Here is a 55,959-nt window from a genome sequence, read left to right on the forward strand (position 1 = left end):
ATTGTGCCGTGCATTGTCAATTCCGAACTGGTGAAGAAGCACGCCAGCGAAAAGGATCCTTGGGGCCTCGAATACACCAAGCAGAACACCGCGGGTTCCGGCGCCTATCAGGTGAAGAACTGGACCGCCGGCACCGAAGTGGTGATGGAGCGAAACGACAACTGGGTCGGCGGGCCGCTTCCCAAGATCAAGCGCGTGATCTGGCGCATGGTGCCGCAATCCGGAAACCGCCGCGCGCTGCTGGAGCGCGGCGACGCCGACATCTCCTACGATCTGCCCAACAAGGACTTTGTCGAGTTGAAAGATTCCGGCAAGCTCAACATCGTGTCGACGCCATATTCCAACGGCGTCCAGTACATCGGCATGAACGTCAAGAACCCGCCGTTCGACAATCTCAAGGTCCGTCAGGCGGTAGCCTATGCGCTGCCGTATCAGAAGATCATGGATGCCGTTCTGTTCGGTCTTGCAAAGCCGATGTTCGGCGGGAGCGGGCCGACGGAAGTGGCCTGGCCGCAGCCTCACAAGTACAACACGGATATTGCGAAAGCCAAGGCGCTGCTGGCGGAGGCCGGCTATCCGAACGGCTTTGAGACCACGCTGTCGTTCGATCTCGGATTCGCCGGCGTCAACGAGCCGCTGTGCATTCTTGTGCAGGAAAGCCTCGCCCAGATCGGGATCAAGGTCACGATCAATAAAATCCCCGGCGCCAACTGGCGCACCGAACTGAACAAGAAGGTGTTGCCGCTCTACACCAACGTGTTCTCGGGCTGGCTCGACTATCCGGAATACTTTTTCATCTGGTGCTACAGCGGCAAGAATTCCGTCTTCAATACGATGAGCTATCAGTCAAAGGACATGGATGCCTTCATCGACGGAGCCGTGACCGCCGCAGCGATCGGCGACAAGGCGAACTACGACAAGGACGTGAAGGGCTTTGTCGATCTCGCCTTTACGGACATTCCGCGCATTCCGCTATATCAGCCTTACGTCAACGTCGCGATGCAGAAGAACATTTCCGGCTATCAGTACTGGTTCCATCGGCGTCTCGACTATCGTGCGCTGGTGAAAGCATAACAGGCGGGCGGCGTCATGCTCGGCATGATCGGAAAACGGCTGGCCTTCGCGATCCCGAGTTTGATCGGGGTCGTGATTGTTACGTTCCTCCTGACGCGCGCGCTGCCGGGCGATCCGGCGGCGTATTTCGCCGGGCCTGCTGCGACCAAGGACGCCATTGAGCAAATCCGGAAACAGCTTGGACTCGACAAGCCGCTCTTTGAGCAGTTCGTCCGCTACACGGTGGATCTGTCCAAGGGCAATCTCGGCAATTCGCTCACCACCGGTCAGCCGGTGGCGACGGAAATCCGCAACCGGCTCCCGGCCTCTGCGGAACTGACCCTGACCGGACTGTTGATTGCAATCGCAATCGCGATTCCGCTCGGCATTCTGGCAGCAACCAGACCCGGCTCGTGGATTGACCATCTCTGTCGCGTGCTCACCACGGCAGGGGTCTCGTTGCCGGTCTTTTTCACCGGTCTTGTGCTTGTGTACGTTTTCTACTTCAAACTTGGCTGGTCGCCAGCGCCGCTGGGCCGGCTCGATGTGTTTGCCAGTGCGCCGCCGACCGTCACCGGCTTCTATCTGATTGACAGCCTGCTCGCGCGAAATTTCGAGACATTCCGTTCGGCGCTCGGTCAGCTTGTCCTTCCGGCCCTGACTTTGGCGATTTTCTCGCTCGCGCCGATTGCACGCATGACCCGCGCCTCCATGCTCGCAGTGCTGGCGTCGGACTTCGTCCGGACCGCGCGCGCCAGTGGCCTGTCGCCGTCGAAGGTGATCGTCACCTACGCATTCCGCAACGCCATGCTGCCGGTCATCACCACCCTGAGCATGGTGTTCTCTTTCCTGCTGGGCGCCAACGTCCTTGTCGAAAAGGTCTTTGCATGGCCGGGCATAGGCTCTTACGCCGTTGAAGCCCTGATTTCATCGGACTTCGCGCCGGTGCAGGGGTTCGTGCTGACCATGGCGGTGATGTACGTCATGCTCAATCTGATTATCGACATTCTTTATGGTGTCATTGATCCTCGGGTGAGGTTGGAAGGATGAGCACAGTCGCGCCGGCCGCTGACGTGGCCTCAACATCCCAGGCGTCGGGCCTCAAGGCCACGTTGCAGCACGCCCGCTACATCCTTGGCGAAAACCCGGTCACAGCATTCGCGTTCGGACTTCTCATTATCATTATCTTCGCAGCCGTGTTCGGTCCCTGGATTGTTCCTTACGATCCGCTGGCGAGCGATACGGCCCAGGCCTTGAAGCCGCCGTCAGCCGCGCACTGGTTTGGGACTGATCAACTTGGCCGCGACATTCTGAGCCGCGTCGTGGTTGCGACCAGGCTGGATTTCTTCATTGCGGCCGCTTCCGTCGTGCTGGTGTTCTTCATGGGCGGCATTGCCGGCATCGCGGCCGGCTACTTCGGCGGATGGACCGACCGCATTGTCGGGCGGGTTTCCGACACGATCATGGCGTTTCCGCTGTTTGTGCTCGCGATGGGTATCGTCGCCGCGCTCGGTAACACCGTCCAGAACATCATCATCGCGACTGCGATCGTGAATTTCCCGCTCTATGTGCGTGTCGCTCGCGCCGAAGCAAACGTTCGCCGCGAGGCGGGTTTTGTGCAGGCCGCGCGGCTGTCGGGGAATGGCGAGTATCGCATTCTCCTCGGGCACATCCTGCCGAACATCATGCCGATCATGATCGTGCAGATGTCCCTGACCATGGGCTACGCGATCCTGAATGCGGCGGGACTGTCGTTTATCGGTCTGGGTGTTCGCCCGCCGACCCCGGAATGGGGGATCATGGTTGCGGAAGGCGCGACTTTCATGGTTTCGGGCGAATGGTGGATCGCTTTCTTTCCGGGTCTTGCGTTGATGATCGCGGTGTTCTGCTTCAATCTTCTCGGCGACGGATTGCGCGATATTGTCGATCCGCAGCGGAGGACATGAGCATGATCCGGAAAAATGGAAATCGGTTTTCCGATCAGATCATGCTCGAGGATAGAGAGCCATGACCGCAAAGCCTCTGCTCGATGTCACCGATCTTACGGTTGAGTTCGCGACCCGGCGCGGCACCGTGCAGGCCGTCAAGCATGTCAACATCTCGCTCGCCAAGGGCGAGACCCTCGGCATTGTGGGCGAGTCAGGCTCGGGAAAATCGGTGACATCCTACGCCGTGATGCGAATTCTGGATCGAGCCGGAAAGATCGCTGACGGTTCGATTATGTTTTCGGGGATCGATGTCAAGAATGCGTCCGAGCCGGAGATGCGCGACCTCCGGGGTCGCGAAATCTCGATGATCTTCCAGAATCCGCGCGCCGCACTGAACCCGATCCGCAAGGTCGGAGATCAGATCGAGGACGTGCTGCGCCAGCATGTCCAATCCACCTCGAACGATCGGGGTGAGAAAGCAATCGAGGCGCTTGAGCAGGTCAGGATCGCACGGCCGCGCGAACGCTATCATGCCTATCCGTTCGAGTTGTCCGGCGGCATGTGCCAGCGCGTCGTGATCGCTCTGGCGCTGGCCTGCAATCCGCAGTTGCTGATTGCAGACGAGCCGACCACAGGTCTCGACGTCACCACGCAGAAGGCGGTGATGGACCTGATCGTCGAACTGACGAAGAGCCGCGGCATGTCAACCATTCTCATCACGCACGATCTGGGCCTTGCGGCGGCATATTGCGATCGCGTTGTGGTGATGGAAAAGGGCAATGTGGTCGAGACGGCGCTCTCGAAGGATATCTTCGCCAGGCCCGAGCATCCTTACACGCGCAAGCTGATGCGCGCGACGCCGAGACTTGGCGTGTCGCTGCGCGATCTGCTGCCCGACGAAGACAGGGCCGCAGCAACCGTTGTTGCTCCCGGTCCCGCGCCGGACGCCAGTGAAACACCGCTTCTGGTGGTGGAGAAGCTGGTAAAGGAATATCCTCGCCAAGGCGCGACCCGTACCCTGTCTTCGCTCTTTGGCCGCAAGCCTCCTGTTGAGCCGGAGCAGTTTCGCGCGGTGGATGGCATCAGCTTTTCTGTCGCGCGCGGAGAAAGCGTCGGACTTGTCGGCGAATCGGGTTGCGGAAAGTCGACCACCTCAATGATGGTGATGCGCCTGCTTGGCCAGACCTCGGGCCGTATTGTCTTCGATGGTGAGGATATTGGCGAGATTCCACCGAAGTCATTCGCACGGCTTCCCCAACGCAAGCGAATCCAGATGGTGTTTCAGGACCCCACTGACAGCCTCAATCCGCGCTACACGGCGGCGCGGGCGATTGCCGATCCGATCATGCAACTCGGCGATATCAAGGGCACGGCTGCGCTGCGTGCGCGGTGCGAGGATCTGGCCCGTCAGGTCGGCCTCCCATTGTCCTTGCTGGATAGATTCCCGCACCAGATGTCGGGTGGCCAGAAAGCCCGTGTCGGGATTGCCCGCGCCATTGCGCTGAAGCCCGACCTGATCATCCTGGATGAACCGACAGCGGCACTCGATGTTTCCGTGCAGGCGGTCGTTCTGAATCTCCTGCAGGACCTCAAGCAGTCGATGGGAATGAGCTATCTGTTCGTTTCGCATGACCTGAATGTGGTGCGGCTTCTGTGCGACAGGGTCATTGTGATGAGGAGCGGACGGATCGTTGAACAGGGATCGACCGAAGCTGTTCTGGATGCTCCGCAGGATGCGTATACCCGCGAATTGCTGTCGGCGATTCCTCATCCGCCGCTGGCGGTGAACTGAACAGAACAAACGGTGCGAGCCAATGTCATCGCCAGATCATCTGGACAAATATATCGACGCCTCAGCAGACATTCTCGGTCTCAGAATTGATCCTGCCTGGATGCCTGCCGTTCGCCTGAACATGGACAACACCTTGAAATTGGCGCGGCTGGTGCAGGAATTTCCGTTGCCCGATGAGATCGAGCCGGCGGCCATCTATGAAGCATGAAACAACGATAACAGCCGGAACTGAATGGCTGTCGGCATCTGTGATCGCCGATGGCGTTGCCTCGGGGAGCATGTCAGCGCTGGATGTCACCAACCATGTGCTGGGGCGAATTGCGGCTGTCGACGGAAAACTGAATGCGTTCACCGATGTTGTGGCCGAGCGGGCGCGGGCCACAGCGCGGAAAATCGACGCGACAGTTGCAAGCGGGGGAAGCGCAGGCCCGTTGGCAGGCGTCCCGTTCGCCGTCAAGAATCTCTTCGATGTATCCGGTGTATCAACGCGCGCCGGCTCGAAGATCAATCGTGACCTCGCACCGTCATCGCGGGACGCGGCGCTGATCGAGCGCATGGAAGCTGCCGGCGCGGTGCTGGTCGGCGCGCTTAACATGGGCGAGTACGCCTATGATTTCACCGGCGAGAATGCGCATGATGGGCCGTCGCGCAATCCGCACGACCTGACACGTATGAGCGGCGGATCGTCCGGCGGGTCGGGGAGCGCGGTCGGTGGCGGACTTGTGCCGCTTGCGCTGGGATCGGACACAAACGGATCAATCCGCGTTCCATCGTCGTTTTGCGGCATCTTCGGCCTGAAGCCGACCTATGGACGGCTGTCGCGCGCACGGACATTTCCGTTTGTCGCGAGTTTCGATCATCTTGGTCCTTTCGCGCGATCCACCCGCGACCTGGCGCTCGCCTACGATGTGATGCAAGGCTCCGACGCGGACGATCCTGCGTGCGCCGATCGGCCGATTGAAGCCACCATTCCTTCGCTCGCCAGGGGCATCGACGGGGTGCGGATCGCGGTCGCCGGCGGCTATTTCAAGGAAAATCTGACCCCCGAAGCGATGGAAGCCGTTGCGCGCGTCGCCAAGGCCCTGTCAGTCACTACCGAGGTGGAGATACTCGAAGCGGCGCGTGCCCGGGCGGCGGCCTTTGTCATCACCACAAGCGAGGCGGCCTCGCTTCATCTGGACCGGCTGCGGACCCGTCCGCAGGATTTCGATCCCGCCGTTCGCGATCGGCTGATCGCCGGCGCAATGGTCCCTTCCGTGTTCGTTGATCGCGCGCAAAAGTTTCGCCGGTGGTATCGCGAACAGGTTCTTGAACTGTTCAAGAGCGTCGATGTCATTCTGGCGCCAGCCACGCCCTGCATCGCGCCGAAGATTGGTCAGGCGACATTCGTGCTGGACGGCGTGGAACTGCCGGTGCGCCCGAATATCGGAATCCATACCCAGCCGATTTCCTTTATTGGCCTGCCGGTGGTTGCCGTGCCCGTTCCGCTTGACCCGATGCCTGTCGGTGTGCAGGTGATTGCAGGTCCGTGGCGGGAAGATGTGGCGCTGCGGGTTGCATATGCTCTTGAACAGGCGGGCGTGGTGAGTGCGCCGCGGCCCATGGATATCTGAAAATGACCATCGAAGTCGATTTGCCGGATGTCGTTGCCGAAGTCGGCGCGGCGTTCGCAGCTTATGAAAAGGCGCTGACATCGAATGATGTGGCAACACTCGATACCTTGTTTCGCAAGGATTCCCGCACCCTGCGCTACGGGATCGGCGAAAATCTCTATGGCTACGAGTCGATCGCCGCGTTTCGTGCCGCGCGAAATCCGGCGGGTTTGATGCGCGATCTCTCCAGAACGGTCATTACCGCCTACGGCCACGATACCGCCGTTGCATCCACGCTGTTTCATCGCTCATCAAGCCCCGGCAAGGTCGGTCGTCAGATGCAGACCTGGGTTCGCTTTCCGGAAGGCTGGCGGATCGTGGCGGCGCATGTCAGCCTGATCGACGTGCCGCAGGAGTAACCGGGAATTCGATGTCCGATATCCGGCAAACTTTTGAGGAGCCATCGGGGCCGGGCGAGCCGGGCTCTTCTGTCGGGCGTGCAGGCGTTCAGCCTGCGAAGCGCACGCTCGCCGAGGAATTGCGGCTGCAACTGGCTGACGACATTGTCCGCGGCGCCCTTGAACCCGGCTCCTTGCTCGATGAGTCCGACATTGCGCGCCGATTCGGCGTGTCGCGCACACCGGTCCGGGAAGCGTTGCGTCAACTGGTTGCGAGCGGACTTGTCAACGCGCGCGCGCACCGCAGCGCCGTTGTGGCGCGGCCGACGATCGTGCAGCTTAACAGCATGTTTGAAGCGATGGCCGAACTCGAGGCGCTATGCGCAGGGCTAGCGGCAGAGCGCATGCCGGTCGTGCAGCGGCGGGAGCTTGAGGGCCTGCATGAGCGGCTGCGGGTTTTGAGCTATGACGGCAACCCGCAACTGTTCCACGAGGTCAACGAAGCTTTCCATAATGCGATCTATGTCGGATCGCAAAACGATTATGTGGCTGAAATGGCGCTTTCGACGCGCGTGCGCGTACAGCCGTTTCGCCGCGCTCAATTCCGCAACCTCGGGCGGCTCGCCAAGTCCTATGCCGAACATGACCGCGTTGTTGTTGCCATCATGCGTGGTGACAAGACCGGCGCCGCGAGCGCGATGCGGGATCACATTGAAACAGTCCGCGAGGAGTATGAGGTTTACGCGGTGTCGCTGTAGTCTCCCGGCGCAGGCGTTTACTTCTTCGCGCCGCCGAGCCCGCTGAACATCTTGAACATTTCGCCGAATTGTTCCGGATTGAACGACATCCAGCTCTTCAGGATGGTGTCGGGTGACATCGCGGCCATTCCCGAAAGAAGCCGCTCCTCGAATTGCTTCATGGCCCGTTCCTGCATGGGCTGAACATTCGGAAGGCCGAGAAACTCGCGTGCTTCTTGTGGCGTGCAATCAACATTGACGGTGAATTTCATCATATCGGTCCTGGCTCGGAGAGAGTGATTTCGGGATGGAGCTGATGCAAGTTTATAGCGGATGATACCGGGTGAAAACCGTCACACATGCACGGCGGTTCGGACGCGGCCTGCATTTCCGAACACACGCAGATAGCGCGCGATCTCGGCGGGACTGCCGGTCGCCTTTTCAGGATTGTCCGAGAGCTTGACCGCAGGCTGTCCGTTGACGGATGTCACCTTGCACACCAGCGAAATGGGATCGAGATCGGCGGTGCCGTCCGGCGCGCAGCCGACAAAGTCATTTGTGAGATTGGTGCCCCAGCCGAAGCTGGTGCGGACGCGCCCGGCAAAGTGCCGGTGGGTTTCCTCGATAGATCCGACGTCCATGCCGTCCGAGAAAATCAGCAGCTTCTCTTTCGGATTGCGCCCCTTTTCCTTCCACCACGCGATGATTTCCTCGCCGGCGGAAATCGGCGGCGCGCTGTCCGGGCGAAAGCCGGTCCAGTCGGCGACCCATTCAGGCGCATCCCGAAGGAAGGCCTTGGTGCCAAAGGCGTCGGGCAGGGCAATCAGAAGATTTCCATCATAGGTCCGGCGCCACTGATCGAGGATGAGGTAGGGCGCCCATCGAAGTTCGTTGTCATCCTTGGCGAGCGCTGCGGCGACCATCGGAAGTTCATGCGCATTGGTGCCGATCGCTTCGAGATCGTTGTCCATGGCGAGGAGCACGTTGGAAGTGCCGGTGAATGCCGGGCCAAGCCCTTCCTTGACAGCTTCGACGCACCAGCGCTGCCACAGGAAGCCGTGACGCCGCCGCGTTCCAAAGTCGGAGAGACGGAGGCCTTCGAGTTTGCGCAGCCGTTCGACCTTGGTCCAGAGCTTGGCCTTGGCGCGGGCATAAAGCACATCGAGAACGAACCGGCCCTGGCCTTTCATGGCCTGCCGCGACCGCAGTTCGTTGATGATGGCGAGCGCGGGAATTTCCCACATCGTGGTATGCGTCCACGGTCCGTGGAAGTGCAACTCATACTGACCGTCGACCGTGTGCAGTTCATATTCCGGAAGCTGGAATGCAGCGAGCCAACTGATGAAATCCGGCGAGAACATCTGGGTCTTGCCGTAGAACGTATTACCGGCCAGCCAGATCAGTTCCTTCTTGCTGAAGCGAACGGTGCGGGCGTGGTCAAGCTGTGCGCGAAGCTCGCCCTCATCAATGACGTCGCCGAGGCGAACATGGTGAGTCCGGTTGATGACCGAGAAGGTGACATGCTCGTCCGGATAGAACCTCCGGATCATCTGAAGCATCAGAAGTTTGTAGAAATCGGTATCGAGAAGGCTGCGCACGATGGGATCGAGCCGCCAGCCGTGATTGTAGGTGCGTGAAGCAATATCTGTAACAGTCATGCCGGGATCATATCCGGCTCCCCGGCGGGCAACCAGAGTGATTTTATGGCCCGGCGGAGCGCCGGATTCGGTTAACGGTGGCCGCCAGATCGGTCCAGGGTGCCTTGTCCGGCGCGAACTGCTGCCGCAGATAGGACACAAGCTCCGCGACCTGTCCGTCGCTCAGGCTGTTCCTGAAAGCTGGCATGTATCCGAGATCGGAGGACACCGGCTGTTCGATCCCGTGCAGGATAACCTGGATGAGATTGTCCGGCATCGCGCTGTGCAGGTTGCTGTTCAGTGCCAGCGACGGCCTGGTGCCGAACAGGACAGGCCCGCCGACCTGATGGCAGACAGCGCATGCGCCCTCATAGATGCGGGCTCCGACAGGCGATGCCGATGGCGTTCTCGCGCGCGTGGCGTCTTCGAGGCGGGCGGCGAGGGCGTCCTGGGCTGCCGGAGTTATCTTTGTCTCATTGAAGGACGCCAGATAAACCGCCATGGCGCGGATGTCTCCATCAGGGACTGCCGCCAACTCCTTCACGACCGGCGCCATCGGCCCTGCGGCGACGCCGTGAAAGCGGGAGGTGCCGGTTCGCAGATAGGCGAAGAGTTCGTCCTCGGTCCATGGAATCGGTGCCTGCGACAGCGAGGTGAGCGGCTGCGCTTCCCAGCCATCCGAAACGCCTCCTGCCAGATAGGCGCGGGCGTCTCTCTCCGCGCCGAGGGCGTTTCGCGGCGTGTGGCACGCCCCGCAATGACCAAGGCTTTCGACCAGATAGGCGCCGCGATTCCATGTGTCCGATTGGGCCGGGTCAGCCCTGAATACCGCGGGTTTATGAAACAGCGCATTCCATCCCGCCATCAGGGGGCGAAGGTTGAACGGGAATACGAGCGCGGTCTCGCGGTTCGTCGCGCGCACGGCGGGCTGGGCAATCAGGTAGGCATAAAGCGCCTGCAGGTCTGCGTCAGTCGTTCGGGCAAAGTGATTGTATGGGAAGGCCGGATAAAGATGCCGCCCGTCGCGATGAATGCCTTCACGCATGGCACGCTCGAAGGCCGGATAGGACCACGCGCCGATGCCGGTCTCCGGATCGGGCGTGATGTTGGTGCTGTAGATAATCCCAAACGGCGTTTCGATCGCGCGCCCGCCTGCGTTGACCACGCCATTGATCTCGGTATGGCAGCCCGCGCAATTGCCCAGCGCAGCGAGTTGATGGCCCTTGGCGATCGTTGCGGCGGAATAGGCGGATGCGTCCGGCCGCGCGATTGGAGGAATTGATCGCCACGGCAAAACGGCGGTCGCGACACCAACGACGGCGGCGCAGGTAGCCGCGATACCCGCAAGCGCTCCCCGGCGTTTGACAAGAGGATTTCGGCTTTCCCGAAATTGCGCCTGCTGCTGAATGGTTGTGTTCGGCAGAGCTTTCGGCTCGGGAGGTTTCCCGCCGTTCAGGCCGGCCAGGATGCGCTCGGGCGTCAGCGGGAGTTCGCGGAAGCGGACGCCGGTCGCATCGAATATGGCATTTGCAATCGCAGCGGCGCTCGGCACCGATGCGGATTCTCCGACGCCGAGCGGAGGCTGATCCTGACGCGGCAGCATCAGCACGTCGATCTTCGGAACATCCGGAAATTTGATGATGGGGTAGGCGCCCCATTCGCGGCTCGCGACCGTGGTTCGGTCAAACGAGACTTCTTCCATCAGGGCACGGCTGGCGGACTGGATGACATTGCCATGGATCTGGTGCCGAACGCCCTCGGGGTTGATCATCAGTCCGGAATCCTGCCCGGCCACGACGCGGGTCACGCTGACGTCGCCGGTGGACCTGTTGACGGCGACATCCGCGATCCATGCCGACCAGGCCGCGCCATAGCCGGGAAATTTGCTGTGGACATAAAGCGCGTAGGCAAAGCCGCGTCCGCGCACCACGTCGCCGTCTGCTTCCGGTTGTTTCCAGACCGGGCGAGGAGCCCATTCGGCGCGCTTCGCGACGGCCTTGACCAGATCGACCGCGCGCGGGTCTTTCAGGTAGCGCAGCCGGTATTCGATCGGATCGACGCCGGCTTCTGTTGCAAGCTCGTCGATATAGGACTCGTGTGCAAACGTGTTGGGCAAAGCCGACACACCGCGAAACCATGAGGCGCGAACAATGGGTGGCATGTCGTGAGCGACCACCCGCATCGTGTCATAATCGTAAGGCGGGATCGCCGTGCGGTCACCCATTTCAAACACCGCCGGGACCGGCGCCACAGCGCCGGTGAGCAGCAGCGCCAGCGTCGGCGCGCCATTCGATGGATAACGTGTGGCGAAGTCATAAGCCGCGACGCTGCCATCAGCGTTAAGGCCGCCGTTCACGTCGATGAGTTGCGCGGTGCCCTTCGGCTCCCATTCGTGCTCCTGTTCGCGGGTGAGCTGCACGCGAACCGGCTTGCCGATTGCGCGGGACAGCAGGACGGCGTCGGCAGAGACGTCATCTGCGCAGTTACGGCCGTAACAACCCGCAGCTTCCATCCGGATCACGTCGATCTGCGATTCGGGGAGCGACAGAAGCAATGCGAGATCGGATCGGAGAATGTGAGGATTTTGCGTTCCGGACCACACACGCACCGTGCCGTCCTGCACGTCTGCGACCGAACAGGACGGGCCGATCGACGCATGCATCTGATAGGGCCAGACATAGGTCCGCTTGATCGGCTTGTCGGCATTCGCAATTGCGTCATCGACGTTGCCCTTGTCGAGCAATGTTCGCGGGTTGCCCGGATTGGCGCGCAGCGCGTTCTCGACGTCGTCAAGGCGGGGTAGCGTCGGCGTCGGCTTCCACACGACCTTGAGCCGGCTGGCGGCTTTGATCGCGTTTTCCTCGCGCTCGGCGACGACGCCAACAAAATCTCCGATCTGCACAACGGCCACCAGTCCGGGAATATCCCGAACGGAGGATTCATCGACGGCGATCAGGCTCGTCCCGACAAAACTCCCGGCATCGACACCAGCGTAGGGCGGGCGAACCACACGGCCATGCAGCATGCCTGGCACGCGGACATCGTGGACGTACACCAGCTCTCCGGTTGCCTTGGCCGGAAGATCGACGCGGGGAATCGACTGGCCGACGATCTTGTATAAATCGGCTGTTTTCACTTCGACATCGTCGGCCAGTTCCAGCCGGATGACCTCATCTCCGATCAGTTCGCCATAGCTCACGCTGCGGTTGTCGTGCCCCCGGATCAGGCCGTCTTCGATCGACAGGTCAGCCGCGGAAAGGCCGAGCCGCTCGGCGGCGCGCGCGATGAGAAAGTGGCGCGCTTGTGCCGCTGCCTTGCGCAAGGGGGTTGCCGTAATCTGGATCGTCTCGCTGGCGATGGTCGCGCCCTGATTGGGGACCTGCGAGGTGTCGCCGAGCACGACGACAACGCGGGCGAACGAGACATCGAGTTCTTCCGCGACGATCTGCCCAAGCGCCGTGCGGATGCCCGTGCCGAGGTCGACATGGCCGTTGAATGCGGTGATCGTTCCGTTCGCGCCGATCCTGATGAAAGTCTCGAAACCCGGGTCCATTGCAACCGAAGCCGCAGGACGAACCACAGCAAGCGATCCTGAGGGCTGTCGGTTCTCCTGTAACTCCTTCGCCATCACTCGCGGTCCTCGACGGCATGTCCCGCTGCGCGCTGGACCGCGCGCAGGATCTCGACATGAGCGCCGCAGCGGCACAGATTGTATTGCAAGGCCTGCCGCACTTCCGCTTCCGAAGGCTGCGGGTTTTGCATCAGCAGCGCCTTCGTGGTCATGATCATGCCGTTGAGGCAATAGCCGCATTGCGCGGCCTGTTCTTCGATAAAGGCGGTTTGCACCGGATCGGGGTGCTGGCGCGAACCGAGGCCTTCGAGAGTCAGAATGTCCCGATCTGTACAGCCGCTGATCGGGATCACGCAGGATCGCGCCGCCACGCCGTCAATAATCACCGTGCATGCGCCGCACTCGCCAAGGCCGCAGCCGTATTTCGGGCCGTTCAGTTCCAGATCGTTGCGCAAAACATAAAGCAATGCGGTGTCGGGAGCCGCGGCGACGTCGCGGATGTTGCCGTTCACCGTCAGGCGGATCGTCGTCTGCGTCATGCTCATCGTCACGGCCCGATCTGCTGCGTTGCAAAAGGTCGGTCATATGTCGAGGTGACGATACCGTTTGTATACAAACGTGCAAGCGCGAGATGTGACGCAGGCAAATTCTCCATCCCGCGCGATGATGCATTGCACGCTTTGTGAACACGGAGCGTAGGCAAATGAGTTTTTATGCGGCAGTTCCGGCTTTCGCGCGCGTCAGTGCTTGACAGCTTCCAGGACTGCGCGCACCATCGTTCGTATACGAACAAATCCGGTGTTGGCTGATCGAGCCAGCGGAAGCCGGGACGCACGCGAGTTTGGTCATGCCGACTGAAGCGACCTCTGTTGCAGTAGCTGGCAGCGCGGACAAGATCCGCTGCGATGCATGTCCGGTCATGTGCTATATCAAGCCGGGCGCGGCGGGCGCATGTGACCGCTATGCCAACAACAATGGCGAGCTTGTCCGTGTCGATCCGCACATCGTGCTTGAACGCACGGTGTCCCATGGCGGGCGGCTCGTTCCGTTTCAGGCCGGTGGTGACTGGGACGGAAAGATCGTTCATGAGCCAGCGGTGTTCGTGACGGCCATTGGCGCCGGCACGACGTATCCAGATTACAAGCCCGCGCCCTTCATCGTGTCGTCGGAAGTCGATGGCGTCGACATGGTTACGGTGGTGACCGAAGGCATTTTCAGCTATTGCGGCGTCAAGGTGAAGATCGACACCGACCGTTATCTCGGACCTGAAACGGCGACAGTCCGCGTGCAGGGTGAGGCGATAGGGCATGTCACGACCGGCGAATACGGATCGCAGATGCTGTCGCTCGGCGGCGTGCATCATCTCACCGGCGGCTCGAAGAAGGAAGGCCGCGTCACCTGCGACGCGCTGATGGATTTGTCCAACGGCAAGCCGGTTGAACTCACTATTGATGGCGGTGCGACGGTTGTTGTTCAGGCAGGCTACCCGCCGATTGTGAATGGCGTGACCGAAGAGCGGATGCGCGTCGGTTGCGGCTCGGCGACCATCGGCATGTTCGCGAAGCAATGGCATGGCAAGGTCGATGAGGTTGTCGTCGTGGACGACCACATCACCGGCGTGCTGTCCGAGCATCAGGCCGGCAAGCTGCTCGATATTCCCGACACCGGGATCAAGATGAAGGGCCGTCGGTCGACGCCGGGCCGTTATTTCCAGGTCGCCGAGCCGGGCACCGGATGGGGCGGGACCAATATCTCCGATCCCTTGTCTGTGCTGGGGCCGTTCGATCCGAAGACGGCGCAGCCCGGTCTGCGCATGATGATGGTGAGCACGACAGGCGAGCATGCTGCCTATTTTGAGCTCGATGAGGCGCTGAAGCCTGTCGAGAAGGAGATGCCTGCCGATCTCAGATTCTCCGTGGAGCGAATTCAGGAGAACTGTGAGCCTGCACTCTGCACCGTTCTGTTTATGGGTGGGGCAGGCGGTTCGCTCAGAGCCGGCGTTACGGATAATCCGGTGCGGTTGACGCGCTCGGTCAAGGATGCGCTGACGTCAGTCACATGCGGCGGTGCGCCGGTCTATGTATGGCCCGGCGGCGGTATCACCTTCATGGTGGATGTGACACAAGTTCCGCAAGGCGCTTTCGGGTATGTGCCCACGCCGGCGCTGGTCGCTCCGATCGAATTTACCTTGCCATTGTCGGACTACGCCGCGCTTGGCGGCCACATGGATTATGTGCGGCCATTGGCGTCATTGAATGGGAATACGGAAGTCCGCCAATTGCCGCGGAAACGGTCAGAGCCGGGATCGCAGCCATGACACGGCTCCCACAAATCGGATGGCTGGCGGACGGGAGGCGGCTTCATCTGCAGGATGGTCCGATTGATTTGATTGTCGAGGCTCATGGCGCTCCGGCGATGGTTCGCGCGGGCTATGAAGCTGCCATCGGCCGCTTCACCGGACTGCTCGATGAACTTTGCGGGGAACTGCCGGAACTGCGCCGGGCTGCGCAACCGGGTGTGTGCTCTTTGAACAGTGTTGTTGCGCGCCGGATGCACGACGCGGTTGTGCCGTTTGCGGCGGATTGTTTCATCACCCCCATGGCTGCTGTGGCGGGCGCTGTTGCCGAGGAGATCCTTGGCGCGATGACAGATGCTGCCGATCTTGATCGGGCCTACGTCAACAATGGCGGCGACATCGCGCTTCATCTTGGAAAGGGACAATCTTTTGTGGTCGGCCTCGTCGATCGCCCCGATATGCCGAGCTTGGTCGGAAAAACGAAAATTACCGCGACTGACGTCACGCGAGGCGTCGCAACCAGCGGCTGGCGCGGCCGCAGCTTCTCGCTTGGCATTGCCGATGCCGTCACGGTTTTGGCACGTCCGGCGGCGCAGGCGGACGCCGCCGCGACCATTATTGCCAATGCCGTTGATCTGCCGGATCACCCGGCGGTGGTCCGTTGCGCGGCGCGCGACGTTCAGCCTGACAATGATCTTGGGGCGCGTCTCGTGACCCGCGACGTTGGCCGGTTGCCGTTTCGCGATATTCAGATCGCGCTCGACGCGGGCGTGAACTGCGCGCGCAATCTGGTTGCGGCCGGCTTGATCGAGGGTGCCGCGCTTCACCTGCAAGGCGAAACGCGCGTCGTCGCCTTGAAAGATATCGAGACTCAGCCGCCTTTCGCGTTCCGGCGGGAGCCGATGCCAATAAAAGCCGAAAGCCTGATGTATGCCTGACATTGTCGTCCGCAAACGCGCAACAGTGATCGAGGAGATTTTTCACGAAGGCGGAAAGCCGTCGGCGACGCCGTTGCGCCGCGGCGCGATCCTCTGCGTGATCCGCAACCCTTTCGCGGGACGCTATGTGGAAGAGATCGCGGGATTCATGGATGACCTGACGCCGCTCGGCGTGTCGATGGCCGGTGCGCTGCTGAAGGCGCTGGGCGGCGATCCGGCAGCAATCCAGGGCTATGGCAAGGGCGCGATCATCGGCTCCGCCGGCGAGCTTGAGCACGGCGCACTATGGCATGTGCCCGGCGGCTATGCGATGCGCGAGATTCTCGGTGAGGCAAAAGCCATTGTGCCGTCCGCCAAGAAGGTGGGTGGTCCCGGAACGCGGCTTGATGTTCCGATCACGCATATCAACGCGTCCTATGTGCGCTCGCATTTCGATGCCATGGAAGTCGGTATTCCGGACGCGCCGCGCGCGGACGAATTGCTACTGGCGCTTGTCATGACAACGGGCTCGCGCATTCATGCGCGCGTCGGCGGGCTCAAGGCCAGCGACATCAAGGGAGAGGATGGACTGCGATGAGTGCCGTCATTCGCAAGATCGTCACGGTGGTCGAGGAAACTTTGATTGAGGGTGGACGCGATGTTGCGCCGCCGACCCGCCGTGCGGCTGCAATTGCCGTCATCGAAAATCCATTCGCTGGAAAATACGTCGCCAATCTCGATCCTCTGATCGCCATTGGCGAAGAACTGGGCGAACTGCTTGCGATGAAGGCGGTTGCCGCGCTTGGTATCGAAGGCAGCAAGGCGCAAAGCTATGGCAAGGCGGCCGCTGTGGGCGAGAATGGTGAACTGGAGCACGCGGCAGCGATCTTGCATCCCAAAATGGGCGCGCCGGTGCGCAAGGTTCTCAGCAAGGGGGCGGCGTTGATTCCGTCGTCAAAAAAACGCGGCGGACTGGGAGCGGTGCTCGACATTCCGCTCGGTCACAAGGACGCGGCTTTCGTGCGCAGTCACTTCGACGGCATGGAAGTGCAGATCAACGACGCGCCGCGCGCCAATGAAATCATGGTCGCGGTTGCTGTGACAGATAGCGGACGGCCGCTGCCGCGTGTCGGTGGTTTGACTGTGGACGAGATCAAGGGCGAGGACGGGTTGCGTTAGCGGCTTGTCCGCATTTGATGCGAAAGAAAATCCGAACCGTTCCACCGGGATAAGGAGCGGACGGGAAGTGAACGAGGGCGTGGGTCCTTGGTAACAACGGAGGTTGGGATGCAACGAAGCAAACGTCTTTTCGGCAGTATGTCAGGGCTTGCAATTGCCGCAGGTCTAGGTCTGGCGGGCTCGGCTCTGGCGACGACCGCCATGGCGCAGAGCGGTGAAATCAAGATTGGCGAGATCAACAGCTACTCGCTGCTGCCGGCGTTCACGGAACCTTATCGCAAGGGCTGGCAGCTTGCGGTCGAGGAGATCAACGCCGCAGGCGGCATCAACGGCAAGAAGCTCGTTGTTGTCTCCAAGGATGACAGCGGCAAGCCCGCGGATGCACAGACCGCCGCCAACGAACTGGTCTCGAACGAGAACGTTGCGATGCTCACCGGCACGTTCCTGTCGAACATTGGTCTTGCCGTCAGCGACTTCGCCAAGCAGAAGAAGGTGTTCTTCCTTGCCGCCGAGCCCCTGACCGACGCCATCACCTGGTCGAAGGGCAACCGTTATACGTTCCGGCTGCGTCCGTCGAACTACATGCAGGCGGCGATGCTGGTGGAAGAGGCCGCAAAGCTGCCGGCCAAGCGCTGGGCAACGCTCGCGCCGAACTACGAATACGGCCAGTCGGCTGTCGCGGTGTTCAAGAAACTGCTTTCCGAGAAGCGTCCGGACATTCAATGGGTCGATGAGCAATGGCCGCCGCAAGGCAAGATCGACGCAGGTCCGATCGTGCAGGCGCTTGCGAACGCCAATCCGGAGGCCATTCTCAACGTGACCTTCGGTGCGGATCTCGTGAAGTTCGTGCGCGAAGGCAACACGCGCGGCCTGTTCAAGGATCGTGCGGTGGTGAGCTTCCTGACCGGTGAGCCGGAATATCTCGATCCGCTCAAGGAAGAGACCCCATCGGGCTGGATCGTTACCGGCTATCCTTGGTACAGCATCAAGACGCCGGAACACGATGCTTTCCTGAAAGCCTATCAGGGCAAGTACAACGACTATCCGCGGCTTGGCTCGATTGTCGGCTATCAGACTATCAAGGCTGCGGCCGAAATTCTCAAGAAAGCCAATTCGACCGATCCTGAAAAGCTGATCGCCGCGGCTGAAGGACTGTCGATGTCGTCGCCCTTCGGCCCGATCACATTTCGCAAGATCGACCATCAGTCAACTCTTGGCGCCTTCGTCGGCAAGACCGCACTCAAGGACGGCAAGGGCATCATGGTCGATACCGCTTATCGCAAGGGCGAGAACTTCCTGCCGAGCGATGCAGAAGTCGACAAGATGCGCCCGAAAGACTGATCTGAACGACCGCGGGCGCGCACTGCGCCCGCGGCAATTTCTAGCAGTGGATCGTCGATGAGCTTCTACTTTGCCCAGTTCCTGACCGGTCTTGCCAGCGCGGCGTCGCTGTTCCTTGTCGCGTCGGGCCTGTCGATCATCTTCGGTGTGACGCGGATCGTGAACTTCGCCCATGGCGCGTTTTACATGCTCGGCGCATATGTCGCGTTCACGCTGACGGAGCGGCTGTCCGGTGCGCTGGGATTCTGGGGCGGCATCGTCATCGCTGCACTCGCCGTCGCGCTGCTGGGCGTGCTGGTCGAAATGGTGCTCCTGCGGCGAATCTATAAATCGCCGGAACTATTCCAGCTTCTTGCGACCTTTGGCCTGACCTTGATGGTCGAGGATATCGTGGTTCTGATCTGGGGGCCGGACGATCTCGTTGGCCGCCGGGCGCCCGGATTTCGCGGCGCTGTGGATTTCTTCGGGCAGAACATCCCGTCCTACGATCTGTTTCTGATCGTGCTGGGTCCGGTGGTTCTCGGTGCCTTGTGGCTGTTGTTCCGCCGGACGCGCTGGGGCGTCCTGGTCCGTGCCGCAACGCAGGACCGCGACATGGTGGCTGCGCTGGGCGTCAACCAGAAATGGCTGTTCACCAGCGTGTTCGCGGTGGGCGTCTTCCTGGCGGCACTCGGCGGCGCGCTGCAGATTCCACGCGATGCCGTGCATCATGCGATGGATCTGCGGATCATCGTGGATGTGTTCGTTGTTGTGGTGATCGGCGGCCTCGGCAGCATCACCGGCGCATTCGTCGCCGCGGTTCTGGTCTCCGAACTGAATGCATTCGGAATCCTGATCTTTCCGAAGATTTCGATCATCCTTGTTTTCTTGGTGATGGCGGCCGTGCTGATTGTCCGGCCATGGGGCCTGTTCGGAAAGCCGGAAGCCGCCGCGCGTAAAACTCCGGGCCTCAGCGTTCGTCCATGGCGTCCGCTGACGACGAATGAGCGGCTTGCGGCGCTGGCTGTTCTCGTCATTGCGGCAGCCTTGCCGCTGTTCGGCGGCAACTATGCGCTGACGGTCGGTGCGGAGATTGCGGTTTTCGTGGTTTTCGCAGCCAGCTTGCACTTCCTGATGTCGGCCGGAGGCCTCGCGTCGTTCGGCCATGCGGCCTATTTCGGGCTTGGGGCTTATGGTGTCGCTTTCCTCGCCAAGGCAGCCGGCCTGCCGATGATTGCGTGCCTGCTGCTCGGCCCGCTGCTCGGATTGCTGGGGGCCGCGGTTTTCGGATTTTTCGCAGTTCAGCTCTCGGGCGTCTATTTCGCGATGCTGACATTGGCGTTCGCGCAGATCGTCTGGTCCATCGCATTCCAGTGGGTCTCCGTGACCGGAGGCGACAATGGCATTCTCGGGGTCTGGCCCGCGGCATGGGCGGCAAGTCCTGCGAATTTCTATTGGCTATCGCTCGCTGTCGCGACGCTGATGGTCATCGTGCTGCGGATCATTGTGTTCTCGCCGTTCGGCTATGCGCTGCGGGCGACACGGGATTCCATGCTGCGCAGCGAGGCGATCGGCATTGATGGCAAGCGCATTCAATGGACCGCGTTCGTGATCGCGGGTACAGCGGCGGGGGTCGCCGGTGCGCTGTTCGCCTATCTCAAGGGCAGTGTGTTTCCGGACAGTCTCGGCATTCCGCTTTCGGTCGATGCGCTGGTGATGGTGCTGCTCGGCGGCATCGAGACCGTCTCCGGCGCGGTGGTCGGCGCAATCGTCTTCAAGGCGCTGAACATCTGGCTTGTCAGTCAAACCGACTGGTCAAAGCTCGTGCTGGGCGCGATTGTCGTGCTGATCGTTGTTGCCTTCCCGAAGGGCATCGTCGGCATGATTGAATCCATTCGTGCGCGGCGTGAATCGCAATCGTCGAAGTCCGCCATTCTGGCATCGCGAATCGAGACCGCAGAATGAGTGCTCCATCCAAATTGCTGTCGGTCGAAGGCCTGACCAAGTCCTATGGCGGTGTTCACGCCGTGCGCGGCGTATCGTTCTCGCTGGCGGCGGGCGAAATCCTCGCATTGATCGGCCCGAACGGTGCGGGCAAGAGCACCTGCTTCGACATGTTGAATGGCCAGAACATTCCGGATAGTGGCCGGATCAATTTGCTGGGCCGGGATACGACCGGTCAGAGGCCGCGCGCGATCTGGCGGCTCGGTGTCGGCCGCACATTCCAGATCACCGCGACGTTTCCCACCATGACTGTGCGCGAGAATGTGCAGGTGCCGCTGGTGTCCTATCATTCCCGGCTTTTCAACATGTGGCGCTCGACGCCGCAGTTTGAGCGCAACGAGGCGGACCGGCTGCTCGATCTTGTCGGCATGAGCGGCTACGCGGAGCGGCCGTGTGGCGAACTTGCCTATGGTGATCTGAAACGCCTCGAACTGGCCGTTGCGCTCGCCAATCAACCGAAGTTGCTTTTGATGGATGAGCCAACCGCCGGCATGGCTCCACGCGAACGGATCGAACTGATGAAGCTCACCGCGCGGATCGCGCGCGAGAAGTCGATCGGGGTTCTGTTCACGGAGCATGATATGGACGTGGTGTTCGAGCATGCAGACCGTATTCTGGTGCTCAATCGCGGCACGCTTATCGCAGAAGGCTCGCCTGAGGAAGTACGGCGTAATCCGCAGGTCCGCGCCATCTATCTCGGCGAAGGTCTGGTTTACGATGCGCGCCATCGCGAAGGAGCATCGGCATGAAGCTCCAGGTTCAGGGATTGAACAGCTACTACGGTCCGGCGCATATCCTGTTCGATGTCGCGCTTGAGGTCGGAGACGGCGAGGTCGTAGCGCTTCTGGGCCGTAACGGCGCTGGCAAGTCCACCACGTTCCGCTCGATTGTCGGCCTGGTTGAACAGCGCGAAGGACAGATTGTTTTTGAAGGGCAGGACGTCTCGAAGCAGCCAACCCATGCCATCGTCCGCAACGGTCTTGGCTATGTGCCGGAAGAGCGCCGCATTTTCACGGATCTCACGGTCGAGGAAAATCTCGAAGTCGGCCGTCAGCCGCCGCGGTCCAACGCGCCGGAATGGACGCGCGAGAAACTGTTTTCGCTGTTTCCGAATCTTGGCGAGATGCGCGGCCGGATGGGCGGGCGCATGAGCGGCGGCGAACAACAGATGCTGACGATTGCGCGCACCCTGATGGGAAATCCGTCGCTCGTGCTGCTGGACGAGCCATCTGAAGGCCTGTCCCCCAAGATTGTCGAGCAGATGGTCGATGCAATCCTTGCGATGAAAAAGGAAGGCGTCAGCATCGTGGTTTCCGAGCAGAATCTTCATTTTGCCAATCTGATATCCGATCGCGCCTACATCATCGAACGGGGCCGCATCTGTTTCAGCGGCACCATGCGTGAGCTTGAGGCGCGTCCGGATATTCGCGACGCGCATCTGGCGGTATAGGCGCGGAAACGAAGCGTAGGGAGCGGGAATGGCCAAGACTGTGCCGAGCAAGGCTGCCGCGGCCAAGGTGACGGCTTCGGTCAAGCCAGGTGCGCCGAAACGGAACGGCAAGGCGTCGAAGCCGCTTTACATCCTCGACGACCAGATCGGTTTTGTCCTGCGTCAAGTCTGGCAGCGCCATGCAACGATCTTTGCGAAGGAGATCGGCATCAATCTCACGCCGACCCAATGGGCGGCACTGGCAAAGCTCACGGAAACCGGACCCTGTTCGCAAAACCAGCTCGGGCGGCTGACCGCGATGGATGTCGCGACCATCAAGGGTGTCATCGACAGATTGACGGCGCGCGGCCTGACCGAAACCAGTCCGGACCCGGATGATGGCCGCCGGCTGTTGGTGAGCCTGACGCGCGCGGGGCAGGCGATGGCCGAGAAAGCGGCCCCTCACGCACTGGCGATCTCGAAGGAAACGCTTGCGCCACTTGATACGAAGGAGCGCGAAACCTTTATCGCGCTCCTCAGCAAGCTGCGCTGATCGTTCGCTAGTGTCCCACGATTTCCGGCACCTTGGTCGCCGGTGGCGTGTTGCGGCTGCGCTGGGTGCGAACGATGCCGTCGATAATGGTCATGCCGATGCCGGGCAAGTCGCCGAGCTGAACGCTTTCGAGCAAGTTCTTTCCGGCGGAATGCTGCGCCTTGTCCATAATGACGAAATCGGCGGCGCGGCCGGGTTCGATGATGCCGCAATCGAGCGCGCGCATCCGTGCGGTGTTGCCGGTCGCGAAGCAGAAAGCCAGTTCAGCGGGCACCTCGCCGAGCGATGACAGCAGCGACACCATGCGCAGAATGCCGAGGGGTTGAACGCCCGATCCGGCAGGCGCGTCGGTCCCGAGGATCACCCGGTTCAGTTCTTTCATCTCGCGTGCAAGCCGCAGCGTGTAAAGCGCGGCGCGCTCATTGCCGTTGTGAACCAGTTCGAGGCCGCGCTTGCAGCCTTCGCAGATACAGCGGATCTGTCCGTCGGGCAGGGCGGTATGGCCGCCATTGATATGGCCGACGATATCGGTGTCGGCTTCGAGAACCACATCCGCGTCGATCAGGCCGGAGCCGGGAATCGACGGGCCGCCGGTATGGATCGTGCTGTTCATGCCATACTTGCGGGCCCAGGCCACCATCTTCCGCGCAGTCGGGCCGTCCTTGACGCTGCCGAGGCCGACTTCACCGAGCCAGCGGACACCCGCCGTCGCCATTTCCTTGAAGTCTTCTTCTGTCATGCCGTGTTCGATCACCGGTGCGCCGGCATGAACCTTGACGCCGCCGGGCCGCAGATTGTCGAACGCGCGCTGGGCGAAAATCGCCATCGCCTTGACGCCCACGATGTCCTTCGGCCGGCCGGGCATGTGGACCTCGCCCGCCGAGATCATGGTGGTCACCCCGCCATGCAGGAAGCTGTCGATCCAGCCGATCTGGTTCTGGCGCGGCGTCCATTCGCCGGCGACGGGGTGAACGTGGCTGTCGATCAGCCCGGGGGTGACGACTGTCCCGTTGGCATCGACGAGAGTGGTGGCGCCTTCCGTGTCGATGTCCTTGGCCCGTCCGATGGCGGTGATCTTGCCGTTGTCCGTGACGATGGTGTCGGCGTCCAGGATCGGCTTGTCGATGTCTCCGCTCAGGATCAGGCCGATATTGCGGATCACCAGCCGGGTCGGGCCGGCGGGGGCCTGGGGCGCATCGTGGGACATGGATTGTTCCTTCTGTTCAATGCCTTCGCGGCAGTCCTGATCCAACTTGAGCGCGGCTTGACGGCGGGATCAAGCTGGATTATTCATTAGTATACAAATGAAATTTGGCGAGGCAATCTGTCTCTGCGTTTTTTGATTTTGCCCCGCGGCCGGACCACCAAACTGGATCGAGCGACATGAGCAATTTCAATCAGGAAAGCGTTCTCAGCGTCCACCACTGGACCGACACGCTGTTCAGCTTCACCACCACCCGTGACCCGTCCTTCCGTTTCCGCAACGGCGAGTTCACGATGATCGGCCTGAAGGTCGGCGACAAGCCGCTGCTGCGGGCTTACAGCGTGGCGAGCGCGAACTACGAAGACAGGCTCGAGTTTTTCTCGATCAAGGTGCCGGATGGGCCGCTGACCTCGCGCCTTCAGCATCTCAAGGAAGGCGAGCAGATTATCGTCGGACGCAAGGCGACCGGCACGCTGGTGATCGACAACCTGAAGAACGGCCGCAATCTTTATCTGGTCGGCACCGGCACGGGCCTCGCGCCGTTTCTGAGCATCATCAAGGATCCGGAAACCTATGACCGCTTCGAGAAGGTCGTGCTGCTTCATGGCTGCCGGCATGTCGCCGAACTGGCCTATGGCGAAATGATCAATGACCATCTGCCGAAGGACGATCTGATCGGTGAATTGGTGCGCAACCAGTTGGTCTATTATCCGACGGTCACACGCGACCCGTTCCGCAATCGCGGCCGGATCACCGATCTGATGACATCGGGGAAGCTGTTCAGCGACATCGGTGTTGCGCCGCTCGAGTCTGCGCATGATCGCGTCATGATCTGCGGCAGTCCGGCCCTGCTGCAGGACACACGCACGCTGCTGCTCGACCGGGGATTTACCGAAGGCAATCACGGCGAGCCGGGCGAGTTCGTGGTCGAGAAGGCCTTCGTCGAACGCTGACGTCCCAAGGAACGGTCGCGCGGGCGCTACGCCGCCTGCACCTTGCCGTCTCGCGCGACGTGAATACGCTCCGCGTATGGACCCGTGAGATGACGGAAGCTCTCCGGGATTGGCGTGTCCGTGAAAAAGTAATGACAATCGCCGAAATGGCCGCCGCGCACTGTCGCGTTGCGGCCAAATTTGCTTGCGTCGGCCACCAGCAGGGACGTGCGGCAATTGGCAGCGATCGCTTGCCGGGCCTGAACCTCGCCAGCATAGAAATCCAGTAGCGCGCCGTCGTCGTCGATCCCGCCAACGCCGAAAATTCCGATATCCGCCTTGAAGTCGGAAAAAAACCTGACTGCCGTGTCGCCGATGATGTCCCGATCGAACGGCCGCAATGTCCCTCCCGCCATGGTGATTTCCACGTCGGGGTTGCGGGCGAAAGCCATCGCCACGTTCAGGTTGTTGGTGATGATGCGCAAATTCTGGCGGTGGGAGAGCGCCTGCGCAACGTATTCCGGAGTCGTGCCGAGCCCGATCATCAGCGATGCGCCATCCGGTACGAAGTCGGAAACGGCCTGGCCGATTTTGCGCTTGGCATCCGGATTGAGACCCTGCCGGCTTCCATAGGCCAGATTGGGATTCTGCACCGGCAGGCTGACGCCGCCATGGACGCGGCGCAGCAAACCCTGGTCGCAGAGTTGGTTCACAATCCGCCGGATCGTCTGCTGTGTCACCTCGAAATGGGCTGCGAGATGTTCGATCGACGCGAATCCTGCTTCGCGCACAATCTCGAGGATACGGGCCTGACGTTGGCTGACAATTTTGAGCATCGGACCCCGTTTGTCACAAAAACTTATCATTCGAACTATAGAGGAGGCAATTGCTGTTTCATGTGCGCATATACTGTGTTCATATGAACAAAATAAAACACGCGGGGTGTCGAAGGAGGAGTTCGGCAGACCGCGGCGGCTGCAAGGCTGGGACAGGGAGGCTGCTGCCGTTTCATTCGCCTGCGGGAATGCGGGTCTTGATGGAATGGTTTAAGGTGCTTCGCCGAACGTGTCCGCGATTGCAGACGCTCCAACCGGGGCAGTCATGTCGGCGATTTCGCTCGATCACGTTTCCAAGCACTGGGGTCCGATGCGGGCCGTGGATGACGTGAGCCTGACAGCGGACGAGGGCTCGCTGCTGGTTCTTCTCGGGCCGTCCGGTTGCGGCAAGTCCACGACGCTTCGGCTGATTGCCGGCCTTGAACAACCCGATGGCGGCACGATCCGGATCGGCGGCGCCGAGGTGACCCATCTTTCGCCAGCCGAGCGGAAGATCTCGATGGTGTTCCAATCCTACGCATTGTTTCCGCATCTCAGCGTCGCCGAGAACATTGTCTTTGGCCTGCGGGTGCGCCGCGTGTCCCGCGCTGAGCGCGACGAACGCCTCAAGCGTGTCTCTGACATTGTCGGTCTGTCTCATCTTCTGGAGCGCAAGCCAGCCCAACTGTCTGGCGGCCAGCGCCAGCGAGTCGCACTGGGCAGGGCCATCATCGCGGAAGCGCGCGTGTGTCTGATGGACGAGCCGCTGTCCAATCTCGACGCCAAGCTGCGCCATGAGATGCGCACCGAAATCCGCTCGCTGCAGCAGCGTCTCGGCATGACCATGGTCTATGTGACCCACGATCAGACCGAAGCCATGACCATGGCGGATCGCGTTGTGCTGATGCGCGACGGCCGTATCGAGCAGAACGGCACGCCCGAAGAACTCTACAACCGCCCGGCGACGGCATTCACCGCGCGTTTCATCGGAACGCCGCCGATGAATCTCATCACCCTCGGCGATCAGTTGATCGGCATTCGTCCCGAACATATTCGCATCGTGTCGCATGATGGTCATCCCGCGCGCGTAAAGGCGATCGAGCATCTCGGGGCGGACAGCATCATTCTTTGCGAGATCGACGGCCAGCCGGTTTCGGTGCGGCAGGACGGATTTAGCAAATCGCAACCCGGCGACGACATCCGTCTCGCATGGGATGCGGCTTATGAGCATCGGTTCGAGAAGACATCGGAGCGACGAACGGATTTAGCCACCGATGAAACGAAGCAGGTTGCGGCTGTCTGATCCGGATATGGCAGCCAGACGATAACAGGGGAGACTCAAATGAAACTGTTTGGACGAACGATGGCCGCCGCGGCAGCGCTTGCTGTCTCTGCTCTTGCGCAGCCCGCATTGGCTGTCGATCTGACGATGTACTATCCGGTCGCCGTCGGCGGACCGGTCACCAAGATCATCGACGACATGGTCGCGCGCTTCCAGAAGGAAAACGCGGAAATCAAGGTCACCGCGGTTTATGCTGGCAATTATACCGACACCATGACCAAGGCGATGACGGCGATGAAGGGCGGCCAGCCGCCGCAGCTTTCGGTGCTGCTGTCGACCGACGTCTTCACGCTGATGGACGAAAACGCCATCGTTCCGATGGACGACCTCGTGGCCGACAAGGCATGGTTCAAGGAATTCTATCCGGCATTCATGGCCAACGGCCAGATCGGCGGCAAGACCTGGAGCATTCCGTTCCAGCGTTCGACCATTGTGCTTTACTGGAACAAGGATGCGTTCAAGGAAGCCGGCCTCGATCCGGAAAAAGCGCCGGCGACTTGGGACGAAATGGTCGCGATGGGCAAGAAGCTCGTCAAGAAAGACGCCTCCGGTAACACCACCCGCTGGGGCGTCGAAATCCCGACCACCGGCTACGGCTACTGGATGCTCCAGGCGCTTGCCATCGAGAACGGCCAGAAGCTGATGAACGAAGCGGGCAACGAAGTGAATCTCACTGCGCCGAAGACAGTCGGCGCGCTCGATTACTGGACCGATCTGTCGCGCAAGCACAATGTGATGCCAACGGGCAGCATCGACTGGGCAACCCTGCGCACCGATTTCCTCGAAGGCAAGACCGCCATGATGTGGCACACCACGGGTAACCTGACCGCGGTGAAGGATGGCGCGAAGTTCAACTTCGGGGTTGCCATGCTGCCCGCCAAGGAACGCCGCGGCTCGCCGACCGGTGGCGGCAGCTTCTACGTTTTCAAGAACGCATCCCCCGAGCAGAAGAAGGCGGCGGTGAAGTTCATCCAGTGGATGACGGCGCCCGAACGCGCCGCGGAATGGAGCATCAAGACGGGCTACGTCGCTGTGTCGCCCGCGGCTTACAAGACCAGCGTAATGCAGGACTACGCCAAGGGATTTCCGGCGGCGACGGTTGCCCGCGATCAGCTTGAACATGCGGTTCCCGAACTCTCGGTTCATGAAAACGGCCGCATCTACAAGTTCGTCAATGACGCGATTCAGGCAGCCGTAACCGGTTCGCAGAAGCCGTCGGAGGCGCTTGCCGCCGCACAGCAGCAGGCTGACCGCGTTTTGCGCGCTTACAAATAAGAGAAGGTCGGGTGGCGGTTCGCCGCCACCCGCTTTTGCCGATGACTGATCAAGCCGCCACAGGACCAATTTCGTCGCGCAAGCCGAAGTCGCATGCGTGGTGCAATGCCGTGAATGCGTGGCTGCTGTTGTTGCCGGCTTTTGTCTTACTGATCGCGTTCACGCATTATCCAATCCTTGCGACGATCCGGAACTCGTTCTTCATCACGCGCCGGAATGGCGCCGAAGTGTTTGTCGGGCTGGACAGCTATCACGCGATGGCCAGCGATCCGATTTTCTGGAAGGCGCTGGTCAACAATTTCTGGTTCGCGCTCGGGACCATTCCGACATCCATCGCGCTCGCGTTGCTGATGGCCGTCTGGGTCAATCGCAACATGCGTGGGCGCGGCTTTCTTCGCCTCGCATATTTCACGCCGACCGTGCTGCCGATGATCGCGGTGGCGAACATCTGGCTGTTTTTCTATACGCCGGATTACGGTCTGCTCGATCAGTTGCGCGGTGTCTTCGGTCTCGCAGGATGGAACTGGCTCGGCGACCCGAGCACCGTGATGGGCTGCCTGATCGTCATGGTGATCTGGAAGGAAGCCGGTTTTTTCATGATCTTCTATCTGGCGGCGCTGCAGCAACTGTCACCCGATCTCGAGGAGGCGGCGGCGGTGGAAGGCGCGAGCCGCTGGTACACCTTCCGGCGCATCACCTTTCCCTTGTTGATGCCGACAACGCTGTTCGTCACCATCAACGCCGTGATCAATTCCTTCAAGCTGGTCGATCATCTGGTCATCATGACCAAGGGCGGTCCTAACAACGCGTCGACACTGCTGCTCTATTACATTTATGAAGTCGCCTTCACCTTTCAGGACTCAGCCTATGCCGCCACGCTGACCGTGGTGCTGCTGGTCTTGCTCAGTACACTGGCGCTGATCAAGTTCGGGTATCTCGACCGCAGGATTCACTATCAATGAACGCCCGCACGCATCCTCTTGAAGCGGTTGCTGCCTGGCTGCTGGCGCTGCTGTGGCTTGCGCCGCTGGCCTATGCGTTCTGGAGCGCGCTGCATCCGGCAGCCTATGCGACGTCGTTCAGCCTGTCCGCGCCATGGACGCTGGAGAATTTCGTCCGCGCGTGGAATCAGGCGCCGTTCGGCCGCTATTACATCAATACGGTGGTGCTGGTCGTCATCATTCTGGTCGGACAGTTGATCTTGTCGACGCTTGCAGCTTATGCGTTCGCGCGCTTCAAGTTCAAGGGCAGCGGTATCGCGTTCGCGCTGGTTTTGCTGCAGTTGATGATCATGCCCGACGTGCTGATCGTCGAGAACTACCGCATGATCGGGAAACTCAATCTGCTCGATACGATTCCGGCCATCGCGCTGCCTTATCTCGCCAGCGCTTTCGGCATCTTCCTGCTGCGACAAACGTTCAAGAGCGTGCCGCAGGAGCTGGTCGAGGCCGCGCGTGTGGAAGGGGCAGGGCCGCTGCAGATTCTCTGGAAGGTTTACGTGCCGCTGGCGCGCCCGACCTATGTCGCGTTCGGCCTCGTGTCCGTCAGCTATCACTGGAACAACTTCCTCTGGCCCTTGATCGTGACCAATTCCGTCGAAAGCCGGCCACTCACGGTCGGCCTCGCGGTGTTCGGTGCGCCTGAGACAGGCGTCGACTGGTCGATCATCACGGCGGCGACCGTCATGACCATGGCGCCGCTCCTGATCGCATTTCTGCTGTTCCAGCGGCAGTTCGTGCAGTCCTTCATGCGCGCGGGTATTCGCTGATGCGGTTGCTCACCTGGAATATTCAATGCGGCAAGGGCTGCGATGGCGTGATTGATCTTGCGCGGATCGTTTCCGTCGCAAGGGAGTTCGGAGAGGCAGACGTCTACTGCTTTCAGGAAGTCTCGGATAATTTCGCGAACCTGGACGGCGGCAAGGATCAGAGCGCCGAACTGGCGTCATTGCTTTCCGGATACGAGGCGGTGTTTCGTCCCGCGATCGAAACCGTCGATGCCGAGGGGCGGATGCACCGGTTCGGCAACATGACGCTCTCCCGCCTGCCGGTGATGCAGATTGCCAATCATCTGCTGCCGTGGCCGGGCGCGGCTTCGGTGCGCAGCATGCGGCGTCAGGCGCTCGATGTCACCGTGCAGACAGCCTTCGGCCCGCTGCGCGTGGTCAACACCCATCTTGAGTACCATTCAGTGTCGCAGCGCGAGGCACAGATCGGACGTCTGCTCGATCTTCAGGAAGAGGCTTCGGCAGGCGCGATGCTGGCTCGGGCGCACAGGGAGCCGTATGCCGCCCAGACACTCGCGGCGTCGAGCCTGCTATGCGGCGATTTCAATTTCGATGTGTCGGACCCCCAGCATGCGATGATCGCGGCCTCGGCTCGTCCGGGACTGAATTACCGGGATGCCTGGTCGATCTGTCATCCCGGCAGACCGCATGCCCTGACCTGCGGTCTCTACGATCATGCGCAGTGGGCCGACGGCCCCGATTGCCGGGATTTCATTTTTGCGACGGAGGACTTGGCGGGGCGTGTTCGCCGTGTCGAGGTCAACGTCGAGACCGACGCCTCGGATCATCAGCCGATCCTGATCGAGCTTGCGGACTAGGTTCTGGCTGCCGCTTCGCGCCCCGCCAGAGGGGTATTTTTTGGGCCTTATCGCCCAAAGATGTCTCCCACAACAACCTGCAGACACGCTAAAATGCCTGCAATCGTGGCGCGTAGGGCCGTTGGCATGGCGATTTCAGAAGGCGACAGGCATGATGCGTATCTGCCGCGCAGTCAGCCGCCTGTTCTGGACATGAAGAGCCTCGTGGCGATGCTACGCCGCCGGGCCTCTTTTATCGCGGCCGTGACCCTCGCATGTTTCGGCATCTGCCTGATCTGGATATTGCTGTCGCCACCAAGGTACATCGCAACCGGGCGCATCTTGCTGGATGTATCCGAGATCGCATCGACAGCAGAAGCCGGAGACTCCAATTCCGTCGGGATTGAAAACGAGCTTTACGTGATGACATCACGTTCCGTTTTCGACCGCGTCATCGCGCAGGAAAAGCTCGATGGCGATCCGCTGTTCGGCGGCAAGCCCGGGGGTCTTCTCTCTGCGCTTGTCTCGAGCGTCGGCCTTGCACGACACTCCGATTCCCATGCCCTTGCTTTGCGCCGGCTCGAGCGTTCCGTGAACGTACGGCGCAAGGCCGGCTCGACTGTGGTGGACGTGACCGCTGTCACGCCCGACCGCGAGATGTCGGTTCGGATCGCAAACGCCGTGATGGACGGTTATCTCGCGGAGCAAGCTGTCGGACGCGGAAACACGCCATCCGAGTCAGCCGTGCCATCCGGTTCGCGGCTGGAGACACTGCAGTCTCGTCTCAAGGCTGCCGAGCAGCGGTACGAGGCGTTTCGCGCCCAGAATCTGAAACCGAACGATGAGAGCGAGAAGCAGGTGACGGAACTGTCGGCGCAGGCAAATGCAGCCGAAGCCAAAGCCGGTTCGTTGCGTTCGCAACTCGCCCAGCTTCAGCGCGCCGGACGAACGCTCGATGGCGGCGGAATTCCCGCCATGGCGCGTAGCGGCGCGTTCGGCGCGGCGGGTTATCGCTACGCGGATGCAAGGCAGTTGGAGCGCGATCTCTCCGAAACCCTCGGGCCACGGCATCCAGATCTTGTTTTCGCGCGGCGGCGCGCGGCAGAAGCGGGCAGGGCACTCGAACAGACAATCGGCAGCAGAACCCGCACGATCACCGCTGATCTCGAACAGGCACGTTCAACCGCGGCCGGGCTCAAGGGCCGCGTGGACAAGGTGAAGAAGAACCTTGCGGTGTCGGCCGAAACAGCCACCCGCCTGAAGGAACTTGCCAACGATGTCGAGGCCAGCCGGGCCGCCTATCAGGCCGTTCTGGCGCGCTCGTATGATGCGTCCAATCAGCAACGCACCGATGGCCCAAATGCACGGATTCTCAGCCGCGCGACCATGCCGCTCGCGCCGAGCGGGCCGTTTCCCGCAGGCATATTGCTGATGAGCCTGCTGCTCGGGCTCGGTCTCGGCGTCAGCCTTGCGCTGTTGCTCGAACTGATGGCTGCCGAGAAAGAGTCTGTCAGCGTCCCTTGAAGTTCGCCGGACGCCGCTCTTCGGTGGCCTTGATGCCTTCCTTGTGGTCTTCGGTCTCGCGCAGCCAGGTCTGTTCGGCGAGTTCATGATCGGTCTGTGCCTTGACGCGATCTGCGAGACCCGCGCGGATCGTCGCGCGTGTCGACATCAGGCCGAGCGGGGAATTCTCCGCGATCTCGCCCGCCAGCTTGAAGGCTTCGGCGTGGACCTGATCCTGCGGCACCAGCACATTGGCAAGGCCCATGTTGTAAGCCTCTTCGCCGGTGACGCGGCGAGAGGTGTAGAACATCAGCGCCGCGTTGTTCTTGCCGATCAGTTCGGGGAGCGTGACGGTCAGGCCAAAGCCGGGATGAAATCCGAGGCGGGTGAAATTCGCGGCGAAGCGTGCCTCGGGACAGGTGACGCGGAAATCCGCCGACACCGCGAGGCCAAGTCCACCGCCAATGGCAGCGCCCTGAACAGCGGCCACGATCGGTTTCTTGTTGCTGAAGATGCGCACCGCTTCGCGGTAAAGATCGCCGGTTGTGCCATCGCCGGATGCAGCATCACCGGCAAATCCCGCGGGGCGGTTGAAGTTGGCGCCCGCGCAGAACGCCTTGCCCTGCGAAGCAAGAACCACGGCGCGCGCGTCCATGTCGTTGTCGATTTGTCCAAGTGCATCGGCGATCTGCCGGATCAGGGAGAGGTCGAAGAAATTCAGCGGCGGCCGGCGAATTTCGATCAGCGTAACATGCCCGTGTTTCTCGACGCCGATATCAGTAAAGCCGCTCATGGATGATCCTCGTTTGACATTTGTCTGTTAGCGCAGGCCGAGGCCGCGCGCGATGATACCGCGCAGAACCTCGGTGGTGCCGCCCTGAATCGTCAGTTTCGGTGCGGTCTTGATCGCGAATGCGAGCTGGTCTTCCAGCGTCTGGTGATTGGAGGCATCGAAGTCGATGAAAGCGGCGAGGTCGCGCACGCGATGGGGTAACTGTTGCTCCCAGAGCGTGCCGATATCCTTGACGATCGAGGCTTCGACCACGGGCTCCTTGCCCGCCTGCAGCATGCCTGCAACCGACACCGACATGCGGCGCATGGTGTGGAGCTGCGCGACAAGGCGGCCCACGCCTTCCGCGCCGCGCGTATCCGGGTTTGCCCCGAGCGCACGTACAAGCTCGGTCAACACGTAATAGGTTTCAAGAAAGCGCTCCGGTCCGCTGCGTTCATAGGCCAGTTCGCTGGTGGCCTGTTTCCACGCGCCGTCGATCTCGCCGAGTGCATGATCGTCGGGAAGGAAGACGTCCTTGAAGACGACCTCGTTGAATTCTTTCAGCCCGCTGATCTGCTCGATGGGATTGACCGTGATACCGGGCGTCTTCATGTCGACAAGGAATTGCGTCAGGCCATGGCGCCGGTTTTCCTTGGTCGGCGGCGACGTGCGGAAGATCGCGAGCATATAGTCGGCCATGTGCGCCGACGTGGTCCAGATCTTGGTGCCGTTGATCAGCCAGCCGCCGTCGGTCTTGGTGGCTTTCGTCTTCGCCGCGAACAGATCGGAGCCGGAATTTGGCTCGCTCATGCCGATGGCAAAGCAAACCTCGCCGCGGCAAATGCGCGGCAGGATGTCCATCTTGATCTTCTCGTTGGCGTATTTGAGCAGGACGGGGCCGCTCTGGCGGTCGGCAACAAAGAAGCGGCGGGTCGGCGCGTTGGCGATGCGCATTTCCTCGGTGACGATGTAACGCTCCAGGAAGGTGCGCTCATGGCCGCCGTATTTCTTCGGCCAGGTCATGCCGATCCAGCCGCGTTCGCCGACGCGGCGGCTGAATTCGGGAACGTCGGTGTCCTCCCGCTGCGGTTCGTGTGGATTGAACACACCGGCGGCAATTTCCTCGGCGAGGAATGCGCGCACATCGCGTCGCAAGGCCTCGTACTCTTCCGGCAAACGGATCTGATCGAAACGGAGCGCTGCGGTCATCTGAGAAGTCCTGAAAATCCGATTGTGGTTCGATTACCGCGATGCGACCAGCGGCCAGAGTTCGTCGGCACCGCGCGCGGCAACGAACCTGCCAAGTTCGGTCGCCCAGTAACTTTCGTGTCCGAAGTCATCACGCCAGCCCAGCGCGCGCAGTGTGTAGCGGTGCAGGATATGCTCCATCGAAAAGCCGATGGCGCCATGCACCTGATGCGCGATGGCTGTGCCTTTTTCAGCGGCTTCCGCGCAGCGAATTTTCGCAGCCGCGGCCTCGAAAAACACCGTCTCGTCGAACGACGGGCTGTTCGCGATTGTATCGGCGGCTGATCCTGCTGCCGTCACTGCGGCTGCGACCTCGCCGGCAAGCCGTGCGAGGTTGTGCTGGACGGCCTGAAACTTCGAGATCTGCTTTTCAAAAGCCACGCGCTCGTTGGAATAGCGCACCGTCATCTCAAGCATCGTTTCCAGCGCGCCCGCGATCTGCAGGCTGCGCAGCGTTGCGCCCATCAACATGAGTGATTGGCTGGTAAATCCGGACGGAGCCGCTTTGGAAGCAATTGGCTGGACGTCGTCCAACACCACGGTGTTGGATGCGTCGCTGCCGAGAGCTTTACCGGCCTCGATCCGGCAGGCCGATGCTTCGACCAGAGCAATCGAATATCCTTTCGCACCGTGCGCGATGACGGCGATATGCGCGGCTTCGGACGCGAAGGGGACGCTGCGAACCCGTCCGCTGAGTGTGCCGTCCGGATTGACGGTGATGCGATCCTGCGGGCGCGCCGGAGCGACTGTCATTTTTCCGGCAGGCGAGGGAAGGCCGGCCTGCGCGAGCAGCCAGCCGGCCAGCATTGTTTCGACCAGCGGAATTGAAATCGCGAATTTTCCACTGGAAGCTGCGACCGCAAATCCGTCCGCCAGACTTGCACCGGAACCGTCGCAGTCTTCGGGGACCCATGCCAGCGGCAATCCTGCTTCCGTCAGCGCAGTCCAGAGCGGCGCTTTCCAGGCGTCATTTGCCGCGTTGTTGATGGTCTGCGCGTCCGCAAGGTCCGCAAAAATCCGCTCCGCCGTCTCCGCAACAATATTCTCGCTCACGCTATCGGGCCTTTTCCAGTGATGTGCTGAGACAGGTGGTCATCCATCATAGTCCTGCACTTTCTTTTGCCCAGCCGTCCGGCCGGGATGAGTTTTTTTGCAACGCAGCGTGCGTCGGTAGGATGTCGAGCGCATGGCGGGGAAGTCATGGAAATGACGTCGCCGGGACGCTAGCCCTTCGTTCCGAACGGTGTCAAATCAGATGAGGTTTTCGGAAACAGGGATCTGAGAGCCTCAGGTTTGTGACGCTGTTTGCCGCAGTTCGGCAAGTTCGCGCCGCAATGCGAGTTTCTCTGCAACACCTTTGGTCACGTCGCGCAGAATGGCGACCGTTCCGTCAGGCAGACCGCGTTCGTCGCGGAGCATGACAATTGTAAACTCGACAGAGATTCGCCCACCGCTTTTGGTCAGCGCCGGAACGGAAAGCAGGTCGCCGGCGCTATAGCGGCTTGTGCCTGTCGCCATCGTGTGCCGGTATCCGTCCCAGTGCCGGGCCCTGAGATTTTCCGGAATGATGAAATCGAGCGACTGTCCGATTGCCTCGCCCGGAGAGAATCCGAAAATGCGCACTGCGCCGGGATTCCAGTACGTGACGACGCCGTCCCGGTCGGTCGCGATGATGGCATCCGATGCGGAGGCCAGAAGCGCCTCTGCAAGACCGGCGGGAGCAGACATCATTTCGGTTCAGTTTGCGCGGCGATGGGTCTGGATGCAGACGCGCGCGCCTCAGCAGATTTGTCGGAGGGAGCGTTCGATCGGTCCTCACGCGGCCAGCACGGGCCGGATGCGTGTTTGCGGATCGCGCTGGCAAGTTCGGATTCTTCTCCGGATGTTCTGCGATACATCTTTCCTCCGATCGCCTGAATTCCCATCCTCGTCCGCGCACCGGCTCTGGCAAGCGAGAAATATTGGCCTGTCGTATCGAAAAGCCGAATAGATCGCGCTTGCTCGGGCCGCTTATCGCTTGGCCTGCGCAGGCCGCCTGACCGGTTTTGCCGCGATCTTGCCTTTTGTCGCCGCGGCTAGCCGATGCATGCTGTCGACGGCGACTGAAATCGCCTCGTGTTCGCTGTCGGCCGGGTAGACCACATAGGCGGGAATTGAAAACTCCGGCGCTCCGGCGACGAGATGCAATCGTTTGGCGGAGAGATGCGGCAGCACGATCCGCAGCGGAAAATAGCCCGATCCTTCGTTCTTCATCAGATGTTGCAATCCGAGCCAGCCGATATTGACCGTGAGGGAAGGGCTGCCGAAATTCGGAAACGAGGCGCTATGCCGGGCATAGAATTCCGGGCCCCAGTCCACATAAACGTAATTGTCCAATGGCTCCGGCGTATGTCTTGCGCTGGTCGAGACCATTACAAGGCGTTCGTCGAAGAGTTGTTCAACCTTCAGGCCCGGCCGGCTTTGCGGCGTATACATCACGCCGATATCGACCCGGCCTTCGATCAGCCCCTGCATGACCTCCGGTTCAAGACCGCTCTCCGCCCGAACCGAGATTGTGGGTGCAGCCTTCTGCATCAGGGGCAGCCACTGCAGCAGGAATTCCTCCCACAATCCGATCCGGCCGCCGATCACAAGCGTTCCGCTGAAGCCTTCGGGAATGCCGATGTCATGCCGCGCCTGAGCCACCGTCCGGACCAGCGCGGTGGCGTGTTTCTGGAATTGCCGTCCGGAATGGGTCAGCGTGGTCCCGGCCTTATTCCGCACGAACAGGACGCAGCCCAGCAGATCTTCGAGGGTATGAATTCGCGTGCTGACGGTCGATTGACTGACATGCAGCCGTTCGGCGGCGCTGATGAAATTGCCTGCCTCGACGACCGTCAGGAAAGTCCTCGCCAGTTCGGTGTCCATCGCGGTTTCTCATATCGGAAAATCCGATATTAACTCGAGATAGTATCCCTTTGTCAAAATTGTTGAAATCGGGGCGGACGTTCGCTCTGCGCGCGAGATTGTCGCAGTTCGCCTGACAATGTTTCTAAATTGCGAAGGGAATACATGCCCTGCGACTGCCGCAACCATAATTGGCCGGGATGCTCTTTCGCTTCCGTGGCAAGGGCGCTACGATCCGGCCAAGCCGGTGAGGGCCGGTCCCCTATCTGCCGATCGCCCGATCGCTTTCAAAATACTCCCACACGAACGTTGCGACCAAAGGAAACGTCATGACCAATCGTATGCAGTTCTATATCGACGGTAGCTGGGTCGATCCCGCCGTCAAGAAGTCCATTCCGGTCGTCAATCCGGCGACGGAAGAAGCGATGTACGAGATTGCGGTTGGATCGAAGGCGGACGTGGACAAGGCGGTTGCCGCTGCGCGCCGTGCGTTCGAGACCTTCTCGCTGACCTCGCGCGAAGAGCGCGTCGCGCTGCTGGAAAAGATCATCGCGGTCTACAAGACCCGGCTCAAGGATATCGGCGCCGCCGTCTCCGACGAAATGGGCGCGCCGCTGCCGATGGCTGAAAAGATGCAGGCCGGCGCCGGCCTCGGCCATCTGATGTCCACGCTGGACGTTCTCAAAAAGTACGAGTTCGAGGAAAGCATTGGCTCGGCCGTCGTGGTGCGTGAGCCGGTCGGCGTGATCGGCATGATCACGCCCTGGAACTGGCCGCTGAACCAGATCGCCTGCAAGGTCGCGCCCGCGATCGCAGCCGGCTGCACCATGATCCTGAAGCCGTCGGAATACACCCCGACGTCCGCGCTGATCTTCGCCGAAATCCTTCACGAAGCCGGCGTGCCGAAGGGCGTGTTCAACCTGATCAACGGCCTCGGCCCCGATGTCGGCGTCGCTATGAGCGAGCATCCGGGCATCGACATGATTTCATTCACCGGCTCGACCCGCGCCGGTATCGACGTTGCCAAGCGCGCGGCCAACACCGTCAAGCGCGTCAGCCAGGAACTGGGCGGCAAGTCGCCGAACATCATTCTCGACGACGCCGATTTCACCAAGGCTGTGACCGGCGGCGTGGCGCATATGTTCAACAACTCCGGCCAATCCTGCAACGCGCCGTCGCGTATGATCGTGCCGCAGGCGAAGATCAACGAGATCGCGGCTATCGCCAAGACCGTTGCCGACAAGACCAAGGCGGGCGATCCGCGCGCCGAGGGCACCACCATCGGCCCGGTGGTCAACCGCATCCAGTGGGACAAGATCCAGGCGCTGATCCAGAAGGGCATCGACGAAGGCGCCACCTTGGTCGCTGGCGGTCCAGGTCTGCCGGAAGGAGTCAACAAGGGCTTCTATGTCCGCCCGACCGTGTTCTCCGATGTCACCAGCGACATGACGATTGCGCGCGAGGAAATCTTCGGACCCGTGCTCGTGATCATGGGCGCGAAGGACGAAGACGAGGCGGTGAAGATCGCCAACGACACGCCTTACGGTCTTGCCGGTTACGTCTCGGCGGGCACTGTCGAGCGTGCGCGCAAGGTTGGCCGCCAGATTCGCGCCGGCAACGTCAACCTCAACGGTGTGCCCAACGAGCGCACCGCGCCGTTCGGCGGCTACAAGCAGTCGGGCAACGGCCGCGAGTGGGGCAAGTTCGGCCTTGAGGAATATCTCGAAGTGAAGGCGGTCGCAGGCTTCAACGCGGCCTGAGACTGTTCGGAGTAAAAATGTGCCGGTGCGAGGCGACTCGCACCGGCATTTTGTTTTCAGGCAAGTTCGCCGTGAACGCGCTGTTCAGGGCGGACGCGATGTCTACTTCAACGCGGCGTGCGCCGCTGCTGTGATCGCAGCCAGTCCTTTCGCAACATCGCCGGTGATGTGAAGGCGCAGCGCTCTGCGTCCGCGTTCGGTCAGCACGCCGAAATCGCCGCGCGCCTGCGCGGCCTCGATCACGCCGAAGCTGGTCTTCTGTCCCGGCACGTCGAGATCGCTGGCGTTATCCGCCGTGATCTGCAGGAACACGCCGGTGTTCGGCCCGCCCTTATAGGCCTGTCCGGTGGAGTGCAGGAAGCGCGGCCCGAAGCCGACACAGGTGGCGACGCTCTTGCCGTCGCGGATCGCCATGCGGAGACTGTGGATCGCTGCAATGTTGGCATCGTTGCGGTCAAGATAGGCGAGGGCCGCGACGTAATCGTTCGCTTTGATGCGGCCGAAATGCGCCTTGAGCCATGAGGCGAGATCGGTGCCGGCCCCGGCTTTACGCAAGGCGTCGGCGTTCGCCGCGTCGGTATAGATGCCAATCGGTCCATCCGTTTCAAAGGCAGTCTCGGCAGGCAATGCGCCGGACTTCTCGAACGCCGATGTCAGTTCGCGCGTCTTGATCTTCGCGGCTTCGACGTCGGGCTGGTCGAACGGATTGATGCCCATGACCGCGCCTGCCACGGCGGTTGCGATTTCAAAGCGGAAGAATTCCTGCCCGATATGGGCGGGACTTGTCACGGTGATGCGAACGACCGGATGCCCTGCGGCTTCCAGCGCGGCTAACGCCGCTTCACGCGCGTTGTCGCCGTCGTCCTTCAGGCGCAGGTCGATGAACACGCGATCGTTGCCGTAGATGTCCGGCTTGCCGAGTGGCTCGCCTTCCAGGGGGATCAACGCCTTGCCGTTCTTGCCGGTGGATTCGGCGATCAACTGTTCGGCCCATGCTCCGAAGCTGGCAAGGCGGGAAGAACCGGTGAGGGTGAGCTTGTCGCGGCCGTGCTTCGCCGCGGCGGCGAGCGCGAGGCCAAGCTGAACGCCGGGATTTTCCGCGGGCGGCACATCAGGACCGCAGCAGCGGACCATGATGCCCGCCAGATCCAGAAAATCCGCGATGTCGATTCCGGCCGCAGCCGCAGGCACAAGGCCGAACGGCGAGAGCACGGAGTAACGGCCACCGATGGTCGGCTCGCCGTGAAAAATCTGTGCAAAGCCGCGTGCGGTCGCGGTTTTCTCCAGCGACGAGCCGGGATCGGTCACGGCGATGAAGCGGTCCGCGGCCTTCGCGCCGGCGCGAACGAAAAAATATTCCATCAGCGCATTAGGTTCGGTCGTGCCGCCGGACTTGCTGGAGACGATGAACAGCGTCCTGTCAAGATTGATCGACGCCTCAGTTCGCCGCACCTGTGCGGGATCGGTGGAATCCACGATGCGCAGCCTTGGAAAGCCGTCGATCTGCCCAAAAGTTTCCGCCAGCACTTCCGGCCCGAGGCTCGAACCACCCATGCCGAGCACGACAACGTCGGTGAAGTGCTTGCTTTTTACCCAGCCGGCGAAGGCGACGTAGCGCTCGACCTCGTTCTGCTCGCGTGCGACGGCATCGAGCCAACCAAGCCATTTGTTCTCATCCGTGCCGGTCCAGACCGAGGCATTCCGCGCCCACAGTGCGCGGATGGTGCCGTTGGCGCGCCACTTTTCGGAGAGAGCCTTCGCGTCCTTCTCGATCGCGGGCGGAAGTTTGATGCTCTGTGCATCAATGCGTGAACCGAGAATGGCGGCGCGCTTTTGAGCAACCGCGCCCAGCAGCTTGTCGAAGGCTTCGGCAAACAGCTTGACGCCATCTTCCACCAGCGCGTCGGTGATGGCGTCGAGCGAAATTCCGCTCTTTGAGAGGTCCGCAAGAACACGCTCGGCGTCAGCAATGTTTTGCTCAAGGCTGTCGCGCGGCTTGCCATGGTCGCGGAAAGCATCGAGCGTTGCGGGAGGAACGGTATTGACCGTGTCGCGGCCGATCAATTCCTCGACATAGAGAACGTCGCTGTAAGCCTTGTTCTTGGTGCCGGTGGACGCCCACAGCAGCCGCTGAACCTGCGCACCTTTCGCGGCGAGTTTCTTCCAGCGTTCGCTGCCGATCACCTTCAGATAGTGCTGATAGGCCAGCTTGGCGTTAGCGATAGCGACCTTGCCCTTGAGAGTTTCGAGCCGGGCTTTCTCGTCCCCACCTGCTGTTGCGATCTTGCCGTCGAGCTGCGTATCGACCGATGTGTCGATGCGGCTGACGAAGAAGCTCGCCACGCTGGCGATCCGCTTGGGATCGCCCCCCTTAGCGACAAAATCCTCCAGCCCGGCGATGTAGGCTTCGAGAACCTCGGCATACATCTTCTGCGAGAACAGCAGGGTGACGTTGATGCTGATGCCTTGCGCGATTAGGGCGCGGATGGCGGGGATACCCTCGGCGGTGCCGGGCACCTTCACCATCAGGTTGTCGCGGGCGACGCTGGTCCAAAGCCGCTGCGCCTCGGCAATCGTGCCGTCGGTGTCGCGCGCGAGATACGGCGAGACTTCGAGACTGACATAGCCGTCCGCGCCTTTCAGCTCGTCGTAGACCGAATGCAGCGCATCCGCTGCCCGCTGGATGTCTTCTACGGCGAGCGTTTCATAGAGATCGCTGGCCGAACGGTCGTGCTCGCTCAGGAGCGCGGAAACCGCCTCGTCATATTCGTTGCTGCCGCCAATTGCCTTTTCAAAGATCGAGGGATTGGACGTGACTCCGCGCACACCGTCGCTGTCCACCAGCGCCTTGAGGTCGCCATTGGCGATAAATCCGCGTGCGAGGAAATCGAGCCAGATGGCCTGGCCGTGGGTCGTCAGAGCTTTAACTGGGTTCATGCCGTCTCTTGCGGGATTGCGGTGGGGAGGCTGTTGTCGGCTGCAAGCCGTGTGATTGTCAAAGGGCCTGTCGTTGTCAAAGACTCTGCCAGGCCGATGGTTTCAGGGGGCCAGAATAGACCGTCTGTGCGGCAGCATTATAGAGAGTGCCGCCGCGGGTCGGATTTTCTCCCGGGCGAGGGGAGAAGAATATCCGCCTGCTGTATCCGGAAATAGAAGGACTCTCTCCTTTTTCAGCCCTGAGGGCAAGAATATCGTTAGTTTTCGAGCGATCTGGACCCATTTCCGGCGGACGAATAGATATTTGTTCTCCAAACGTCGTGGATTGTGGTCAAGGAAGCACGTCATGCCAGGTATCCCGGTCTCTGCTGGTTTTGCGATTGGTCTCGCCTTTGGCGTCGTCGGCCTTCTCAGCGGCTTCTGCCTGATGAGCAGCCTGCGCGACTGGTGGACCGTCAATGACGGCCGCAAGATCCGCAGCTATGCCGTTGCGCTGGCGGTTGCGATCCTCGGCACGCAGTTCGTCGCGGGCGCCGGCCTCGTCGATGTTGCAAAGTCGCTTTACCTGCAGCCGTCGTTTTCCGCCCCGCTGATTTTCGCAGGTGGTCTGCTGTTCGGCTTCGGCATGGTTCTTTCCAATGGATGTGCCTCGCGCGCACTGGTCCTGCTCGGCAAGGGCAATCTTCGCTCGCTGGTCGTCATCGCCATCATCGGCGTCACCGCGCAGATGACGCTGAAGGGCCTGATCGCGCCCGCGCGCCTCGCCTTCCTGCAGGCCACACAGATCACGCCGACGGCAGTATCCGCGCCCGCGCTGCTCGCCACCATGGGCATTGACGAATCCGTCGCCCGCATCGCTGTGACGCTGATCGCGAGCGGCGCGCTGCTGATCTTCGCGTTCTCGGACGGTCAGTTCCGCCGCGCCTACGGCCAGATCGCGGCCGGTCTTGCGATGGGTCTGCTGGTGACTGCCGGCTGGCTCGCGACCGGCTGGCTCGGCGCCGACGATTTCAACCCGATCCCGGTGACGTCGCTGACGTTCGTCTCGCCGATTGCCGACACGCTGCAATACACCATGCTGTCGACCGGCCTGACCCTGAGCTTCGGCATCGCGCTGGTGGCTGGCGTTCTCAGCGGCAGCCTTGTGACGGCGATTGTCTCCGGACGCTTCAAGCTCGAGGGCTACACCTCGCCGAACCACATGCTGCGCTCGATCTCCGGCGCGGCGCTGATGGGCATCGGCGGTGCGATGGCTTATGGCTGCTCGATCGGACAGGGGCTGACCGGTCTGTCGACCCTCGGCATGCCGTCCTTTATCGCGGTCGCCGGCATTCTGTCCGGTGCGGCGCTCGGCATCCGCGGCGCGGCTGTCGTTCCGGCGCTCGCAACCCGCTAATCCCGGAACATTTCCGGCAAATCGCTTGTTCTCCCCGCGACGCTCCGGCATCCTCCGGCGCGTTGTCGCAAGAGGCAAGCTGTTATGAATCGCCGTCATTTTCTTTCCGCCGCTGCTGGCTTCGCGCTGATTGGCGCGGTGCCGCCTCTTGCGCAGGCGCAGACCAAACCTAAAGCGCCCGAGGACAAGCCGTTCGCGGAACACTTCATCGCGCTGCAGATCTCCGATTCCGATCAGAAGAAGCAGCGGCTGGTGTTGAGTGTGGCCAGCAACCTTCAAAAGGCCTACGGGCAGGACAAGATTGCCATCGAGGTTGTCGCGTTCGGCCCCGGCATTGATCTTCTTCGCGCGGAAAGCGAGAACCGCTCGCTGGTCGACAGCCTCGTTACGCAGGGCGTTCGCTTCGATGTCTGTGGCAACACGCTCGACACCATCGAACGCGAGACCGGACAGCGGCCGAAGACCAATCCGCATGCGATTGAAGTTCAGGTCGGCGTCGGGCAACTGCTGACCCTGAGCGAGAGCGGCTACACCGTTATCCGCCCCTGATCCTCACTCCGCCGGATCGCTTTTCCCGAGCAGGCTGGCCCATCGGCGCTGAAGCAAATCGCGCGGCGAACCATCGACCAGGATGGCGATGCCGAGCCGTGCGCCAATGACCATGGCGCCGATCGCAAGCGGCGCGGAGAGCGCAAGCGCGGACCCGGCCGTCAATCCCTGACCGATGGTGCAGCCGCCGGCAAGAATCCCCCCGATGCCCATCAGCACGCCTCCGGCGAGATAACGCCGCATCTCGTGATCGTCGTCGAACGCTTCCCAGCGCAGTTCTGCCGAGCGCCAGGCCGCCAGCCACGATCCGGCAACGACACCGAACACGCTGCCGACGCCGAAATCGGCGAAATTCGTGATGTTCTGCAGGCCGGCGTAAAGCGCTTTGCCGACGGTGGAGACGAAGGTCAGACTTTGCGGCTTTGCCGGGCCCGCGAATTCATCCACGATGTTTGTCGTCACGATCCACCCGGCCACGATCAGGACGCCGAGCACGATTCCCGAGGACACAAGTCGCGGCGCGCGGCGCAGCCGCCGATCGCGCAGCGCGAGCCAGCACAGGGCGGTTCCCGCAATCACCGCAATGATGGTGCGGGTATCGAGACCGAGAAACTGTGAGGACAGCGATGCGATGTCCGCCTGCGCGCCGCCCGGCATCGGCACGGACAGGGATTCAAGAACCTCGATCCTGAAGGTTGCGAAAACCCCGCGCAGGGTCGCATAGGCCGCGCCGCCGAGAACCAGAATGACAACGAGGCTGCGCAGATCGCCGGTGCCGAGCCGCACCAGCGAACCGAATCCGCAGGTCCCGACCAGCGCCATGCCGACGCCAAACATCACGCCGCCGATCAGGACCGAGACCAGCGGCAAGGCTGTCGGTGTGTAGGTCACGAGTGACGGATCGAGCAGACCGCCGACAATCAGCGCTTGCGTGCCGAGAATGGCAATGCCGAGCGCAAGTCCGAACACGCGCAGTCTGCGGCTGTCGCCGCCCATCAGCGCGTCTTCAATCGCACCGAAGGTGCATAGCCGCGCATGGCGCACGGCAAAGCCCGCGATGACGCCGATGGCGAAACCGCCGAGTGCTTGCATCCAGGCAGACATGTTCTGCATGGCGTTCTCCCGGACCGGTGCGGCGTGAAGCCTTGCGGGCTGCGTCGCATCCGCCTGCCGTGATGGCAGGTTTATTTCTTGTCTGCCGCCTCGGGCGCGCAGAAAATATCGTAGACCACCGAGATCACCCGGCGGACATCCTCGTTGGCGAGGCTGTAGTAGATGGTCTTGCCGTCGCGGCGCGTATCGACCATGCCGTCGTAGCGCAGGCGCGCGAGTTGTTGCGACACCGCCGACTGGCGCAGCGAAAGAATGTTCTCAAGCTCGGTGACCGAACGCTCGCGCTCAGCGAGCAGGCAAAGCAGCAGCAGGCGATTTTCGTGCGATAGCGCCTTGAGGAAGTTGCTGGCCTTGCGCGCCTTGCGCATCAACTGGTCGAGTTCGGGCGAATACTCCGCGCCGTCGCGAAGCTCGGTTTCCAGTTCGGATGAAAGGATTGATGTCATGGCTCTATCGTTTCATTCAACTGAGGTCAGATTCGGCTGGGCGAGGGCTGCAGCTTGGCGGCGAGCGCGTCGAGCAATCCCCAGAAGGCGTTGTCGTTGCTGTAGCCGGTGATGCGTCCGATCTCGCGGCCGTTGTCGGCGACCACGAAGGTCGGTGTGAACCGGATCGGCGAGGCGAGCGTGATGCCGCTCATCGCCTGATTCCGGATGTCCACGCGGCGGAGCGGAAGCGCCTTGGCCTCATCGGTCCGCTCGTACAGCGAACCGACATCGCGCTCCCAGCGCTGGCAATAGACGCAGCCGGCCTGCTCGAACATGACGAGTTCGGCGGCCTGCGCCATGCCGCACCACAGCACGCTTGCGGAAAATGCAGCGGCCGCGACGGATTTTGCGAGCGTTTGTCCCAGCATATGATACATATACACGAATTCGCATGTATCTGCCAGAGCCGGGAATTCCGTGGTTTCTTCCATTTCAATCGCCGGGGCGCTGGGGGCGGGGGTGCTGTCGTTCCTGTCTCCCTGCGTTTTGCCGCTGGTGCCGCCCTACCTCTGTTTTCTGGCGGGCATCAGCCTCGATGACCTGACGCATGAGGACAAGCGCGGCTGGCGGCCGGACTGGCGCGTGGTCGCGCTGTCCTTCGCCTTCGTGCTCGGCTTCGCCACGGTGTTCGTCGCGCTCGGGGCATCGGCCTCGGCGCTCGGCAAAACCGTCACCGCCTATTTCGACATGCTCGCGATCATCGCCGGCGTCATCATCATCATTCTCGGCCTGCACTTCCTTGGCATATTCCGGATCGGCCTGCTGTTTCGCGAAGCGCGGTTTCAGACCGTCTCGAAGCCCGCGGGATTTCTGGGCGCCTACATCGTCGGGCTCGCCTTCGCGTTCGGCTGGACGCCCTGCGTCGGGCCGGTGCTGGCGGCGATTCTGATGGTTGCGGGCATCGAGGGATCGGCCGGCCGCGGCGCGCTCTTGCTCGGCGCTTATGCGCTCGGGATCGGCATTCCCTTCATGCTCGCGTCGCTGTTCTCCGGTCCTTTCATGCGGCTGATGGCAAGGCTGCGTGGGCACATGGGCACTATCGAAAAGGTGATCGGCGGCGCTCTTGTGCTGACCGGCGTGCTGTTTTTGACTGGCGGCATGCCGCGCATCGCGGGCTGGCTGCTGGAAACATTTCCCGTCTTCAGTTCATTCGGCTGACGCGACAGAGGGAGGCTCACTTGCCCAATAACAAGAACCATCTGACCCGGCGGCATGCCATCGCTGCGCTCGGCGCGGGCGCGCTGGCGTTGCGCAGCGCCCCGTCTTTCGCAAAGGCGACGCTCGGCGACGACGGCATCTATCACATGGACTGGTATCTTGAGAGTTTCCTCGATGTTTCCGAGGACCTCGCCGGCGCGACCGCCAAGGGCAAGCGCTTTGCCATCATGTGGGGCCTGAAGGGCTGCCCGGCCTGCAAGCGGATGCACGAGGTGCATATGATGGACCCGAAGATCGAGGGATACGTCCGCGACAATTTCGAGATCCTGCATCTCAATCACATCGGCGCGCGCGAGGTCACCGACTTCGATGGCCGCAAGCGCAGCGAGAAGGCCTTCGGCGAGGCCTATGGCATCCGCTTCACGCCGACGATCCAGTTTTTTCCCGAGAAGACCGACGGTCTTGCGGCGTTGAAGGGCCAGGCGCGGGAAGTGGCGCGCATGCCGGGGCTGCTGGAGCCGACAGAATTTCTCGCCATGTTCCGCTACGTGCGCGAGAAGGGTTATGACTCCGCGCCGTTCCCGGAATGGCTCAAGCGCCAGGCGTGAGTGATTTTTTATCCCGTCGCGCAAGAAGAAGAGCCTGTATCGAACTCTCTCTCCGGTCGTCCCCGCGAAAGCGCTACCCATACTCCCTGAGCGGTCGATTTAAGGGAGCTGCTGGAGCAGCTTTCTCGCTCTCACCACGATGTTCGGTGGTTATGGGTCTCCGCTTTCGCGGGGACGACGTCGGATGCGTTGCACGAGTGCGCTCGACGAACAGGTCGTCATGGCCGGGCTTGTCCCGGCCATCCACGTCTTCCTTTCGGACTTTTGGCAAAGGCGTGGATCACCGGGGCAAGCCCGGTGATGACGATCATTGGTGTTGCACCTGCCTATGCTTCACCGGCTTCCGATTCATTTTTCAAACAGCCACGTGTGATTGCTCTCGCGCATGGCGCGAGGTGAGCTTTGGTCGTGTCCCTCATATGAGGGGCGTGGCGCGCCGAAAGGCGCAAAGGTGGTGTTTCGCTTCCTTGGCGAAGGAAGCGCATCGCCTCACGGCGCGCCATCAGCGGCGATTTTGGGCGAGGGGAGCGCTCTTCCGGGACAGGACGGACGCTTTCACGCCCCGATCCGGCGGCTTTCGCCGCGTTCGTGCCTGTCCGCGTCCAGCCATTGAAGGCAGAGCCACGTAGTTGGCCCGGGCGCTGACCCCAGCCTCCCGGACGTGTGGCTGCGAACCACATCGCGCAGGCGCCGCATCCTGCTCCGCTTCAAAGCGCCCTCGAGAAGCGCCCCTCGTGAACAGGACGATGAAGAATATATTCCTAGATCACAAAATGTCAAGATGCTTCGTCATTGCGAGGAGGCGAAGCCGACGAAGCAATCCATTTTTCTTTGCCGGCAGAGGGCAGATGGATTGCTTCGCTGCGCTCGCAATGACGCACGTGAGCGTTTAGGTCTCCCGCGCAATTTCTCCGAGTCGTCCCCGCGCAGGCGGGGACCCATGCACCCTGAATTCTCGATGTGAGGAAGATGCTGGAGCACTCTTCTCGCCATCACCACGATATGCGGTGGTTGTGGGTCCCCGCTTTCGCGGGGACGACATCGAATGTTTGGTGAGTGCGTCGCCTTAAAAATCCAGCTTGTCGCTGATCGCCGCGACACCGGCCTTGGCGCAGGCTTCATCCGCGTCGCCGCCCGGCGCGCCGGACACGCCGATGCCGCCCAGCATCGATCCGCCGGCCTCGATCATCACGCCACCACCGATCAGCACCACATTGGGAAGCTGACGCAGGCCCTGCATCGCAGGCGCCTGCGTTGCGGCGACGAGATCGGTGGTGTTGCTCTTGAAGCTGACCGCGGTCCACGCCTTGCCGGTTGCCGTCGGCGGCGTGTGCGCGCCGGCGAAGCGGTCGCGCAGCATCACCTGCGGCATGCCCGAGCGATCGACCACCGCGACCGCGACCTGATAGCCGCGCTTGCGGCACTCGGCCATCGCGGCCTTTGCTGCGTCGAGCGCGATCTCGGGGGTGAGCGACTTGGTCGCGACAGTGGCGTCCTGCGCGCGTGCCGGAGCCGAGACGAAGGCGCAGACAGCCGCGAGGGCAAACAGGTTTCGTGCTTTCATGTTTCTGGCTCCTCGTTCCGCTGCGGCCTCATGGTGAGGAGGCGCGTTCTTGCGCCGTCTCGAACCATGAGGCGATTGTCGAAAAGACATCGTGTGTCACCTCATCCTTCGAGGCGCGCGCGAAAGCGCGCTCCACAGGATGAAGTATCAACACATCCGGGCGGCCATGTATGCCCGGATCATCAGCCTACTTGTTGACCGGCGATTCGGGGTCGAACAGCAACGCCACCAGATCCTTGATCTGCTGCTCGGTCAGAACCTTGTTCGCGCCGAAGCGCGGCATGCTGGAACACGCGAACACGGCCTGCGAGTCGTAGATCTTGGTGAAGGCGTTCTTGATCTCGTCCGGCGCGTATTTGCGATCCTTGCCGTAGTTGGTCAGGCTCGGTCCCAGCGTGCCGTAGGAGAGTTCGGACTTCTCCAACTGGTGGCAGGCGTAGCAGTTGCCGCCGCTCACCGTGTCGGGCTTGTCCGAGAACTGTCCGCCGCGGCCGTTGTTGGCGGTCTTCTTGCCGGCCTTCCAGTCGCCGAGGAATTTTCCGTCGGCGGGATAGACCACTTTCGCCAGCTCGCGCTTGGTGATGGCCTCGGCTTCCTTCGCCGGCACATTGTTGTGGAAGGCGTTGCAGGTCTTCAGCGTCTCGTCCGGAACGATGCGCTCCTGCCATTCCGGCGGCGCCTTGCCGAACGTCGCCTTCACATAGGCATCGACGATGGCGGGGTCCGCGGCCTTGACCGGGCTTTTGGGCGAGGTCTGCGCCGATGCGCTGAAGGGAAGGGCGATAACACCTGCGGCGAGAGCCAGCGCGGCGATTGTCATTTTCCTGGTCATGTTGCGCTCCTCTCTCAACGCTTGATCGACGGGACGTTGATTTCGCCGCCGGCGCCCTGCTTCTGCAGGAAGACGGTCAGCGCGGTGAGCGCATCGGACGCATATTCAGGAACCGGCCAGCGCTGCTGGCGATAACAGTCCCACAGCCGATGCTGCATGGTGCGCAAGGCGCTTGCCGACACGCGATAGGTCGGCCAGCTTCCCATGGTTTCCTGCGGCTGCTTGCCGGGATGCGACAGGTTCGGCAGGCCCTGCAGGCGGATGCGCTTGCCGTCCTCGGCGTGGCAGGTCGAGCAGGAGAAATCGTTCACGCCGCCGCGCCGATAAAACAGCGCTTCGCCGACAGCGGCCATTTCCTGTTCCTTCGGATGGCTGAGAGGAACGTCGATCTTCATGCCGTTCGACTTGTTGGCGATGTAGGCGACGAGGTCTTCCATATCGGAAGGTTTGCCGGGGCCGGAGAAGCGGCGCGCGATCACGTCCTTGGTGTCGAGGCCCTGAATGTTGGTCATGCACCACAGCAGGCGCTGCTCAAGGTCCATGACCTTGTCGGCGTCCTTGAAGTAGCGCGGCATCTTGGCGTAGGCGCCTTCGAGCTTGCCGGGTCCCTGGCCGAGATCGCAGGTTTCGAGCGAGACGTCCTTGGTGCCGCGCTTCAGCTTCCACAGCACTTCGCCGCGGTCCACCGCGAGATAGCCGGGATTGGACATCGGATCGGAAATCATCGCGCGATATCGCTCGATTTCCTTTTCGCTCGCGTCCTGCGCGCGCGCAGGCGCGCTCGACGCGCACATCAGAATCGCAAAGGCGATTGCCGACCGAATCGTGGTCTGTCTCATTCTTTGGTCCTCCCCTCCGTCAGACCGTCTGTGCGGTCTTTTCGGCTTCCGGTTCAGTCTGATCCCGCAGCCTTTCCGCAGTGCAGTGCTTTGATAGGCGCCACAAAAACGGATACTGACTCGCGAGCCGTCAGACTAGAACATCTTTACATTCATGAAAAAGAATATAATGATGTGTCCCGGATCATGATAGATCAGGCTTGGCATCGTCAAGCGATACTATCGTCAAGGGATGCAAAAGACTCCCGCAGGAGGAAGCATAGATGAAGTTCAATGAACCAACGCGCCGTGATGCGCTGACTCTCGCCGCCATCGCGGGACTGACTGCCGTGCTGGCGCCGAAAATGGTGTTCGCGGACGAGGCGGCGGTCGCGGCCGAGATCAAGAAGCTGTACGGCGACAAGAAGATGGACAGCGGCAAGATCAAGCTCGATGTGCCGGAGATCGCCGAGAATGGTCTCGTGGTACCGGTCAATGTCGAGGTCGAAAGTCCGATGACCGACAAGGACTACGTGAAGGCGGTTCACATCTTCGCCGACGGCAATCCGCTGCCGGGCGTCGTCAGCTACAAGTTCACGCCGGCCTGCGGCAAGGCGGCGGCGTCCACCCGCATGCGCCTCGCGCAGACGCAGAACATCGTGTGCGTCGCGGAAATGTCGAGCGGCGCGCTCTACACCACAAAAGCCAATGTGAAGGTCACCATCGGCGGCTGCGGCGGCTGATCGGTCTCACTCACGAAAAAATTCAGGCGAGGACGTTTCCGAGGATAATTCTATGGCCAATGCACCCACACCGCGCGTTCGTGTTCCTGCCACCGCGAAGGCGGGCGAACTGATCGAAATCAAGACCCTCATTTCGCACGAAATGGAATCCGGCCAGCGCAAGGATTCCTCCGGCAAGGTCGTGCCGCGCAAGATCATCAACAAGTTCACCGCGACCTTCAACGGCAAGCCGGTGTTCGAGGCGGACTGGAATCCGGCGATCTCGGCCAATCCGTATCAGTCGTTTTTCTACAAGGCGTCCGAGACCGGCGAGTTCACCTTCACCTGGAAGGATGACGACGGTTCGGAATACACCGCCAAGAACAAGCTGACGGTCGGCTGATCTTCTCCGCACGGCTATGCCGTGCGGAAACGAGATTTCTGAAAATCGTTTCCCTCCGATGAGGGGACAAGGGTGATGCGATGATATCGAGGCGGGAATTCCTGCAGGCGAGCGCGGCTGCGTCTGCGCTCACCATCGGCGGCGGACTTGGGCCGCTCGGGCGCGTCGCGGCGCAGCAGAAGCTGACGCAGGCGGATATCCTCAAGTTCGATCCGCTCGGCACAGTGACCATTCTCTATGTCGCGGACAACCACGCTCAATTGATGCCGCTCTACTTCCGCGAACCGTCGGTCAATCTCGGGGTCGGCGCGGACAAGGGCCTGCCGCCGCATCTCACCGACGCGGCGTTCCGCAAATACTTCAATATCGCCGCCGGTTCGGCGGATGCCTACGCACTCACCGCGGATGATTTTGTCGCGCTGGCGCGCAACTACGGCCGCATGGGCGGCATGGACCGTGTCGCGACGCTGATCAATGCGGTGCGCGCGGAGCGCGGCGAGGACAAGGTGCTGCTGCTCGACGGCGGCGACACCTGGCAGGGAAGCTGGACCTCGCTGCAGACCAAGGCGCAGGACATGATCGACGTCATGTCGGCGCTCAAGGTCGATGCCATGGTCGGCCACTGGGAATTCACCTATGGCGCGGATCGCGTCAAGGAAGTCGCCGACAAGGCGCCGTTCGCCTTCCTCGCGCAGAACGTGCGCGACAACGAATGGCAGGAGCCGGTGTTCGAGGCGCGCAAGATGTTCGAGAAGGGCGGCGTGAAGGTCGCCGTGATCGGACAGGCGCTGCCGCGCACGGCGGTCGCCAATCCGCGCTGGATGTTCCCGAAATGGGAATTCGGCATTCGCGAAGAAGACATGCAGAAGCAGGTCGATGAGGCCCGCGCCGAGGGCGCGCAGATCGTCGTGCTGCTCTCGCATGACGGCTTCGACGTCGACCGCAAGCTCGCGGGCCGCGTCAAGGGCCTCGACGTGATCCTCACCGCGCATACCCATGACGCGATGCCGGGCCTCGTGCGTGTCGGCGACACGGTGCTGGTCGCGACCGGTTCGCACGGCAAGTTTGTCTCGCGCCTCGACATTGAGGTGAAAGACAAGAAGGTCGCCGGTGTCCGCTTCAAACTGATGCCGGTGTTCACCGATGCGATCAAGCCCGACAGCGCGATGACCGCGCTGGTGGAGAAGGTGAGGGCGCCGTTCGCCAAGGATCTGGCTAAGGTGATCGGCAAGACGGATTCGCTGCTCTATCGCCGCGGCAACTTCAACGGCACATTCGACGATCTGATCTGCGATGCGATGCTGGCCGAACGCGACGCCGAGATCGCGCTGTCGCCCGGCTTCCGCTGGGGCGGCACGCTGATTCCCGACAGCCCGATCACATGGGAAGACATCACCAACGCCACCGCGATCACCTATCCGAACTGCTATCGCAACCAGATGACCGGCGCGCAGCTCAAGGAAGTGCTCGAGGATGTCGCCGACAACATCTTCCATCCCGATCCGTACTTCCAGGGCGGCGGCGACATGGTGCGTATCGGCGGCATGGGCTACGCGATCGACGTGTCGAAGCCGATGGGTTCGCGCATTTCCGATCTCACCCATCTGAAATCCGGCAAGCCGATCGATGCGGCGAAGAGCTACACTGTTGCGGGCTGGGCCAGCGTCAACGAAGGCACGCAGGGGCCGCCGATCTGGGATGTCGTCTCGGCCCATGTTGCAAAGCGCGGCACGGTGAAGATCGAGCCGAATGCAGCAGTCAAAGTGTCAGGCGCGTAACGGCAGACATTCTCATGCACAACCACGCTCAACATATTCACGTATCGAGATAAATAGAAAGGATGCCGCATGAGTGACAAATCATCTGCGGATATTCTCAGCCGCCGCAAATTCCTCGGCGCAGCGGGTGTTGCCGGCGCAGGCGTTGCGCTCGGGGCGAAGTCCGCACTGGCGGAAGCTGCGAAGCCCGATCCGCTGATTACCGAAGTGCAGGACTGGAATCGCTATCTCGGCGATGGCGTGCAGAAGACGCCTTACGGCATGCCCTCGAAGTTCGAGAAGAATGTGATCCGCCGCGATGTGTCGTGGCTGACCGCATCACCGGAATCGTCCGTCAACTTCACCCCGCTGCATGAACTCGACGGCATCATCACGCCATCGGGCCTGTGCTTTGAGCGGCACCACTCCGGCGTCGCGGAGATCAATCCCGCCGACCACCGGCTGATGATCAACGGCCTCGTGGACAAGCCGCTGGTGTTCACGATGGACGACATCAAGCGCATGCCGCGCGTGAACAAGGTCTACTTCCTCGAATGCGCGGCGAATTCCGGCATGGAGTGGCGCGGCGCGCAATTGAACGGCTGCCAGTTCACCCACGGCATGGTTCATAACGTCATGTACACCGGTGTGACGCTGAAGACCGTGCTGGATGAAGCGGGCCTCAAGCCGAACGCGAAATGGCTGATGCTGGAAGGCGCGGACGCCGCCGCCATGAACCGCTCGCTGCCGGTCGAGAAAGCGCTGGACGATTGCCTGCTCGCCTTCGGCATGAACGGCGAAGCGCTGCGGCCCGAACAGGGTTACCCGCTGCGTGCGGTGATTCCCGGCTGGGAAGGCAATCTCTGGGTGAAATGGATTCGCCGCATCGAGGCGGGCGACCAGCCGTGGCAGACCCGCGAGGAAACATCGAAGTACACGGATCTTCTGGCCGATGGCCGCTCGCGCAAGCACACTTTCATCATGGATGCGAAGTCGGTGGTGACCAATCCGTCGCCGCAGGCGCCGCTGAAATTCAAGGGCCGTAACGTGTTGGGTGGCCTCGCCTGGTCCGGACGCGGCACAGTCAAGCGTGTCGATGTCACCATGGATGGCGGCCGCAACTGGCAGACCGCGCGGATCGACGGGCCGGTGCTGGAGAAGTCGCTGGTGCGTTTCTATGTCGATTTCGACTGGAACGGACAGGAGCTGATGATCCAGTCCCGCGCGATGGATTCCACCGGCTATGTGCAGCCGACCAAGGATGAGCTGCGCAAGGTGCGCGGCGTCAATTCGATCTACCACAACAACGGCATTCAGACCTGGCTGGTGCGCGCGAGCGGGGAGACTGAAAATGTCGAAATCGGTTAGGGCCGCGTCGCTCGCGCTGCTTGCCGGCGCTGTGCTCGCAACCGCAGCGCCGCAAGTCCATGCGCAGCAAATTGCCACACAGGCGTCGGTGAAGACCTCGTCTAAGCTCGGACTCGGACGTCCCGCGCTGCCGGAAGAAATCAAGGCGTGGGACACCGATGTGCGGGCGGACGGCAAGGGATTGCCGCCGGGCAAGGGCACGGTGAAGCAGGGGGATGCGTTGTTTCAGGAGCGCTGCGCCTCGTGTCATGGCGAATTCGGCGAAGGCGCAGGGCGCTGGCCGGTGCTGGCCGGTGGCGCGGGAACGCTGACAGCGGACCGCCCCGACAAGACCATCGGTTCGTTCTGGCCGGACCTGTCCACCGCGTTCGACTACATCAAGCGTGCGATGCCTTATGGCAATGCACGCTCGCTGACCGACGACGAGGTCTACGCGATTGTTGCCTATCTGCTGTCGATGAACGACATCGTGAAGGACGAGAATTTTGAACTCAACGACAAGAATTTCACCTCCATCAAGATGCCGAACGCCACGGCCTTCTTCGATGATGACCGCGAGACCTCCGAAAAGCAGTTTTGGAAGAAAGACCCGTGCATGAAGGATTGCCGCAGCGCACCGAAGGTGACGGGCCGGGCGATCTCGGTGGACGTGACGCCGGACAGCAAGGCGGGACCGAAGGTCGATTGATGAAACGCCCGCCGGCACATGCGATGCTTTTTGTTCTGGCGGCGGGCGCTCCGCTGGAAAATGCTGCTGCGGGAGACCGCGAACTTGGAGAGTATTTGTCGGCGGAATGTGTAACCTGTCATCGCGCTTCAGGCGGGGCCCAGGGCATTCCGAAGATCACGGGATGGCCGGAAGATCAGTTCATCGCCGTGATGAATGCCTACAAGGACAAGCAGCGTGACAATCCCGTGATGCAGACCATCGCGGGGCGGCTTGCGGCAGGTGACATCGCGGCGCTGGCGGCTTATTTCGGGACCCAGAAGTGATGGTTTCAACATTCCGGAGGGTATCATGACAGATCAGAACGGTTCGGCGACACGCCGCAGTCTTATCATCGGCGCTGCGGGAGGTCTGGTTGCGGCAACGGCGGCACAGGCCGCGCCGAAAGACCTGTCCATGGCCGACCTGAAGAAGGAAGGCGATATCGCATGCCTGTATCATTGCGACTACGGCGACAACGCGCGCTTCGCCCAGACGCTCAACAACATCTCCAATCACTATTCGGCTTATGGCGCGGACCCGTTCGGCCTGCAGCTTGTCGTCGTCGCGCACAGCGTTGCTGTGAAGTATTTCCTTTCCACGCTGGAAGGCACGCCGTGGAAGGACGAGACCATTGATCCGGCGCTGTTCGAGCGCGTGACCGCGCTCGCGAAGAACGGCCTCAAGATCTATCTCTGCGAAATCACCTTCAAGCGGCTGAAGCTCGACAAGGCCAAGGTGAAGGACGCGCCGTTCATCAGCTTCGTGCCGTCGGGCGTCGCCACCGTCGCGGCGCTGCAATCGAAAGGCTTCG

54 protein-coding genes (2 of these 54 running past the window's edge) are annotated in these 55,959 nt (G+C 61.5%); 36 read left to right on the forward strand and 18 right to left on the reverse strand.

Annotation, left to right across the window (positions count from 1 at the left end):
* From HMPREF9696_RS00250 to HMPREF9696_RS00285, 8 genes are all read left to right on the forward strand, one after another.
* Positions 1-1,074, forward strand: partial view of an ABC transporter substrate-binding protein gene (locus HMPREF9696_RS00250; protein ID WP_002710915.1) — the 3' portion only. 540 nt of this gene lie to the left of the window's left edge; the window shows 1,074 of its 1,614 coding nt (coding positions 541-1,614); its start codon lies beyond the left edge, outside the window; the stop codon is at positions 1,072-1,074.
* 15 nt (positions 1,075-1,089) lie between these two features.
* Positions 1,090-2,103, forward strand: coding sequence for an ABC transporter permease (locus HMPREF9696_RS00255; protein ID WP_002710916.1), 1,014 nt, complete (start codon positions 1,090-1,092; stop codon positions 2,101-2,103).
* Positions 2,100-2,999 carry an ABC transporter permease gene (locus HMPREF9696_RS00260; RefSeq protein WP_002710917.1) on the forward strand — a complete coding sequence of 300 codons (900 nt, stop codon included), beginning with the start codon at positions 2,100-2,102 and terminating at the stop codon, positions 2,997-2,999. Before HMPREF9696_RS00255 ends, HMPREF9696_RS00260 begins: the two co-directional genes overlap by 4 nt.
* Before the next feature lie 61 nt (positions 3,000-3,060).
* Positions 3,061-4,773, forward strand: a complete 1,713-nt coding sequence (locus HMPREF9696_RS00265; protein ID WP_002710918.1) for a dipeptide ABC transporter ATP-binding protein — start codon at positions 3,061-3,063, stop codon at positions 4,771-4,773.
* 22 nt (positions 4,774-4,795) lie between these two features.
* Positions 4,796-4,981: a DUF4089 domain-containing protein gene (locus tag HMPREF9696_RS00270; protein ID WP_002710919.1), complete on the forward strand. Its 186-nt coding sequence runs from the start codon at positions 4,796-4,798 to the stop codon at positions 4,979-4,981.
* Entirely contained in the window at positions 4,971-6,386 is a 1,416-nt protein-coding gene (locus HMPREF9696_RS00275; RefSeq protein ID WP_002710920.1) for an AtzE family amidohydrolase, read from the forward strand. Before HMPREF9696_RS00270 ends, HMPREF9696_RS00275 begins: the two co-directional genes overlap by 11 nt.
* 8 nt (positions 6,387-6,394) lie before the next feature.
* Entirely contained in the window at positions 6,395-6,784 is a 390-nt protein-coding gene (gene hpxZ / locus HMPREF9696_RS00280; RefSeq protein ID WP_040301709.1) for an oxalurate catabolism protein HpxZ, read from the forward strand.
* A gap of 11 nt (positions 6,785-6,795) precedes the next feature.
* The gene (locus HMPREF9696_RS00285) at positions 6,796-7,521 is read left to right on the forward strand and encodes a GntR family transcriptional regulator (RefSeq protein ID WP_002710922.1); all 726 of its coding nucleotides are present in this window, start codon (positions 6,796-6,798) and stop codon (positions 7,519-7,521) included.
* A gap of 17 nt (positions 7,522-7,538) precedes the next feature.
* On the opposite strand, the gene HMPREF9696_RS00290 is transcribed toward HMPREF9696_RS00285, so the two are convergent.
* The 4 genes from HMPREF9696_RS00290 to HMPREF9696_RS00305 all read right to left on the reverse strand — a co-directional run bounded on the left by HMPREF9696_RS00290 (position 7,539) and on the right by HMPREF9696_RS00305 (position 13,247).
* The gene (locus HMPREF9696_RS00290) at positions 7,539-7,772 is read right to left on the reverse strand and encodes a DUF6489 family protein (protein ID WP_040301711.1); all 234 of its coding nucleotides are present in this window, start codon (positions 7,770-7,772) and stop codon (positions 7,539-7,541) included.
* Positions 7,773-7,853: 81 nt separating this feature from the next.
* A complete protein-coding gene (pncB, locus tag HMPREF9696_RS00295; RefSeq protein ID WP_002710924.1) occupies positions 7,854-9,158 on the reverse strand; it encodes a nicotinate phosphoribosyltransferase in 1,305 nt (434 codons plus the stop codon).
* A gap of 43 nt (positions 9,159-9,201) precedes the next feature.
* Positions 9,202-12,765: a molybdopterin cofactor-binding domain-containing protein gene (locus HMPREF9696_RS00300; RefSeq protein ID WP_002710925.1), complete on the reverse strand. Its 3,564-nt coding sequence runs from the start codon at positions 12,763-12,765 to the stop codon at positions 9,202-9,204.
* Positions 12,765-13,247 (reverse strand): (2Fe-2S)-binding protein, encoded by a 483-nt coding sequence (locus tag HMPREF9696_RS00305; RefSeq protein WP_040301713.1) that lies wholly within the window; start codon positions 13,245-13,247, stop codon positions 12,765-12,767. Before HMPREF9696_RS00305 ends, HMPREF9696_RS00300 begins: the two co-directional genes overlap by 1 nt.
* 308 nt (positions 13,248-13,555) lie before the next feature.
* Here HMPREF9696_RS00305 and HMPREF9696_RS00310 point away from each other — a divergent pair, with 308 nt between their 5' ends.
* The 9 genes from HMPREF9696_RS00310 (at position 13,556) to HMPREF9696_RS00350 (ending at position 22,406) form a co-directional block, all read left to right on the forward strand.
* The gene (locus HMPREF9696_RS00310) at positions 13,556-15,025 is read left to right on the forward strand and encodes a hypothetical protein (protein WP_002710927.1); all 1,470 of its coding nucleotides are present in this window, start codon (positions 13,556-13,558) and stop codon (positions 15,023-15,025) included.
* Positions 15,022-15,942: a UPF0280 family protein gene (locus HMPREF9696_RS00315; RefSeq protein WP_002710928.1), complete on the forward strand. Its 921-nt coding sequence runs from the start codon at positions 15,022-15,024 to the stop codon at positions 15,940-15,942. The genes HMPREF9696_RS00310 and HMPREF9696_RS00315 overlap by 4 nt, the downstream gene beginning before the upstream one ends.
* Positions 15,935-16,519: an amino acid synthesis family protein gene (locus tag HMPREF9696_RS00320; protein ID WP_002710929.1), complete on the forward strand. Its 585-nt coding sequence runs from the start codon at positions 15,935-15,937 to the stop codon at positions 16,517-16,519. Before HMPREF9696_RS00315 ends, HMPREF9696_RS00320 begins: the two co-directional genes overlap by 8 nt.
* Positions 16,516-17,100 carry an amino acid synthesis family protein gene (locus HMPREF9696_RS00325; RefSeq protein WP_002710930.1) on the forward strand — a complete coding sequence of 195 codons (585 nt, stop codon included), beginning with the start codon at positions 16,516-16,518 and terminating at the stop codon, positions 17,098-17,100. Before HMPREF9696_RS00320 ends, HMPREF9696_RS00325 begins: the two co-directional genes overlap by 4 nt.
* Positions 17,101-17,238: 138 nt before the next feature.
* Positions 17,239-18,441, forward strand: coding sequence for an ABC transporter substrate-binding protein (locus HMPREF9696_RS00330; protein WP_040301039.1), 1,203 nt, complete (start codon positions 17,239-17,241; stop codon positions 18,439-18,441).
* Positions 18,442-18,498: 57 nt separating this feature from the next.
* On the forward strand, positions 18,499-20,385 hold the full coding sequence (locus tag HMPREF9696_RS00335; RefSeq protein ID WP_002710932.1) for an ABC transporter permease: 1,887 nt from the start codon (positions 18,499-18,501) through the stop codon (positions 20,383-20,385).
* The gene (locus HMPREF9696_RS00340) at positions 20,382-21,173 is read left to right on the forward strand and encodes an ABC transporter ATP-binding protein (protein WP_002710933.1); all 792 of its coding nucleotides are present in this window, start codon (positions 20,382-20,384) and stop codon (positions 21,171-21,173) included. Before HMPREF9696_RS00335 ends, HMPREF9696_RS00340 begins: the two co-directional genes overlap by 4 nt.
* Positions 21,170-21,874 carry an ABC transporter ATP-binding protein gene (locus HMPREF9696_RS00345; RefSeq protein ID WP_002710934.1) on the forward strand — a complete coding sequence of 235 codons (705 nt, stop codon included), beginning with the start codon at positions 21,170-21,172 and terminating at the stop codon, positions 21,872-21,874. The genes HMPREF9696_RS00340 and HMPREF9696_RS00345 overlap by 4 nt, the downstream gene beginning before the upstream one ends.
* Positions 21,875-21,902: 28 nt before the next feature.
* Positions 21,903-22,406 carry a MarR family winged helix-turn-helix transcriptional regulator gene (locus HMPREF9696_RS00350; protein ID WP_002710935.1) on the forward strand — a complete coding sequence of 168 codons (504 nt, stop codon included), beginning with the start codon at positions 21,903-21,905 and terminating at the stop codon, positions 22,404-22,406.
* A 7-nt stretch (positions 22,407-22,413) separates the two neighbouring features.
* On the opposite strand, the gene HMPREF9696_RS00355 is transcribed toward HMPREF9696_RS00350, so the two are convergent.
* Positions 22,414-23,613 (reverse strand): amidohydrolase family protein, encoded by a 1,200-nt coding sequence (locus tag HMPREF9696_RS00355; RefSeq protein WP_002710936.1) that lies wholly within the window; start codon positions 23,611-23,613, stop codon positions 22,414-22,416.
* Positions 23,614-23,789: 176 nt separating this feature from the next.
* Between HMPREF9696_RS00355 and HMPREF9696_RS00360 the strand changes: the two genes are divergently transcribed.
* A complete protein-coding gene (locus tag HMPREF9696_RS00360) occupies positions 23,790-24,563 on the forward strand; it encodes a ferredoxin--NADP reductase (RefSeq protein ID WP_002710937.1) in 774 nt (257 codons plus the stop codon).
* 26 nt (positions 24,564-24,589) lie between these two features.
* On the opposite strand, the gene HMPREF9696_RS00365 is transcribed toward HMPREF9696_RS00360, so the two are convergent.
* Complete coding sequence (locus HMPREF9696_RS00365) at positions 24,590-25,378, reverse strand: DeoR/GlpR family DNA-binding transcription regulator (protein ID WP_002710938.1); 789 nt, start codon at positions 25,376-25,378, stop codon at positions 24,590-24,592.
* A 265-nt stretch (positions 25,379-25,643) separates the two neighbouring features.
* Here HMPREF9696_RS00365 and HMPREF9696_RS00370 point away from each other — a divergent pair, with 265 nt between their 5' ends.
* From HMPREF9696_RS00370 to HMPREF9696_RS00395, 6 genes are all read left to right on the forward strand, one after another.
* Entirely contained in the window at positions 25,644-26,660 is a 1,017-nt protein-coding gene (locus HMPREF9696_RS00370) for an ABC transporter ATP-binding protein (RefSeq protein ID WP_002710939.1), read from the forward strand.
* 39 nt (positions 26,661-26,699) lie between these two features.
* On the forward strand, positions 26,700-27,974 hold the full coding sequence (locus tag HMPREF9696_RS00375) for an ABC transporter substrate-binding protein (protein WP_002710940.1): 1,275 nt from the start codon (positions 26,700-26,702) through the stop codon (positions 27,972-27,974).
* Positions 27,975-28,015: 41 nt separating this feature from the next.
* Positions 28,016-28,936 carry a carbohydrate ABC transporter permease gene (locus HMPREF9696_RS00380; RefSeq protein WP_040301041.1) on the forward strand — a complete coding sequence of 307 codons (921 nt, stop codon included), beginning with the start codon at positions 28,016-28,018 and terminating at the stop codon, positions 28,934-28,936.
* Complete coding sequence (locus tag HMPREF9696_RS00385; RefSeq protein WP_002710942.1) at positions 28,933-29,742, forward strand: carbohydrate ABC transporter permease; 810 nt, start codon at positions 28,933-28,935, stop codon at positions 29,740-29,742. Before HMPREF9696_RS00380 ends, HMPREF9696_RS00385 begins: the two co-directional genes overlap by 4 nt.
* Positions 29,742-30,578: an endonuclease/exonuclease/phosphatase family protein gene (locus HMPREF9696_RS00390; RefSeq protein ID WP_002710943.1), complete on the forward strand. Its 837-nt coding sequence runs from the start codon at positions 29,742-29,744 to the stop codon at positions 30,576-30,578. Before HMPREF9696_RS00385 ends, HMPREF9696_RS00390 begins: the two co-directional genes overlap by 1 nt.
* Positions 30,579-30,704: 126 nt before the next feature.
* Positions 30,705-32,081, forward strand: a complete 1,377-nt coding sequence (locus tag HMPREF9696_RS00395) for a GumC family protein (RefSeq protein ID WP_002710944.1) — start codon at positions 30,705-30,707, stop codon at positions 32,079-32,081.
* Here HMPREF9696_RS00395 and HMPREF9696_RS00400 read toward each other — a convergent pair.
* From HMPREF9696_RS00400 to HMPREF9696_RS00420, 5 genes are all read right to left on the reverse strand, one after another.
* Positions 32,068-32,853 carry an enoyl-CoA hydratase/isomerase family protein gene (locus HMPREF9696_RS00400; RefSeq protein ID WP_002710945.1) on the reverse strand — a complete coding sequence of 262 codons (786 nt, stop codon included), beginning with the start codon at positions 32,851-32,853 and terminating at the stop codon, positions 32,068-32,070. The two genes, HMPREF9696_RS00395 and HMPREF9696_RS00400, sit on opposite strands and share 14 nt — an antisense overlap.
* A gap of 27 nt (positions 32,854-32,880) precedes the next feature.
* Positions 32,881-34,041, reverse strand: a complete 1,161-nt coding sequence (locus HMPREF9696_RS00405) for an acyl-CoA dehydrogenase family protein (protein WP_002710946.1) — start codon at positions 34,039-34,041, stop codon at positions 32,881-32,883.
* Positions 34,042-34,074: 33 nt separating this feature from the next.
* Entirely contained in the window at positions 34,075-35,133 is a 1,059-nt protein-coding gene (locus HMPREF9696_RS00410) for an acyl-CoA dehydrogenase family protein (protein WP_002710947.1), read from the reverse strand.
* A gap of 234 nt (positions 35,134-35,367) precedes the next feature.
* Positions 35,368-35,808 (reverse strand): PAS domain-containing protein, encoded by a 441-nt coding sequence (locus tag HMPREF9696_RS00415; protein WP_002710948.1) that lies wholly within the window; start codon positions 35,806-35,808, stop codon positions 35,368-35,370.
* A gap of 282 nt (positions 35,809-36,090) precedes the next feature.
* On the reverse strand, positions 36,091-36,987 hold the full coding sequence (locus HMPREF9696_RS00420) for a LysR family transcriptional regulator (protein ID WP_002710949.1): 897 nt from the start codon (positions 36,985-36,987) through the stop codon (positions 36,091-36,093).
* A 308-nt stretch (positions 36,988-37,295) separates the two neighbouring features.
* On the opposite strand from HMPREF9696_RS00420, the gene HMPREF9696_RS00425 reads away from it, so the two are divergent.
* A complete protein-coding gene (locus HMPREF9696_RS00425) occupies positions 37,296-38,726 on the forward strand; it encodes an aldehyde dehydrogenase family protein (protein WP_002710950.1) in 1,431 nt (476 codons plus the stop codon).
* Between the two features lie 102 nt (positions 38,727-38,828).
* Here HMPREF9696_RS00425 and HMPREF9696_RS00430 read toward each other — a convergent pair whose 3' ends face one another.
* On the reverse strand, positions 38,829-41,663 hold the full coding sequence (locus HMPREF9696_RS00430) for a bifunctional transaldolase/phosoglucose isomerase (RefSeq protein ID WP_002710952.1): 2,835 nt from the start codon (positions 41,661-41,663) through the stop codon (positions 38,829-38,831).
* Between the two features lie 346 nt (positions 41,664-42,009).
* Here HMPREF9696_RS00430 and HMPREF9696_RS00435 point away from each other — a divergent pair, with 346 nt between their 5' ends.
* Entirely contained in the window at positions 42,010-43,059 is a 1,050-nt protein-coding gene (locus tag HMPREF9696_RS00435) for a YeeE/YedE family protein (protein ID WP_002710953.1), read from the forward strand.
* An 84-nt stretch (positions 43,060-43,143) separates the two neighbouring features.
* Positions 43,144-43,608, forward strand: coding sequence for a DsrE family protein (locus tag HMPREF9696_RS00440; protein WP_002710954.1), 465 nt, complete (start codon positions 43,144-43,146; stop codon positions 43,606-43,608).
* A 3-nt stretch (positions 43,609-43,611) separates the two neighbouring features.
* On the opposite strand, the gene HMPREF9696_RS00445 is transcribed toward HMPREF9696_RS00440, so the two are convergent.
* From HMPREF9696_RS00445 to HMPREF9696_RS00455, 3 genes are all read right to left on the reverse strand, one after another.
* A complete protein-coding gene (locus tag HMPREF9696_RS00445; RefSeq protein ID WP_002710955.1) occupies positions 43,612-44,721 on the reverse strand; it encodes a YeeE/YedE family protein in 1,110 nt (369 codons plus the stop codon).
* A gap of 71 nt (positions 44,722-44,792) precedes the next feature.
* On the reverse strand, positions 44,793-45,167 hold the full coding sequence (locus HMPREF9696_RS00450) for an ArsR/SmtB family transcription factor (RefSeq protein ID WP_002710956.1): 375 nt from the start codon (positions 45,165-45,167) through the stop codon (positions 44,793-44,795).
* 26 nt (positions 45,168-45,193) lie between these two features.
* Positions 45,194-45,640 (reverse strand): thioredoxin family protein, encoded by a 447-nt coding sequence (locus tag HMPREF9696_RS00455; protein WP_002710957.1) that lies wholly within the window; start codon positions 45,638-45,640, stop codon positions 45,194-45,196.
* Between HMPREF9696_RS00455 and HMPREF9696_RS00460 the strand changes: the two genes are divergently transcribed.
* Both HMPREF9696_RS00460 and HMPREF9696_RS00465 read left to right on the forward strand, forming a co-directional pair.
* Positions 45,627-46,367: a cytochrome c biogenesis CcdA family protein gene (locus tag HMPREF9696_RS00460; protein WP_174309430.1), complete on the forward strand. Its 741-nt coding sequence runs from the start codon at positions 45,627-45,629 to the stop codon at positions 46,365-46,367. The genes HMPREF9696_RS00455 and HMPREF9696_RS00460 overlap by 14 nt on opposite strands.
* A gap of 20 nt (positions 46,368-46,387) precedes the next feature.
* Complete coding sequence (locus HMPREF9696_RS00465) at positions 46,388-46,975, forward strand: SoxW family protein (RefSeq protein ID WP_002710959.1); 588 nt, start codon at positions 46,388-46,390, stop codon at positions 46,973-46,975.
* 1,066 nt (positions 46,976-48,041) lie between these two features.
* Here the strand turns inward: HMPREF9696_RS00465 and HMPREF9696_RS00470 are convergent.
* The 3 genes from HMPREF9696_RS00470 to soxA form a co-directional block, all read right to left on the reverse strand.
* Positions 48,042-48,539 carry a GlcG/HbpS family heme-binding protein gene (locus tag HMPREF9696_RS00470; protein WP_002710961.1) on the reverse strand — a complete coding sequence of 166 codons (498 nt, stop codon included), beginning with the start codon at positions 48,537-48,539 and terminating at the stop codon, positions 48,042-48,044.
* Positions 48,540-48,726: 187 nt separating this feature from the next.
* The gene (gene soxX / locus HMPREF9696_RS00475) at positions 48,727-49,371 is read right to left on the reverse strand and encodes a sulfur oxidation c-type cytochrome SoxX (RefSeq protein ID WP_002710962.1); all 645 of its coding nucleotides are present in this window, start codon (positions 49,369-49,371) and stop codon (positions 48,727-48,729) included.
* 14 nt (positions 49,372-49,385) lie between these two features.
* Positions 49,386-50,210 (reverse strand): sulfur oxidation c-type cytochrome SoxA, encoded by an 825-nt coding sequence (soxA, locus tag HMPREF9696_RS00480; RefSeq protein WP_002710963.1) that lies wholly within the window; start codon positions 50,208-50,210, stop codon positions 49,386-49,388.
* A 263-nt stretch (positions 50,211-50,473) separates the two neighbouring features.
* Here soxA and soxY point away from each other — a divergent pair, with 263 nt between their 5' ends.
* The 7 genes from soxY to HMPREF9696_RS00515 form a co-directional block, all read left to right on the forward strand.
* Positions 50,474-50,932 carry a thiosulfate oxidation carrier protein SoxY gene (gene soxY, locus HMPREF9696_RS00485; RefSeq protein WP_002710964.1) on the forward strand — a complete coding sequence of 153 codons (459 nt, stop codon included), beginning with the start codon at positions 50,474-50,476 and terminating at the stop codon, positions 50,930-50,932.
* 52 nt (positions 50,933-50,984) lie between these two features.
* Positions 50,985-51,314 (forward strand): thiosulfate oxidation carrier complex protein SoxZ, encoded by a 330-nt coding sequence (soxZ, locus tag HMPREF9696_RS00490; protein WP_002710965.1) that lies wholly within the window; start codon positions 50,985-50,987, stop codon positions 51,312-51,314.
* Positions 51,315-51,394: 80 nt separating this feature from the next.
* Complete coding sequence (gene soxB, locus HMPREF9696_RS00495; RefSeq protein ID WP_002710966.1) at positions 51,395-53,092, forward strand: thiosulfohydrolase SoxB; 1,698 nt, start codon at positions 51,395-51,397, stop codon at positions 53,090-53,092.
* 69 nt (positions 53,093-53,161) lie between these two features.
* Complete coding sequence (soxC, locus tag HMPREF9696_RS00500; RefSeq protein WP_002710967.1) at positions 53,162-54,439, forward strand: sulfite dehydrogenase; 1,278 nt, start codon at positions 53,162-53,164, stop codon at positions 54,437-54,439.
* Positions 54,423-55,127: a c-type cytochrome gene (locus tag HMPREF9696_RS00505; RefSeq protein WP_002710968.1), complete on the forward strand. Its 705-nt coding sequence runs from the start codon at positions 54,423-54,425 to the stop codon at positions 55,125-55,127. Before soxC ends, HMPREF9696_RS00505 begins: the two co-directional genes overlap by 17 nt.
* A gap of 23 nt (positions 55,128-55,150) precedes the next feature.
* Entirely contained in the window at positions 55,151-55,432 is a 282-nt protein-coding gene (locus tag HMPREF9696_RS00510) for a c-type cytochrome (protein WP_245259177.1), read from the forward strand.
* Between the two features lie 25 nt (positions 55,433-55,457).
* On the forward strand, positions 55,458-55,959 hold the 5' portion of the coding sequence (locus tag HMPREF9696_RS00515) for a DsrE family protein (protein WP_002710970.1). 20 nt of this gene lie beyond the right edge of the window; only the first 502 of its 522 coding nucleotides appear in the window; it begins with the start codon at positions 55,458-55,460; its stop codon lies beyond the right edge, outside the window.

This window comes from Afipia clevelandensis ATCC 49720, assembly GCF_000336555.1.
GTDB classification, from domain to species: domain Bacteria; phylum Pseudomonadota; class Alphaproteobacteria; order Rhizobiales; family Xanthobacteraceae; genus Afipia; species Afipia clevelandensis.

Excerpts from the sequence above, each read along its gene's own strand:
- HMPREF9696_RS00255 (WP_002710916.1), top strand. The coding sequence starts at position 1,090 with ATGCTCGGCATGATCGGAAAACGGCTGGCCTTCGCGATCCCGAGTTTG.
- HMPREF9696_RS00260 (WP_002710917.1), top strand. The coding sequence starts at position 2,100 with ATGAGCACAGTCGCGCCGGCCGCTGACGTGGCCTCAACATCCCAGGCG.
- HMPREF9696_RS00265 (WP_002710918.1), top strand. The coding sequence starts at position 3,061 with ATGACCGCAAAGCCTCTGCTCGATGTCACCGATCTTACGGTTGAGTTC.
- HMPREF9696_RS00270 (WP_002710919.1), top strand. The coding sequence starts at position 4,796 with ATGTCATCGCCAGATCATCTGGACAAATATATCGACGCCTCAGCAGAC.
- HMPREF9696_RS00275 (WP_002710920.1), top strand. The coding sequence starts at position 4,971 with ATGAAGCATGAAACAACGATAACAGCCGGAACTGAATGGCTGTCGGCA.
- HMPREF9696_RS00285 (WP_002710922.1), top strand. The coding sequence starts at position 6,796 with ATGTCCGATATCCGGCAAACTTTTGAGGAGCCATCGGGGCCGGGCGAG.
- HMPREF9696_RS00290 (WP_040301711.1), bottom strand. The coding sequence starts at position 7,772 with ATGAAATTCACCGTCAATGTTGATTGCACGCCACAAGAAGCACGCGAG.
- pncB (WP_002710924.1), bottom strand. The coding sequence starts at position 9,158 with ATGACTGTTACAGATATTGCTTCACGCACCTACAATCACGGCTGGCGG.
- HMPREF9696_RS00300 (WP_002710925.1), bottom strand. The coding sequence starts at position 12,765 with ATGGCGAAGGAGTTACAGGAGAACCGACAGCCCTCAGGATCGCTTGCT.
- HMPREF9696_RS00305 (WP_040301713.1), bottom strand. The coding sequence starts at position 13,247 with ATGACGCAGACGACGATCCGCCTGACGGTGAACGGCAACATCCGCGAC.
- HMPREF9696_RS00310 (WP_002710927.1), top strand. The coding sequence starts at position 13,556 with ATGCCGACTGAAGCGACCTCTGTTGCAGTAGCTGGCAGCGCGGACAAG.
- HMPREF9696_RS00315 (WP_002710928.1), top strand. The coding sequence starts at position 15,022 with ATGACACGGCTCCCACAAATCGGATGGCTGGCGGACGGGAGGCGGCTT.
- HMPREF9696_RS00320 (WP_002710929.1), top strand. The coding sequence starts at position 15,935 with ATGCCTGACATTGTCGTCCGCAAACGCGCAACAGTGATCGAGGAGATT.
- HMPREF9696_RS00325 (WP_002710930.1), top strand. The coding sequence starts at position 16,516 with ATGAGTGCCGTCATTCGCAAGATCGTCACGGTGGTCGAGGAAACTTTG.
- HMPREF9696_RS00330 (WP_040301039.1), top strand. The coding sequence starts at position 17,239 with ATGTCAGGGCTTGCAATTGCCGCAGGTCTAGGTCTGGCGGGCTCGGCT.
- HMPREF9696_RS00335 (WP_002710932.1), top strand. The coding sequence starts at position 18,499 with ATGAGCTTCTACTTTGCCCAGTTCCTGACCGGTCTTGCCAGCGCGGCG.
- HMPREF9696_RS00340 (WP_002710933.1), top strand. The coding sequence starts at position 20,382 with ATGAGTGCTCCATCCAAATTGCTGTCGGTCGAAGGCCTGACCAAGTCC.
- HMPREF9696_RS00345 (WP_002710934.1), top strand. The coding sequence starts at position 21,170 with ATGAAGCTCCAGGTTCAGGGATTGAACAGCTACTACGGTCCGGCGCAT.
- HMPREF9696_RS00350 (WP_002710935.1), top strand. The coding sequence starts at position 21,903 with ATGGCCAAGACTGTGCCGAGCAAGGCTGCCGCGGCCAAGGTGACGGCT.
- HMPREF9696_RS00355 (WP_002710936.1), bottom strand. The coding sequence starts at position 23,613 with ATGTCCCACGATGCGCCCCAGGCCCCCGCCGGCCCGACCCGGCTGGTG.
- HMPREF9696_RS00360 (WP_002710937.1), top strand. The coding sequence starts at position 23,790 with ATGAGCAATTTCAATCAGGAAAGCGTTCTCAGCGTCCACCACTGGACC.
- HMPREF9696_RS00365 (WP_002710938.1), bottom strand. The coding sequence starts at position 25,378 with ATGCTCAAAATTGTCAGCCAACGTCAGGCCCGTATCCTCGAGATTGTG.
- HMPREF9696_RS00370 (WP_002710939.1), top strand. The coding sequence starts at position 25,644 with ATGTCGGCGATTTCGCTCGATCACGTTTCCAAGCACTGGGGTCCGATG.
- HMPREF9696_RS00375 (WP_002710940.1), top strand. The coding sequence starts at position 26,700 with ATGAAACTGTTTGGACGAACGATGGCCGCCGCGGCAGCGCTTGCTGTC.
- HMPREF9696_RS00380 (WP_040301041.1), top strand. The coding sequence starts at position 28,016 with ATGACTGATCAAGCCGCCACAGGACCAATTTCGTCGCGCAAGCCGAAG.
- HMPREF9696_RS00385 (WP_002710942.1), top strand. The coding sequence starts at position 28,933 with ATGAACGCCCGCACGCATCCTCTTGAAGCGGTTGCTGCCTGGCTGCTG.
- HMPREF9696_RS00390 (WP_002710943.1), top strand. The coding sequence starts at position 29,742 with ATGCGGTTGCTCACCTGGAATATTCAATGCGGCAAGGGCTGCGATGGC.
- HMPREF9696_RS00395 (WP_002710944.1), top strand. The coding sequence starts at position 30,705 with ATGGCGATTTCAGAAGGCGACAGGCATGATGCGTATCTGCCGCGCAGT.
- HMPREF9696_RS00400 (WP_002710945.1), bottom strand. The coding sequence starts at position 32,853 with ATGAGCGGCTTTACTGATATCGGCGTCGAGAAACACGGGCATGTTACG.
- HMPREF9696_RS00405 (WP_002710946.1), bottom strand. The coding sequence starts at position 34,041 with ATGACCGCAGCGCTCCGTTTCGATCAGATCCGTTTGCCGGAAGAGTAC.
- HMPREF9696_RS00415 (WP_002710948.1), bottom strand. The coding sequence starts at position 35,808 with ATGTCTGCTCCCGCCGGTCTTGCAGAGGCGCTTCTGGCCTCCGCATCG.
- HMPREF9696_RS00420 (WP_002710949.1), bottom strand. The coding sequence starts at position 36,987 with ATGGACACCGAACTGGCGAGGACTTTCCTGACGGTCGTCGAGGCAGGC.
- HMPREF9696_RS00425 (WP_002710950.1), top strand. The coding sequence starts at position 37,296 with ATGACCAATCGTATGCAGTTCTATATCGACGGTAGCTGGGTCGATCCC.
- HMPREF9696_RS00430 (WP_002710952.1), bottom strand. The coding sequence starts at position 41,663 with ATGAACCCAGTTAAAGCTCTGACGACCCACGGCCAGGCCATCTGGCTC.
- HMPREF9696_RS00435 (WP_002710953.1), top strand. The coding sequence starts at position 42,010 with ATGCCAGGTATCCCGGTCTCTGCTGGTTTTGCGATTGGTCTCGCCTTT.
- HMPREF9696_RS00440 (WP_002710954.1), top strand. The coding sequence starts at position 43,144 with ATGAATCGCCGTCATTTTCTTTCCGCCGCTGCTGGCTTCGCGCTGATT.
- HMPREF9696_RS00445 (WP_002710955.1), bottom strand. The coding sequence starts at position 44,721 with ATGCAGAACATGTCTGCCTGGATGCAAGCACTCGGCGGTTTCGCCATC.
- HMPREF9696_RS00450 (WP_002710956.1), bottom strand. The coding sequence starts at position 45,167 with ATGACATCAATCCTTTCATCCGAACTGGAAACCGAGCTTCGCGACGGC.
- HMPREF9696_RS00455 (WP_002710957.1), bottom strand. The coding sequence starts at position 45,640 with ATGGAAGAAACCACGGAATTCCCGGCTCTGGCAGATACATGCGAATTC.
- HMPREF9696_RS00470 (WP_002710961.1), bottom strand. The coding sequence starts at position 48,539 with ATGAAAGCACGAAACCTGTTTGCCCTCGCGGCTGTCTGCGCCTTCGTC.
- soxX (WP_002710962.1), bottom strand. The coding sequence starts at position 49,371 with ATGACCAGGAAAATGACAATCGCCGCGCTGGCTCTCGCCGCAGGTGTT.
- soxA (WP_002710963.1), bottom strand. The coding sequence starts at position 50,210 with ATGAGACAGACCACGATTCGGTCGGCAATCGCCTTTGCGATTCTGATG.
- soxY (WP_002710964.1), top strand. The coding sequence starts at position 50,474 with ATGAAGTTCAATGAACCAACGCGCCGTGATGCGCTGACTCTCGCCGCC.
- soxZ (WP_002710965.1), top strand. The coding sequence starts at position 50,985 with ATGGCCAATGCACCCACACCGCGCGTTCGTGTTCCTGCCACCGCGAAG.
- soxB (WP_002710966.1), top strand. The coding sequence starts at position 51,395 with ATGATATCGAGGCGGGAATTCCTGCAGGCGAGCGCGGCTGCGTCTGCG.
- soxC (WP_002710967.1), top strand. The coding sequence starts at position 53,162 with ATGAGTGACAAATCATCTGCGGATATTCTCAGCCGCCGCAAATTCCTC.
- HMPREF9696_RS00505 (WP_002710968.1), top strand. The coding sequence starts at position 54,423 with ATGTCGAAATCGGTTAGGGCCGCGTCGCTCGCGCTGCTTGCCGGCGCT.
- HMPREF9696_RS00510 (WP_245259177.1), top strand. The coding sequence starts at position 55,151 with ATGCTTTTTGTTCTGGCGGCGGGCGCTCCGCTGGAAAATGCTGCTGCG.